Consider the following 55,060-nt stretch of genomic DNA (forward strand, 5'->3'; position numbering starts at 1 on the left):
TCTCCCCTGCCCTTCGGCCGCGGCGAATTCGCCGCCTGGCCGAAGACCAGCACAGGATCATGTCAGAGCCGGCTAGGCCGGCGGCGTCATCACAATCTCGATCTGAATGCCAGTGTGGGATTCAGGCCATCAATCTACGCAACAGAGCTTAGGGCTCTGCCCATCGGCGCGCTCCAAGCACCTTCCGCCCAGCTTCGGTCGCTGCGCTCCCTGCAGCCGGTTCCCCGCGAAGGCGCTTTCCGCTTGCACACCCGCTGTTCCGCACGAGCTCGGGAAGCAGGCGGGGCCTGCTTCCTCGGCCAATGGAGACCGGAATGACGATTTTCAGTGTGCAAGAACTTGCGAATGTGTGTGTCGCTGCCGTCGAGCTGTTGCCGACATCGGCGTTGATGGCCGGCTTGGCGGAGCGCGATCGGCACCCAGATCGCATGAAATCCCAGGTCGCGGATCTGCTCGAAGCGTTGAACGATCTGCAGGGCGACAGCCCCCTCCCCTGCCCGGCCGCGGCGATCGTCGCGGCAATGAGCCGAACCGCCGACCTGCAGGCGGCGCAAACGACAGTCGCGGCGCTCATGGAGGCGGCCGTGGCTGGCATAGGGAGGCAGGGCCGGTTCGATCGGCGTCTCTATGCTCTTGCCGCCTTGGGCGGCGTGCTCGAGGCCGCGAACAGCATCGCGAGATGCTGAGAGCGAGGCCGCCCCGAAGGGCGGCCTGGCCGTTAGGCCGAACGGCGTCGCCGGATCTTCCGGCGATTGTCGTTGATCGCCTTCGGCACCTCGGTGCCGATCTCCAGCTTGACGAACGGCGGGAGGCTGAGCGTCAGCTTGATGCTGCAGGTGCTGCGGCGTGCCAGCCGGGCCAGTCGGGTGCGCAAGCTTGCGAGCATACGGGTGATTACCTTGAAGATCGTCATATCTACTCTCCTGAAGTGGATTGCGGAAACCGCGCGGGCGTTGAACGCCGGCCAGGACAGGCTTGCATCCGGAGGAGCGCAACGAAGTGGAGCACCCTGCTAGCAGGGTTGCAGGCGTGGAATGGACGGCGTAGCCCTCGCAAAATAGGTTTGCGCGGTCCAGTTCGGCGATATGACGATCTTCAAGGTGTCGAAAAGGCGGATGTTCTTGTGTTCCCGACTGGCCCGGCTGGCAGGTTTGCCCTCTGACCGGCCGGCATGACGCTACGTCAAAAGTGCCGTATACCGCACTCTGTAGAGGCGTGAGACGGTTGGCGAGCAACAGAGGAGACTCGTGATGGCTCTATTTACAGCGCTTTATGGCCTGCTGGTGGTCGTGATGATCCCGGTCCTGCATCGTTGGTCGCTGAAGCGGCCTGGCGAGGCCTGAGGCGGCAGGATCAAAATTGTAGCCTCCAGCCGGAACGCACTTCCGAGCGCCGCCGCATTGGCACAACGGGCATTTTGCTCTATATTCTCCAGGTGGAGGCCGGGCCGAAGCCCGACCCCCGATATCGTCAGATGATGAATTGGACCCGGATCGAGATCTGCCAGGATCTCCGGGTCCTTTTCATTTCAAACGAGATGCTTAGCGGCATAAGCCACATCGTCATCTTCCCTGATTGAGCGGCAAGGCTGATGCCTCAGCCATGGAAGCCTATCCTCCATGGTGAGCCGCTGGCTCGGCCCGGCTGCTTCTGCCGCTCAATCCCGCGACACTAGCGCTGATTCCTACGAAATTGGTAACGGCCGGTCGAGATTTCGCCCGATGCGATCGTAACCCGCATGGGCGGAGACCTTAGGCTCCGTTCGCGCAGCGAATAGAGCGCGGTCGGCGTAGCCGACGGGCCCAGCACCTTCATATCTGACCGGAATTGACACGGACCCAATCCGACCATATCGAACCCGCCAATGTAGACATTAGCAGAACTTTGCAGTGCAAGGTATTGAAAGAGTTCACAAACACCACAAAGCTCAGGCACTATCATTAATGCATGGAACCTATAAGCAACGCACAGGATGACATTTTCAAACCCCGCCCAGATAAGGCGGAGGCAGGCTGACAAACATCCACATTTGCCAACATTATATGTGCAAACATTTGCCAACATGAGCCAGCACTGACGGGTCATGTACTGCAGGATCCCGACGGGACCAACAAAGATCCGATCGGTCCACTCCCAGCAAGTCCGGATCAGGCCCAGCTGACACCTTCCCGACAATAACCAGATGTTAAAGGTCTCTCGGGCACTATCGGCGTAAGGCTGATCCCAGCAAGCTTTGAACCTCACGGACGGGACTGATTCATGCCCACGATCACAACTGCGAATGTGAAGGGCGGTAGCGGAAAATCGACCACCACCCTCGTTCTGGCGATGACCCTACTGGCGGAAGGCGCTTCTGTGCGCATCATCGACGCGGATCCTCGCGGCACCGTCTCAAAATGGGGAGCTGCCAAAAAAAGCAAGCACGCCGACATAGTCGTGACGCCGCCGCCTGGCAGCGATCTAACCGAAATCATCGACGACCTGGCCGAAAAGGTGCAGTTCGTGTTCGTTGACGTGCAAGGCTCAGCCAACAAAGAGATTTCCGAGGCAATGAGCCGGGCTGATTTCGTCCTGATCCCGTTGCAGCCCAAAGAGGCCGATGCCGAGCAGGCCGCCGACGTCTTCACGCTGCTGCGCAGCCAAGAGAAACTGTTTCGGCGGCAGATTCGACACGCCTTGGCGTATGTGCGGACAAGCCCCGCGATCATCACGCTCGAGGAAAAGCAGGTGCGTGAAAGCGCCAAACGGGCAGGGCTTCCGTGCCTCGAGGCGACCTTGGTTGAACGAGCGGCTTTTTCGAGGATCCACGCCGACAAGCTGACACTCGAAGAGATGGATCCGAGCATACTGTCGGGCCTCGAGGCAGCGAAGAAGAACGCGAAGGCGTTCGCAAGAGAATTTCTGACCTGGCTTATGGAAGAAAGAGCTGCAGCATGACCGACCCCTTCGGCAAACTTTCCGAGATCCCGACGAAGACGGCGCGGCCGTCGAAGGACATGGACGTGCTCGCGCAGCGAGCCGCCCTGGAACAGGGTTTCCATGTCCAAAGCTCTGCGCCGGTGCCCGTGCGCACCTTTCGGCCGGCTTCCCGCGGACCGATGACCAACAAGACAATCCGGATGACGATCGCCGACTGGAACGCGTTCCAGGAATATTGCGAGCGCAATCGCCTAAAAGCCGGCGAGGGCTTCGGTGAACTCGTGCGCCATGTCGTTCGCGACGGTGGTGATGACTGAGCGAGAGGGCAGGGAGCCTCGACAGCACGATTGTTTGCCGCCGTTAGGCTCCGTGTCGATCGGGGCCGAGCTCGTCTGAAAAAACCGCCGGCGGAGGAGACGTCCAGACCTTTGCCGCCCTTGTGGCGGTTGGTCTGGCGAGCTGCGCAGCCGGCTTTGCGTCGGAGCTGCGCCGGCAGGCGCGCTGAATCAGAAGGGGAGGGGGCGGAAGACCGCCCCCGGCCGTTCTAGAAGGGGATGTTATCCCCTTCCGGCTGAGCCGCCTTGCGGCCCTTTCCAGCCGCCTTCTTGGCCGGTTCCTCTTTCTTGGCCGGGGCGCCGGAGAGGAGCTCGAAGGTGTTTGTGAGGCGATCGGTGGTATACACCGTCTCGCCGTCCTTCTCGTACTTCCTGTCCTCGAGGTTGCCTTCGACCAAGACGAAATCGCCGACCTGGCGTTTCGTTTCGACCCACTCGGCCTGGCGGCCGAAGACCGTCACTGTGTTGAAGCGCACCCGATCGTCGTAATCGCCGTTGTCGAGTTTCACCGAGTAGTTGGAGGCGACCGTCACCCGCAGGGTCTTGCCGGCGCGGTTGATCTTGGCGATGCGGCCGATAAGGCGGAACGTAGCTTCGTTGTACATGGTGGTCTCTCCTGGTGTGGGGCGCCGCCCCGTTGCGATGAAACCCTTCGCCGGCCGCCACTAGAGCCGGGTGGAGCGGGCCATTGGCCCGTCAAGCGCAGCGCCGATCCTGTCGGCCGGCGCAATTTTGCCTCGCGAGGAATGACCCGGAGGGCAGGGGAAAATTGTGTCCGGGCAAGGACGAAACCCGGGTCGGCGGCCATAGAGGAAGTTTCGTAGATAGCAACGGGGCGGCGCCCCACACCGGGCCAAGACCAGCACGGCATTATCAACGAGGATCCTTGCCGATCATTTGGCCATTTCGCTAGGCGCGACGCATAGGTAGGGCCCTGCGGGTGACGGTCACCGATCTGGCTCGAGCTGGAACGGCCTAGCGGGATTTCCCACGGGCTGAGCTGAGAATGCTTGAAATAGAGGGCGCCAGGCCACGAGCGCGAAACGAACCAAGGGCAGGGCAAGTCAAACAAGCGAAGGTCGAAGGCGACCTCGAGGACAGGCGGCGAGGGGATTGGCAAAGGGCGGTTTTTCCAACCTCGCCATGGGACGCGGATTGTCGCTAAGCGAAGGGGCTGCCGGCTAGGAACCAGGGGTCGGCAATCCGGGCAATGGCAAGACGCTAGGAGTTCGGCACAGGTGGCGCGCAACAAGCCCGGAATGGCGGGGGAACGGTTGTTCGTCCCCATCTATTCCGCTTCGACGTCCTTTGCCGCCATAAGCACAAAAATGCTGGCGACGAAGTCGGTGCCGTAACGGGTCTCACCGTTCTGTTGAAAGGTGGTGGACTGGATCCGACCCTCGGCATAAACCCGAGCGCCGCGGCCGACATGATCAGCTGCCCATAGGCGCTGTTTCTCCGACAATAATGTGACTTGGATGAAATCCGTTGCTTTACCCTGCCGGCCCTCTGCGGGAGCCCGTTCAGTCGCTATCGTGATTTTCACGGCATTATCATAGACGTGCTTGGAAGCAACGTTGCCCATAAGTTGGAATCGATTGAGGTATGCCATCGGCGCCCTGCCACACTATGCCCTACAGATAGTTTCTATTACACACATATCTCTCGCGACAGCGAGAGTTCGAGTCAGATCTAGGCCGCGTCATTTGTCGTGGACAATATGGCCGCCCCAAGAAAGTAAAAGCAGATCGCGACCAATGCGAGAACAGCGCCCCCCAGAGGCCCCAAACCGGAAATGGCAACGAGCAACGCAGCGGCAAACATGCCAATGATTGCAACCACTTGAAAGAATTTCCCAACCAGCACGCGTGATCGACTCATCTGTGTCACTCTGGGCCCGGTGTTGCTGTTGCGATGCAGAGCAAAATAACTTTCACGCGGCGCACCAGCGCGGCGCAGAGCGACATTGGCAATCCACTTGCTCAACCGAACGATAAGCGATATTATTTAAGTGCGCAAGATATCACTTACCGGATCGAAATGCTCGAGCTGAAAGAATCCGGAACTCGCCACTACCCTAGGAGAGGCCACTTTGGGCTGTTGTCATCGGGAAGAACCGTGCAACAGCCCTCCTTATTTGGCCAGCACCGCCACCTCTAGGTGTAGCGAATGACATCGACCCGCCTCGTCAGCATTCAAGCCTTGTCGGACGGGGAGGGGATCGACAGCGGAGAGACCCGGACAAACCCGCCCGACGTGTTCTAAGCCTCCTACAGCCGTTGCACCCGCCCCGAACGTATGTGCCGGTCAACGAGATCTCGTTCTGCCGGGAAAGGGTGCCACTGCCAACCAGTATGGGAAAAGCCTGCTAGGACTAGCGGAGCGTCGCGAAAGCGTTTCAACGCGTAGTACAGTGCTAAAATCCCGCTGCTAGGCGCGACGTATTCAGTTAGGGTGAGCTGCCGAAGCGACAGGTCAACCTCGTCGTAGACCTGACGGTCCAAAACAACCGTCTTCTTTCCTTGGTCGGCCGCGAACTGTGTGAATGCGGGCGTGTAGTCATCACAAAAGTCGGATAGCTCAGGCCGCAGTCTCACTAGACCATCCCGAATTTCGCGAAACTTCCCGGGCTCTCGCACACACCAAATCTCCCCAGCGTCGGTCGTAGCCTGATGAGTCCTCCATGCTAAGGATTCCGACATGACACGACCAGGTCGCCCCGTGTTGCAGACCGCGAGGGCGTGCGTCGTGCCCGGCAGAAGCTCGAAGGTTCGGCATTCATTGAAACGGACGACGAAGGTGGCGTCAGCCATCGTCTCCGCTGCGCGCTCTGAAATCGGTCCATTGCCTATGAGAAGGATCATCAGTTCAACCTAGAACGGCACCGGCGCCTGTCGATCGACAGATTGCAGCTGGGAGGAGACTGCCTCGTTAATCCTTGCTGCAAGCAACCCGAGGCCCTTTGCGTAGAGGCGCTCGTCAGGAAAGGTCGATAACCAGTCGGCATGATCCATCAACATCGGTGCGAGGGAAGATAGAGCGGAGTGACGCACCAAAACGCGAGTGCTGCGGTCAGTTGAGGCGGCAGCCGACGACAAGCCACGCTTATTGAGGGCATTCTCGATCGTGAACCTAAGGCTGAGAAGAGTGCTTTGCGCCAAGGTAATGGCGTGTCGCAGCGCCGCGCAGGTAGTCGGAGAGGTGAGATCAAGGGCGGAGATGTCGGCCGCGGCCTGCTGTTGCCAGGCGGCGAGGTCACGAAGTGCGAGGCACACTGCAATCCAGTCTGGATGATTGAGCCGCAACTCCAGGGCAGCTGACCTTTGTGTCGCCAGATGGGGGAGGGCATGCTCGATCATTATTTCTCGCTTTCGAGGACGGCAAGAGCCACGGGGCGGTAGCTGCCATCCGGGCCCAAGTAGCGATACAGCGTGGCTTTCGATACGCCGAATTGTGAGCAGATGTCCTGAATCTTGGTCTGCGGATTGCTCAGTGCCGCGGCCGCCATTCTAAGCTTTGCCGCCGTCATGCCTTTGGGGCGGCCGCCCAGGCGACCACGAGCCCGGGCAGCCTCGAGCCCCGCGAGCGTGCGCTCCCGGATCAGCGATCGTTCATACTCGGCGATGGCGGCCACAATGGCGAAAACAAACCGCCCAGTCGGCGCGGTTGTATCCATTGCGGTTCCGAGCCCGGAGAGCACATGCAGTCCAATGGACCGGTTTCCGAGATCCTCCATCAAAGACATGAGACTTTTGACGTCACGGCCCAGGCGGTCTATTTTCCAAACCACAAGGGTGTCTTCACCTGGCCGCAAGGCCTTTAAGCAGGCGGCAAATTCTTTGCGTTCCCGAACGCCGGACGCGTGATCGATATAGATGCGATCGCGCGCGACGCCGGCGGCGGTCAGAGCATCGATCTGAAGGTCAACCGACTGCGACCCGTCAGCCTTTGATACGCGCGCATATCCCAAGAGCATTTTTTTGAAAACGCCTTTCTTAAAAACGGCCGTTTTTAAGACCGCGGCCATTTCTCCAGAGCGACGGGTATATCTACCCCATCAAATGTATCAAAAGTGGTCTCAAAATCTACGCCTCTTTTTGGGTTCGGCTCCTTTCTTTTGAGACACCCATGCCGGGAAGGGCGCGAGGGTTCGGCTTGGCTTCATTGGAAGCCAATTGGAAACTCAGGTGGTGCTGTGTTGGGCAGAATGTTCAGCCGTGAAGCCGCGTTGGTCGCCGTTAGGCGACGACCGTAGGTCGCCCGGAGGGCCTTTGCGGCTTCATGTTACGGCTGTCCGCTTATCTTCTCGCTCTTAGATATAGAAATAGGTGGGGATTCAGTCTGCTTAATAGACTCACGTTTACGGCCAATGAGCGCTCCGAGGGCGGCAAGTGATTTCGAAAGCGCCGTGTCTCCGTGAAGGAACGCGGGCAGCTCCTCTAGGCTCAATTGAGCCTCGTGACTGGCGAGCATGCTTTCGCGCTGCTTTATGGCATCCTCAACATCAATGGGAAGGGGAACTGCCTTGGCAAATCGGCCCAGCAGGGCGCGGGCACGCTCAGGAAGGGAAAGCCTGTAGGCATTGCTCGTTTGCTGGACTTGCGGTCCACGTCCTTCATTGCCGGTAGGAATATACCGGCGCATCCAATCGAGGAACCCGTGGTCGCGCAGCGCCTTAAGGGCTGAGACAACAGCACCGCGCGATCGGCGTAGCATCCTCATAATTGTGTCGATGGACGGATCGAGGCGTCCAGACCGGAAATCGACCAAATTCGCGAGCAACTCGATAAGCTCAATTGCTATCCCCCCGAGCGGGCCGGACCGCGTGCCTGGCTGACGCCCCTCGCGATCATATCGCTTCGCGGCTCGAACAATCTGCTGCGTCTCCTGGCGGGTCGTCCGGCGCCAAATACCCGCTTCGCAATGATGCGCCCGGTAGGAATGTCTCCGAACGGGGGTGCGCGGTACAGCCGTTCCCTCGCGCGTGTGCGCGTGCACGCGCGCGAGGCCAATGCCTGCTGCAGAAGCTGCTGATTGAAGACCATCAAAAAGAGTGGCAGGGTAGGTGCTATTCAAAGTTTGGGGGACGTGTTTATCCGTCCCGCGCCTGAAGCCAGGTCGCAAGCTATCGTTCCGCTCCATGAAGGCGGTTCCTTTCGGGCAAAGCTCCGCCGTCGAGAGAATCGCAACTGTCTTGACGCTGACATGGAGATTCGATAGCTTCACAACTGGCTAGGTTGCTAGCTATCTCCATGGACGGCGCCACCCGGCAGTGGCAATTTCCTGGCTGAGCTAGTTTTCTAAACAAAGGCCTCAGAGTTGGCGCTCTGGGGCCTTTCTATTTGGGCCGTCAGCGATGGCGTTCCGTCAGCACCTCCGTGTTCGGATTGGCGAGATACGCCGACAAGATCCGTGTAACTGCTTCCTGTCGGGTAAGATCGTACCGTTGCGCTAAGGAAGCCAAGGCCTCCTCAAGATCGAGGGGCGCTATTAGCTCAATGCGCTTGAAGCCCCGTTGCAGCTTGCTGGCACGGTTCTGCATCACGCTCCGGCTCTTCGCAGTAGGGATGTGTCGCATAGGCACCTCGATGTTGGCCGAAAGGGTAACCGGTTTCCACTGAGTCGCAAAAACCCAAAATTCCGGCCCCCGATCCGACTATCATGAAGACTGCGTCTGAATTCGCGATTCGGCTACTGGGCACAATATGCCCATCCCCACTACGCGCTACAACATAAATGTAAGGGGAGGTCGCTTTCCGAAAGGTGAACGCCGGATTTGGCCGCAACGCCGCGCGGTATTTGTCAGGTCGATGGGATCCCGCTTTGAGGCGCTTCCGCCATCACCCGGATGTCCACCAAGGGATGATAGATATATTTTCTGCCACCACCGTGCGATGTCTGAACCTGGGTGCGTCCGATGATTTTGGCATCGTAGAGCGACTTCAGCATCTTATTGACGGTCATGTAGTGAAGCCGCGTACGCTCAGTCAGGGTGCCGGCGTTCACCTCCTCGCCGTGCTCCGTCATCACAATGATCGTCGTATAGAGCCCGAGCTGCTGCATCAATTGAGCGCCGGAATACTTCATATTGCCCTCGGCGAAAATCCGGTCGGCAGCTGCCACCAGGACAGCGACCAGGCCGGCTCTCACCAAGGCATATTCCGTTTGCATAGTTTTTACAACGCCGTATGACTTAAATGGAAACTGCGTTTCGGCCATGGGCCAACGCGATCTTGGTCACTGTACGTATTTTCGGTATGAAAGCTACATGAGCCGGCGAGGGGCCCGTGAGGATCACCGCGCTGGTTCACGCGGCTGGAGGACCGCTTAGAGGATCGGTTTCCCGGTGGGACTTTTGTCCCGCCGCTCCAGCGCGTGAGATTGCCAGTTGACTACGAAATTTTGGTTGGAGAGCTTGTGGGACACAGAGGGCCGAAAAGGCGGCGCCGTCTCCTACAGACTGATCAATCTTGGCGAGGCCAATCTCGCCAACTTCACGCTGTCGATCACGACTGTCACTCGGCCCGCGCATAAGCTCGCTTGCGTGAATGCCGAGCTTATCGGGCTGTCGGGCAGCGATCAGGAATTCAGGCCTCCGGCCGGATCGAATTTCTGCCCCGGCGAGGCGTGGAGCTTCGTCGTTGATGAAGTTTGCTTCCCGGCCAGGCGCCGGAATGATGGTCCGAGATCTGCATATATCAATCTGCCGGATGGAACGCGCCACCCGGTCGAGGTTGGGGACCTGCATTTGTCGCCACTCGGTCAGGCCTCGCCGCGAGGGAGATCGAATGGCGAAGCGGAAAATTTGAGGCTGGCACTTGTGCCATGGCCGGCAGAGGTTGCGGTTACCCAAGCTGATGGCAACCACATTGTACTGGTGGTCAATGGCAATGAAACCCTCGTCGAACGGCAAGCGGTTGCGGAGATCAATTCACTCCACAAACGGCTGTTTCCGGTCGAACGACTTCCGTTCGCCTTGGCAGATGTACCAGGGGGAAGGGCTCTGCGCCTGCAGCCCGAGGCCGACAAATATCCCGAGAGTTACAGGCTGGAATTCTCCTCGAGCGCGATCAACCTGGTCTACGGTGACGTTCCTGGTCTCCGATACGGCTTGATCTCGCTCGCACAGCTCTTGCGCGGATCCAGAAGAGATCCGCGGACCTTCGGATTTCCTGACACGGGGCGGATCATCGATGGCCCCAGGTTTGGATGGCGGGGCTTGATGCTCGATACCGCGCGACATTTCTTTGGCCCGCACGATGTCATGCGAGCGATCGATGTCGCGGCCTGGTTCAAGCTCAACATTTTCCATTGGCACCTTACCGACGACGAGGCTTGGCGGATCGAAATCAAATCGCTTCCTGCCTTGACAGGGCAGGGCTCGTCGGAAGCCGTGGCTGGACCTAGTCGCACTCGGCCGTCGGAGGGCTTTGGCCCCAGCGCAGGTTATTACCGCCAGGATGAAGTACGCGATATCGTAGCCCACGCCAGCGACCTGGGATTGACCGTTGTGCCCGAGATTGACGTACCCGGGCACAGCAAAGCGGCTGTCGCCGCACTTTCGGAGTTGACTGACCCACGCGAGCCGCCTGAGAGCTATCGCTCGGTGCACGGTTACGCGAACAACTGCCTGAATCCGGGACTGGCATCGACATACCGCTTCCTGGCAACGGTACTGGACGAGATCCTCCCGCTTTTCCCCGGGCCCTACATCCATGTTGGCGGCGACGAAGTTCCTGCAGGCGCCTGGCTCGAGTCGCCCGCCGCCAAGTCCTTCGCGAACCAGGAAAGCTGCCCCTTCGAAACGACGGCAATGCAAACCCGCTTTATGCGGAAGGTAGAAGAGCTGGTGTCGATCCGCGGTCGGCAGATGTGCGCCTGGGATGAGGTCGGAAGTGAGCCCCAAGTTCAAGGGTCTCCCCCTGTTCTCATGGCATGGAGGTCATTCGATAACGGCGCCAAGCTGGCAAATGCCGGTTACAGGGTAGTCGTAACCCCAGGTCAGGCCTATTACCTCGATATGGCTCAAGGACAGGATTGGCATGATTTAGGTGCCACCTGGGCAGGAGTAGCGACGCTTCGCCAAACCTATGCCTACGAGCCCGGAAGCGGATTCGGCGACGAAACAATAGCGCGTCTCTTGGGCGTGCAAGCGTGCATCTGGACCGAGCACATCGACGGCCGAGATCTTCTGAACCTGCTCGCGTTTCCACGCCTTGCCGCGATCGCGGAATCGGCATGGACGCCGCCGAGTTCAAAGGCATGGGACCGGTTCCAAGCAAACGCGGGCCTCTGCCCGCAATTTTAGTAGCGCCGATGGGGCTGGCGCAGTCGAATGGGAAGGAAAAGATGGGAATGCTACGATCAAGTGTGTTTTTCGGCCCCGCTATGGTCGCTGCCCTGCTCCTCCAAATGGCGCCGGCTTCCGCCGACGGCGCTTGCCAGCCGGGCGTTTTTCTTACGATTGGCGGAAACGTCAGCAAGCCCAACAATGCGAAGACGAAGACCTATGACTTTACCGAGGATGAATTCCTGAAGCTGGGCTCGCGAGAAATCACGACCGCAACACCCTGGACAAGGACCTCAACTTTCAAAGGACCCCTTTTGACGGACATCATCAGCCAGGCTGGAGCAAGCGGGAAGGTGATGCATCTCCGGGCACTCAACGACTTCACCGCGGATCTTGATATCGAGGAAGCCAAGAAGTACGGAGCGATCGGCGCCTACAGCATGAATGGGGAAAGGTTGCAGGTGAAGGATTTCGGGCCAGTATGGGCCATGTTCCCGCGCGACGCCTACCCAGATGAGTTGAACACCCCGTCGGCCATTTCGAAATATGTCTGGCAGATATGCAGAATCGACGTCGACTAAAACGGGCAGCAAAGTGGGGAGCAGGTATCCTCATTGTGGGCGCAGCGTTCGGCTCTCTCACATATATAGGTCGAGACGCTTTTGGTTTTCACAGCTTCTGGGCCAGTAGGCCGGAGGCCGGTCCCTTCTATTGGCCGGGTGCGCAAGCCAACGTCGCCTTTCAAAATGTTCGGACGGATCTTCTCCTGGTCGCTGCCGGCGCGAGCGTTCCTCCACATAAGCTCCGGACTGAAGTGGATGTCCTTATTTCGCGTATAAATCTGATCACCCGGCCGTCGGAACTGAATGACACATACAGAAAAATCCCCGGATATGCTGCGGTAGAACCGACTCTGATAGAGTTCGCCACGAGAATACTCCCAAGCATCGAAAGCAATGTTTCCCCCAATGCCGCTAGCGAACTTCTGCCCCAGTTCGATGAACTGAATACAAAGTTATTGAGATTGAGCAATGAAGGCTGGATAAAGGACGGAGATCAACAAGAAGCCACGCTTCGTGAAATTGAACGCGACAAAAAGATCCTGCTTTGGGCGAGCGCTGTGTTGTTCCTGCTTCTGCTTGGGGTCTGGTTTCTCTACGTTCGCCTACGCCGAGCAACAGCCGGTCAACGTGAGGCACTGGAAGCGGAGAAAGCAGCCGTCGATGCCAAGGGGCGCTTTTTAGGCATGGTGAGCCACGAGCTCCGCTCGCCGTTGCAAAGCATCGTCTCGGCCCTCGACATGATCGAGCGGGCGCCTGGCCTGGCCGGGCAGGTGGAATGGACAGACAGAATTCGGCGTTCAGCCAATAGCTTGACCGTGCAGCTTAGGGACATGCTAACGCTCGCACGGGCCGACAGCGGATGGATCGAATTGCGCCCTGACGTATTTGACGCCAGCGAACTGGTGCACGCCGTGATCGAGCCATTGCGTCTCCAGGCTGCGGAAAAAGGGTTAGCGGTCAATGTTGATGTGCCGGATGGCCTTTTCGTCGTCGCCGATGGCGCGCGGATCGAACAGATCCTCCAGAACTTGATTGGCAATGCCATCAAATATACCGAAAGCGGCAGCGTATCGGTCCAAGCGGAGCTAAGGGGAGACCGCGAAACGCGGGTTCTGTTCAAGATTAGTGACACGGGACCCGGGCTTCACCCGCCTTTGCTGGATGCGCTCAACAAAGGGGCAGATGTTGCCTCCTCTCGCCAGCCATCACGACGCGGGATAGGCTTAGCGGTCGTTCAGACCCTTGTGCGGCAAATGGGTGCTACCCTGCACGCCGAACGAGGGGAAGGAGCTGGGGTCGTCGTTTCGGTAAGTGTTCCGGTGGTTGTCGCCGGCGACAAACCGCCCCGGCTTAACGCCGTCGAGGGGAGGGTTCTGATCGTTGACGACAGACCCGATCTCCTGGAGGGTTTAGCCAGCGTCTGCCGCAGTCTGGGCCACACCTGCGATACGGCGAGCTCAGCCGCGGCTGCTCTGAACCATGTGGCTGCCCACATTTATGGAACGATCATCATCGATCTTGAAATGCCGGGAATGTCTGGCCTTGAGCTGGCAACGCAGATCCGCAACCAGGCCCTTAACGGAAAGGCGAAACTGGTTGCCCTGTCCGCATCTGCGAACCTGCTCGATGCCGATATCAAGTTGTTCGACCAGGTTCTTGATAAGCCAGTGCCACGAGATCGGCTGACTGATATACTCAGGTTCTAAAGGCCGATGCCAATGCAGCAGCGATTATCGGCATGCTAGCGGGTTTCTCGAAAAATTTGAGATTGTAGCGTGCCAGCGCACTGGCGATATCCTGCTCGTCGGCGCCACCGCCGCGCATTTGTCCTGTCAAGACGATGATTGGGCAGGAAGGATCGCGCGCGCGAATTGACCTGATCAGTTCGTGAACGGTTTCGCGGCGGTTGGATTTCTCAATTACCCAATCGAGCACATACCCGTCAAACTCACCCGCCTCGGCGATCCCCTCGAGGGACTCGAATCCTTCGACGTCCATCCCTATTGAACGCAGATAGTCGAGAATGGTCGCCGTCGTATCTGCGTGGTCATCCAGGATCGCCACTCGTGGGGCATTCTTTGTCGACCGGTACATGAGGCGAGCGACATCAAAGGCCGGGAGCGACAAGTCCGGAGTCGAAACCACGACCTGCCACGCGGAATCCACCTGCACCGCAACCAGCTGCCCAGGGCGCGCCGGCAGTAAATTCCTACCTTTCACAATTCGGCAAGGAAACGACTGAGAGTCGACAATCATCGTCGCCGAAATTGCATTATCTTCCCCCAAGGTGACGAGATCCGACAGGGACTCGCCGAAGTGCTCGGCAAGCGTCCTCAACTCCTCCAAGGACCATGGGGCGTTCGTCGTGAGGCGGCGCTTGCCGGCCGAATAGGACAGTCCCAGAAGTTCGGTTACGACGGCTGAGTGCTTATGTTTGGGGATCGCGTGCCGTTCCAACAGGGCACGAATGCACTGCGCTGCTAGAGACGGTTCGTGGCCGATCGGCGGCGCTGGCTGGTCAACCATGTTGGCCTATTCATAGAGACGGGAAGAATCAAATGGCGGCGACGTCACCTCGTTCATAATTCATGATTGAAGAGGTGGAAACCGGTTACCGCGGACCCTTTCGGACAGCGGTATCATAGTAGAATCGCCGTGTCGCGCTGGGACCAACTAAGTAGTTATACAGACGGTAAAGCAATGCCGTAACGATAGACGCCGAGTGCGGCAAACTCCAAAGAAAATGCTTGCTTTAAGCAGCACAGCCGATAAAACGATCGTTACGCGCCCCGTTTAGCCAAAAAGCGCGCGCGTGACGCTCACATTTGCCGGACGATCTCAGATTGCAATTTCGGGATCACACCGGCGGAGGCTACAGGTTTCATGGGCTTGCACGAGACGAAGCTGCAAATCAACGGAAACGTTCCGTCGGTGACCTCGGCAGAAGGGTGGAGCTCGATTGCCAACTTCTCGCACCATGATCCTGATCTATTGCAGGCTTACGCCAAAATACTTCTAGAGCTCGGACGGGGCTCATCGAACAAGGATGCCTTGGAGAAGGCCGTCGATGCATGGTCGGAACTTGCCGCGCATCGACTCAATTTCTTGGACGGATTGATCCGGGACCTTTCGCGCGTCAGGGCTCCTCGCCGGAACTAGCATCTTTCTTTGAGCGTGATCTCTTTTTGACGGGTGTCGGCGGCTGCGCTCCCGGATTGATTGGCTCTCCGGTCGCTATCATATGAGCTTCATTGAAGGCCTGCGCGGCGTCCTCTCGGATCCGCAGCGTCAATGAACGCTTCCCGCCAACGCCAGAGTTCGTCGAGGTCCGTTCGATAAGGCCGCGCTGCTCAAGAACCCGGGTCGTCAGATTCATATGAGTGGTCGACGTCTCCGCCAGCCGGGCCAATTGATTGCCCGTCGGAGCACTCCCTTTCAGCGACTCCATATATATGAGATTGAGCGTGCCTAGCATCCGATACCTTGTGGCCTCGGAATCCTTCGGGAAACGCGAGGCCAGGACAAGGGGTGTCAGCGCTGTCATATCCACCCTGGACGGCGGCGCAGGCGGAGCGAGCGCGGCCGGCGGCTCCATCATCTCCAACACTTCCAGGCCAATAAGAACCAGGCTGCCGATAACCTGCGGGATGCGCTTCTGTTGCCGCTCGGCAAGTTTCTGCACTCGAGCATGAACGGCCGGGTCGATATGAGCATAAGTCTGGACTTTGTCGCCCAGCACCTGCTTGACCCACTGACGATGGTACTTGTTCGTTTTGGCGCGATCTGTCGCGTTATCCTCAGACATACTCATGTCATTTACCCGAGCGCATTGCCTGGAACAAGATCGCGTTCGGATGCGTGAAATCTGAAAATGCCCACAAACCCGTCTTCTGCCGCTGGGCCACCTGCTCGGCCACCTGATAGGGTTTGTACACTGGCTGCCCCTGATTTGTGAACGCTGCAAAGCCAAAACCTTGCGCGATCAACACCGACCCAAGATCTAGGGTGTTGGTACCTATATGGGCCGAGCAAATTACCAGCGTGACAGCTGGCCCGCTCGCCGATGCCTGGATCTGAGCGACAGCGCTGCATGTCGGCCTAGTATCTCTAACGAGCGCCGCAAGAACTGCCAGGGAAGCCTCCCCGCAATCCTGCCGCACGCCTGCGGCGTTGGTAAAAAAGGTGCCACGAATACAGGACTGAACGCCATAGAGCCGCAACCGTTGCCCTTGCTGCTCCCAGCTATCGCCGGTGAGGAAATTCACACCCGTTTGCGGAATTGGAAAAACGTTGCTCGGCCGCGGCGGCGGAGCGCTACCTTGTGCCAGCACCGGGGCTGAGAGAGCGACCACCAGCATGGCTGCCAGCGATGAACGGAACAATCGCATCATGTCGGCATATACCCACAAAAAAAGGGGGGCGGCACTGGGCCGCCCAAGGAGAGAGAGCCGGGGAGTGGGCTCAGCCGATCGGTCCATTCACGACGATGTCGCCGGCACCCGGAACGGGCGTGTTCGAGGCGACCTGTGTCGTCGTGTTGGTTGGCAGGTCGCCTGGGCCGACCATGCAGCTTCCACCGCTTTTGCAGGTCGCAGCGGCCTGGTTGATTTTGCCCTGGATCGCGCCGCCCCATGAGCAAATGCTCTGATTATTGCCGTCGAGATTCGCCGTGCCATTGCGCAACGTCGCACCCGTGGCCCGCACGCCACCATTGCCGGCACTCGGACATTGCCCATTGTTCGCCTGCATGAACTCGATATCTTTCTTGCAGATCAAGGGGCCGAACTGGAAACAGGCCGCTTTCATGCCGGCGGTTACCGGCGTCCCTCCGATCGATGCGTTGTTCACGAGCGACCCGTAACCGCCTGACGTGTTGGAGTTGCCGACCTGCTGAGCCCAAATGTCGACCTGTTGCTGCAGCGGGAGGTTCAAATACTGCTGGGGCGTCATCCCGGCGGGAAGGTTGCTGCGGGTCAACTGCAGAACGCCAAAGTTGTTGCCGTTGGACGCACAGGTATTGCCTCCGGACTCAGCCATGGCGGCGCCACCGAAATCACATGACGCGTTCTGGAGCGTGCCGTTCGCTGTGGAGGAATTGCGAATGGCATTGGAAACGTCAGACGCCGACACGACCTGGCAGGCGGCAAAGGCGATCGTGGGTTGGACGAACAAGGCGATGGCGGCGCTCGCCGCAAGAACGGATCGAAGCATGCGTAGTGCCTCCTAGTTCAAGGAATAATTGACAGCGTCGGCCTCGGCCCGACCGTCCGCGAAGGTGCGAACCTTCATCTGCATAGAAGCGGGATCGAACGAGACGAGTGTGGCGTCCGTCTTGCTGTTGTTCGACGATGTGTCATAGCCCTGTTCGCCGCGCACCATATGGACGTCGAAGTCGTCGACTTGCTTCAGCAGCTGGAGCTTGCCGCCCTTGTCGAGGACGATACGGGCCGGGCAGTAGAGATCGTTTTGGGTAGCCGACGATGTCGAGCACTGGTCATTGACGACGCTGACGATAATCCGTCCCTTCGGGCTCTCGAAGGCCGTCGAAAAGAACTCCGCCACAAAACCTGCAGATGGCTGCGCACTCAGAACGACTTCGCGCGCCTTCTTCAATTGAGGCAGGCGGTCGGCCCAAATCTGCAGCTGAACGTTCTTGGGATCCTTGCCGGAAATATCGACGGTATGAGCCAAAAGCCGCTGTTCCTTGGCAGGCGCAGCTATCGCAGTGGCCACGAAGGCGGATGCTACCGAAACTCCGATCAGCAAACACAACTTGCGCATTATCGGTCTTCCTTCTCAATGGTCTCGGCGAAGCAGGCTCCGTCCTGATTTCCGAGCACGTGCGGAACGCGGGTGTACAAAGGGTCAAGCGGCAGCGCGGGGAACCGGCTGCAGGCGGTCATGAAACCGCCGAAGCTGGGCGGCCGCCGCTTGACCCTGCGTTGAGGGCAGGCCCTAAGCAATAAAGCCGTCATGGCAAAAGCTTCTCCTGCAGGGGAATATTGGCAGAGCAACCAGGCACAGCCTCGTGATTGATAAGCGTCCCAAGCCGGAACGAGCGTCCCTTGGGATCGTATGCGACGAAAGTGCCGCCCGCTTGTAGGTTTTTTGTCGGGTCAACTGTCTCCAGAATGCAGCCCTTGCGACCGCTGGTGACGGTAACCTGGTTGCCGGCGTAGATCGCGATCTTGAGCGGGCAAAGTTTTACAGAGACATTCGCGCTGGCATCGTAATGTTTGGACGTGCAGCCGGTCGCCGTATTGAGAATGCTCACAACGGCGACCTTGTCGGTTCCTCGCACCACCATGTGAGATTCCGTCGCTGGAGCGTGGCCTCCAGGTTGAGAAGCCGACGGGCCGTAAGACTTGTCGTTGGCCGCGAGATCTTGCGCCCACAACTCGGCGTAGGCAGCGTTGTCAGGGGTGACCGTGGACAGGTCCGCATAAATGATCGGTCGCCAGGCTTGCGGATCATCAAGTGGGGAGGGTTCATTGTCCTGAGCCTTCGCGGTCGACGCGAACGAGACAAAGCTCGCGGCAAGGAGCGGCGCCGCGATGATCATCCAAGTCCGAACTTTAGCCACGAAACACCGTCACGACGCGGGTGAAGATCCGTGCGACCCAGGCTACGATTGAAATGGCGATGCCGGCAGTCAGGAGAGCGGCAATCGCGATCAGGGCAAGGGCTCCAAGGAAGTGCAGCCAAGATGCGTCGGCGTGGAAGCCGGCAGAGATCCAGACTAGCCCGAAAACCAGGCCGAGGGCAGCGAGAACCGGCAAGGCAGCAAGCCATGTGAAACCCGCCCCCGCCTCGTAGCAGTCTCGGTAGCCGAAGCGTCCGTCTATTAAGCGCATGGTATCTCCTGATGGTGGCACAGCGGCTATAGCGAGAACCACAAGGTGGTGGGCTGGCCGCCTTTGGGCGTGATGACAATGGAGTAAGGATCAGGTCGTCTCGGCCGGGGGCTGGTTACATATTGGGTAGACGCGCCGCCATCCTTCACTGATCCGGGAACTCGGACCTGCTTTCCGCACAGTTCGCCCTGGCCGCTGGCAGTGAACCCGCCACCCCCGCCATCCTTGCCTCCGAAGCTCGCCATAGTTCCTGGGGTCGTGCCCGACGGGCAGGGGAGATACGGCTCGTAGCGAATGGGTCCTTGCGTCCCCCCTTCCGGGCAACTCGGCCACGGCCGGCCCTTTGCCAGATCGTGAAAGAGTTTCTGCATCACTGGGACGCAGTAGGGAATTCCCGACCAGCTCGGGCTGGTGGCGGCGGAACACAGCAGCACCTTGCACCCAAAGGAGGCGTCTTGCGCGCGGGCGTTATCCACACTGTGAATAAGCGCCACAGCTGCAATGACCCCGCCTGTTAGCAAGCTCCTATTATTCATATTCATCCTATTTTCTCCAAACACTCAGTTTAAGCGAGAGAAGCGACGATCGCGTCCAAAACGATCAAAAAAGTTCAGATACGGCGCCAATATCGGACATTCATAGCCGCTTAATCATGCCATCGGCTACAGCTAGCGGATTTCAGCGCCCTGTGAAACGTCCCTCATTAACCCTGCGACAAATAAGCCACACATGAATAATATGCATTTTTTCAAACTTGTTCAAATCAATAATGGAGTGTAATGATGGTGTTCGACGCATGGCGCGGGGTCGTGACCTAGCTGCCAGTCGAGGTGCCCAAAGCAATCGGAGAATTCCGCCCATGAGGCGAAAGCAATTCGCTGTACTTGTCCCAATATTCGTAAGCACTTCAACGATGGTGTTAGCGAACGCTTGGGCACGAGATGCGTCATTCGAGAGTGTGAGGCTGCCAGCCGTCAAAGTTACCGCCTCAGAGCCGGTCAATGATGCTGGAACAAAACCAAATCAGCCCATGAACAATTCTGTTACGAGTTCCGAACCGACTGGCGGTTCCTCAGGTGAGGCGCCGAGATGCCCAAATGGCGTGCTTCCGGTGGAAAAGGTTCAAGCCATGATCCGCGAGGAAGCCGCGCGGCAGGGCGCGGACGCCAAGCTTGCCCTGGCCATCGCCGGCCGAGAGTCCGGATTTGGGCAAAACAATAATTCGGCGAAAGAAGCCCGCGGGATCATGCAGCTGATCCCGAGCACAGCTGCTCTTTATAATGTGACCGACGCCTGCGATGCCGCCCAGAACATTCGCGGCGGCATCGCCTTTATGAAAGACCTGCACGCGGAGTTCGGCGGCAACGTCATGCTGATGCTCGCCGCCTACAATGCAGGGCAGAGGAGCGTCTATAACGCTAAGGGCATACCGGACTTCCGCGAGACCGTGAAGTACGTCGCGGCGGTATCGAACGCCTATTACGACTTTCCGAACGCGTTGCAACGCGGACGGAAGAATACGGCTGCAAAAGCCTCGCAAGGCCAGCAGACCGGCACAGCCTCGGCTCAAGAGATCAAGCCGATTAACGACCCCAACCTCGCAAACCCCAGCAAAACGGCCGCCAACCAATGGATTGGCGGCCAGGTTCTATACGTCGGAGATTCAAATCCATGACCAAACTGTTCGGCACCCGAGCGGTGCACTTTGGCATGCTGGCACTGCTTGTTGTGCTGGCTGTCGGGAAGATTGACCCCGCCCTTGCGCAGACATCGCAAGCGTTCCAGCCATTGAACACAATGGCAAGCGACGTGCTGAGCTTCATGACCGGATCGTTCGCCGTAACTTGCGCAACGATTGCAATCGCCGTCCTCGGGTTCATCGCGTTTCGCGGCATCATCCCCTGGGCCGGGGCGATCTCTGTGATCGTCGGCATCGTGTTCATTTTCGGCGGCGCTCAAATCGTCCAGGGCATGAGCGGCGGCCTGGGTGGCGGCTGAGGAGCGCGTCGATGGCTTACCAGCCGGACAGGCCCGTTGAAGTCGCCCCCCTGATCCTGCCGCTGACACGCCCCACACTCGTGTGGGGCGTGCCACGCGGCGCGTTCATTTTCGAGGCGATGATCGTTTCGATGATCTTCCTGCAGAGCCGCAACATATTTGCGCTGCTCCTGTTCCTACCGATCCACGCCATTCTCTACATCCTCACCATCCGCGATCCGAGGTTCATCGACATCATCTCGGTGTGGCTGAAGAAATGCCTTCCCGTCCCGAACCGTTCGTTCTGGGGCGGAAACTCCTACATCCCTTGATCGGATTGAAGCCGTGAGCCTAGCGCGCCCCGTACGAACCTCCCTGCAATATGGCCGCGAAATCGGACGCGAAAAGAGCGTCTCCGAGAAGGTCCCTTACGCCCGTCACATCAACAACGAGACCATCCGGACCAAGGATGGCCTCTTCATGCAATTCATTAAGGTCGAGGGTTTCTGCCACGATACGGCGGATCAATCGACAATCGACCAGAAAGCCGCGATCCGGAACATCTTCGTTCGGAGCCTGGGCGACAGCCGTTTTGCTCTTTATTCGCATATCGTGCGGCGTGTCGTCGAACCAGTTGCACTTGGCTCTTTTGAAAATGCGTTCGCCCGCCAGCTCAACGATCGCTATATGGACGGCCTTCGCACAAAGCGCCTCTACGTCAACGATCTCTATCTAACGCTGATCCGTAAGGGTTTTGCCGGAAAGGTTGGCGCGGCCGACAAGATCATGCGGCTTTTCCGCAAGGGCGCCGGCGTGTCGCAGGACCTCCTGGAGAGGGAGGCCGTCGCCGAGCTGACACAGAACACGGCGAACTTTGCCCGCGACATGGCCTCCATCGGCGCTCGGGTGCTGACTGTCATCAAGGACGAGCGAGGAAGGGTTCGCTCTGAGCCGGTGGAATTTCTAGCTCAATTTTTGAATGGCGGCGTACCGCAGGAGATGCTCCTGCCGCGCATGCCGCTCGATGAGTACTTGCCGACGCGGCGGATCTCGTTCGGCAAGCGGCAGTTGGAGTTGCGCGGCCCCGTAGACAAGCAAACGCGGTTCGGCGCCATGCTGGGGATCCGGGAATTCACCGACCGAACCTTTTCAGGCGTGTTCGACGAGCTCCTGAAAATTGACGGTGAGTTCATTGCCACGCAGTCGTTCGCACTGGCCGATCGAGCCGAGTCCATCCAGCACATAAACCTCGTCGAACGGCAGCTGCAGTCGTCAGACGAACGCGGCACCGAGCTCATGCAGCAGGTTGCACAAGCCCGGGACGAGATCGTGACCGGCCGTGCCGTCAACGGGAAATATCATTTTACGCTGATGGCTCTCGGCAACTCCGTTCGAGCCATGGAGGCTTGCGTCACCGACCTAATCAAGGTGGTGCAGAACCAGGGCATCGTCTCCGTCCGCGAAGACATGAATATGGAAGCGGCATTTTGGGCACAGATGCCCGGCAACTTCGAGTTCATTGCCCGGAATCCCGTGATTTCTTCGGCCAACTATGTTGGCTTCGCCTCGTTCCATAATTACGCCGTTGGCAAATCGACAGGAAACCATTGGGGACCAGCAATCTCCTTGCTCCTTAGTAAGAGCAAGACGCCTTATTATTTCAATTTCCACGTTGGGCAGGTCGGAAACTTTACAGTTGTCGGCCCCACGGGTTCGGGCAAAACAGTCGCTCTTTCATTCCTGATGTCGCAGGCTCTTCGCGTGCGGCCAGAACCGGCCTGCGCCTTCTTCGACAAGGATCGTGGCGGCGAAGTTTTCATCCGTGCGCTTGGCGGGCAATATGAAGTCCTGGAACCAGGCGTCGCGACGGGCTTCAACCCTCTGCAGGTCGACGACACGCCGGCTGATCGTGATTTCGTGCTCCAGCTGCTGCGCCTACTGGTGCGGCCACGCGGCAGCGCGGAGCTCACGGTCGAACAAGAAAAGATCATTGAGCAGGCCGTCGAGCAGATTTTCCAGGTGCCCAAGGAAAAGCGCCGGTTCCACGAGGTCCGCCAGCTGCTGACCGGCAGCGAGCGGCAAGGACATGACGACCTGCGCTCTCGTTTCGATATCTGGCTCAATCAGCGCGGTTGGCTATTCAACAATGAAACTGACCGCTTCGACGCGAAAAAGGCAATCATCGGCTTCGACCTGACCAAGGTCCTGGATGATGACGACATTCGCTCAGCGGCGCTCGGCTACATTTTCCACCGCATCGAGGGCATGCTCGACGGCGTCAGGCCTTTCATGATGTTCATCGACGAGGGTTGGAAGATCCTCAATGACGAGCGGTTCTCCTGGTTCCTCAACGACAAGCTCAAGACCATTCGTAAGCTGAAGGGGCTGGTCGGATTCGGCACCCAGTCGGCTGCCGATATCGTGCGCTCGAAGATGGCGCGCACGATCATCGAACAGTCCGTCACCAACATGTTTTTCCCAAATCCCAAGGCGGACGAGGAATCCTATCAGAAGGAAGGCTTTGGTCTGACTGACGCCGAGATGGAGTTCGTCCGCACCACGCCGCCGGAAATGAGGCAGTTCCTTATCCGGCACAACAATGACTCTGTCATTGCCACCCTGGACCTCTCCCACATGCTCGACTTCGTCAAGGTGCTGTCCGGAACCCCGGAGCGCGTTGCCGAATGCGCGGAGCTGCGGGCCCGCTACGGCGACGATCCGGAGGAATGGCTTCCCTACTTTTGCGGTTGGAAGAAGGAGCACTAGCACGATGCAGATGAAATCTCTGTTCCTCGCGGCAGCGCTGATGCTGGGCTTCCTTTGCCCGGCTTTAGCGCAAGTGCCGGTGAGCGACGCAAAGCGGCTTAGCGATGAGACCGGCATCGCAAACTGCATGGCGAAGGCCAGGGCCGCGACGGATTCAACCGTACAGCCCGAACAGCAGATCCACGGCTCGGTATCCACGCCCGGAAACGCCGGTCAATCCGGGCAAGTCGGGTCGGCCAATGTTACCGGTTCGGCTGGCGGCAGCTACACCATCCCGGCGGTCGGAAATATCGGCAACAACGGCGTCGTCAACGGCATCGACTTCGGTTCGGTGCTGCAGGTTGCTGGATCGATCGAGTCTTTAAAGGGCAGGAATGTCGTCCAGGCCGTGGCCGCAGCCGCAGCCATTGCTTCTGCCCTGCAACAGAACAATTCCAACTGGCAGGCCTCCAGCTCGGCGATCGGAAGTGCCAACGGGATCCAGGCGGCATTCGATCAAAACAGCGGAACTCGGGTTGGCACTGGTGCGGCCTGGAACCAGGCAGTGCAAACCGGGAATGGCTGGCTGGCGCTGCAGAACCAACGTCTGATGGATCAAACGGCAGCTTCGGCGGCCCAGGCTCAGGTCATGACCTATGACCAGGCCAAGGCTGGGTTCGTCGCGCCCAAATCTTCCGCACCCGACAATCAGCAGACCGTCGACAAAGGCCAGACCACCTACGGCAATGTCGCCGGAAATCTCAACACCATCCAGTCGGCGGCTCAGGCCGGCGACGTCGATACCGGCTCGATCGCCGGACAGTAAGGAGAGCACATCATGAAGTTTCTTCGATCTATTCTCGTGGCTGCCGGACTGATCTGCACCGCTGCAACAGCGCATGCGCAGGTTCCGGTTACCGATGCGGCGGTGTTGTCGCAGACCCAGCAGACGGCAAGCAACACGAATTCGATCATGAATTCGAGCCAGCAGATCCTGCAGACCGTCAACAAGACATTGGCGGCGGTAACCGGAAATCGACAGACGGGTAACCTGGCCCAGGCCGCACTTGGCAACGGCTTCTCGATGGGCGGCGCGCCGGACATGAGCTCGCTGTTGTCGAGCGGGCAGATGAGCTGGGGAAATCTGGGTTCTCTGGCGAACGTCGCCACTCAAGTGCTCAACGGCCTGAAGCTGGTGAAGACCATTTCGGGCAATACCAACATGGCCAACCTGAGCGGTCCCGATCGGGCCTATCAGGGCGCGGTGAATACGGCAGCGGCCCTGACCGGAATGGTGCAGGGCACTCAGCAAAGCGCGATGTCGCGCACCCAAGCTTTCACCGCAGCGTCGGCTCAGATCGGCACGGCTCAGGATATTAAGGGGTCGATCGATCAAAACAGTCAGCTGCAAATCCAGAACGGACAAACCGTCAACGAGCTGATCGGCGTGATGAATGCCAACAATGCTGCGCTGAATGCCCAGCAGCAGGTCGAGCTCGCGGCTCAGGCGAAGGCAGCATCGGTCATGTCCTACGACCCGAGCAAGGCAACCTTCCTGGGGGAGGGCCAGTAATGGGCCGGCAAGCCAATCGATCCAAGGGCATGGCGAGGAAACTCGCCCTGTCCGTTCTGCTTGCCGGTGCAGGCCTCCTGCTGGTGGCCTGTGCCGGACACAAGGACTTGATGGCGCCGTGCTCGGCGGCCGCCGACTGGTGGTCGAGCACCGCCTATGCCGCGACCAAATGCGGCCCGATGCGATCGGTCAACTGACGCCCCGCATTGCGGTTGGAGACTTCGAATGAACGCAGCTGATATCTTCGGGGCGCTGTTTGGCCGGATCGACTCGTTGGGCAATTCCATGGTCCAGCAGCTCTATCAGGCGCTCACGCAATCTCTCGCCCCAATCTTTTGGGCCTTTGCCGCCATCGCCGTCGTGTGGTGGGGTTATGAAATGATCGCCGGCCGGGTCGGTCTGTCGGGCAGCGTGTTCGCCTGGCGTGTCGGGCGAATTGCGCTGATTTATATGATGGCGTTCTCCTGGACCAACTTCTCGCCGCTCGTTGCAGACGTGATGATCCAGACGCCGAACGGCGTTGCCGCAACCGTTTGCAGCGCGGTGCAGGCTACCGGCTGCGATCAAAGCTCGAGTTCGATGTCTCAGGCGCTGAGCAATATCTGGGCTACCGCGCAGCAAGCGTCCAGGAACATCACTGCCGCCGGCGGATGGACGGGCGTCGGGCTGATGATCCTTGGCATCGTCATCCTGGTGATTGTTGGCCTATTGCTCGCGATCGCCGCCGCACTTTTGATCCTGGGCAAGATGGCGCTGTTCTTGATGCTGGCAACGGCTCCAATTTTCATCGCCATGGCACTGTTTCAGTTCACATCAGGCATGTTCACCGGCTGGATGACCACGATGTTCCAGTACGGCCTGGTCCTTCCGGTCGTCGTCTACGGAATTCTCGGCATTATGCTGGTGACGCTCAATGCGACCATGAATCAGCTCGCTGCACAAATCAGTGATGGCAGCGCGACCGTCGACATGACGCTTGTCGCCCCGTTCGTGCTGATGTGCGGTGTCAGCTCCTATCTGTTGCTGCAAGCGCCCAATATCGCCGCTGGCATTGTCGGTGGCGCACGGCTTGAGGCCGGCCGGCTCGTTTCGCCGATGCTGCGAGCAGCCGCCCTGGCTCGCAACGCCACCGGATACGGGATTGCTGCCGGCGCCCTGCAGGGTGCGCGAGGCGTCGGTTATGGCGTCAATGCAGCGCGCAACGCTTGGACTGGGCGCAACGCCGCCCTGGAAGCAGCCGTGAAGTCGGCTCGCTCGTGATGGCTTGAGCCCGCCGGCTTGGGGAAGCCAGCGGGCTCAAAGCACGAGGTCGCGGCCGCGGGGGCTGCGGCTGATTGATCAAAGTCAAAGTTTTAGGGGCACCAATGTCCGATACCAACTCGCCGTCGCAGGCGGATTACACTCCGGATTCGCGGTACTACACAGAGGGCGCATCCTGGGAAAAGTCGACGCACCGTTTCGTTCAGGCAAGGGCCGCTCTCTGGCGAATGGCCGCGTTCTTCCTGGGGCTTTGTCTGCTCGTGGCGCTGGGCGCAATTGCGCTGATGATACCGCTGCAGCGCACGGAAACTGTCGTGCTCGAGGTCGACAAACAGACCGGCTATCTGCAGGTGATGCAGCCACTTTCCGATGCTGGAAAGAAGCTCACCCAGAACGAGGCCGTCACAACCTCAAACATCGTCCAGTATATCCGGGCTCGCGAAACCTACGATCCGAAGGGCTTGAGGGACAATTTCGACAAGGCTTCGCTGTTTTCCACGGGTGAAGCGGCCAAGGACCTGATCGCCTACTATGCGAGTGGCAATCCTCAAAATCCGATCAAGGTCTATGGCGCCAATACAACCATCAGCGTGCAGATCAAGAGCATCAGTTTCCTAAACGAACGCACGGCCTCGGTTCGTTTCTCGACAACAACGGAAGCGCCTACGGGGACCGTAATCAACAATTGGGTGGCGAATGTGCGCTGGCGCTACACGTCGTCGCCCATTCGGATGGACTGGCGGTTCGACAACCCTCTCGGCTTTCAGGTCTTCGAATATCGCAAGGACCAGGAAACCGTGACGCCGACGAAGGGGGATGCATCGTGAAGCTTGCCCCTGCACTTATCAGCTTGGGATTGTTCGCGAGTGCTTGCTCCCCGGCCCTGGCCGAGAGCAATCCCAGGAGCGTGTCCGCGGATCCGCGCATCCGGACAGTCATCTATCAAAAGGACCAGGTCGTTTCGCTTCTAGCGATGATGGGCGTTTCGACCATGGTCGTTTTCCGGGATGACGAGCAAATCGCGACCGTCACGATGGGCGATACAGTCGCCTGGCAGGCGGTACCCGACCAGTCTCGACATTTCCTGTTCGTGAAGCCCGTCGAACCAAATGCCGTCACCAACATGAACGTGGTGACCAATTCGGGATCGGGACAGCGGGTCTATAACTTCATCCTCCACGGCGCCGCGCCGGGCGACACGCGCCGGGCGGTGATCAAGTTGCGTTTCAGCTATCCCGACGACGATGCCGGTGCCCGCCTCACGGCAAAGGCGAAGGAAATGGCCGCCAACCCCAATATGAAGGCGGCGCTCGCCGATCCGTCCAAGCTGAACTACGCCTACGGCTACAAGGGGGATCCTCAGAACAAGCCGATCGAAGCCTTTGACGATGGCACCAAGACTTTCTTCAAATTCGCGGCCAGCTCGGAAGTGCCCGGCATCTTCGCCGTCAAGTCGGATCGAAGCGAAACCCTGATCAATTACCGCAGAGAGGGCGATTACATCGTCGTCGACAAAGTCAATCCGCAATGGACGCTGCGCAACGGCAAAGTGTCGACCTGCGTGTTCAACCAGAGGGGCGCAACGCCCTGACCGGGCGGCGTGAGTGACAAAAATGTCGAACCAGGATTTCGAGCGCGAAGCCGGCATGCCGATGCAGGAATCGGTGATCCGGGCGCGCAACAACCGGCCAAGTCGAACGCAGGCCGTTCTTTTGATCGGCTGCGCTGCGATCGCGCTGGGCGGGGCTTATTATTACACCTATATCCGCCAGCCCACGCCGAAGCAGCAGGCTGAGGAGACCTTCAACACAGCACGCCAAGCGCCAGGACTTGTTTTCGACGTACCGTCTCAGAAATCAGACAACCGTTTAGTGCTGCAACCGCCGCCGCCGCCGCCGCCGCCGCCGGCAGTCGTTGAACCGGCGGTCGTGGCTCCGCCTCCGCCGATAGAAGCGGTGCCCGCGCCGGCGCCGGTCGATGAGGATGCATTGCGCCGGCAGAAAGAGGAGCAAGAGGCGCGACTGAAACGGCTCAACTCCGAACAAATTATCGTGTCGGGAGGGAACGGTGTCGGCGCCGCCAGCGTGGGTCCGTCGTCTGGCGTTAACGGCAATACCATTCCCAATGGCGGCGGGGGCTCGGACAACCAATATCAAGAGACCGATTCAAACCGGCGTTTCGCGGCAGCTGCCGGCTCGCAGAGCGTGCAGATGGTCCAGGCTGTCCAGAACAAGCGGACGGATGCGCTCATCCCTGCCGGCATGTTCATTCATGGCGTCCTAGAAACGGCGATCCAATCGGACCTGCCAGGTATGGTCCGCGCCATCACGTCGGAGGATGTGTGGTCGTTCGACGGACGCCGGGTCCTGATGCCCAAGGGCAGCATCCTGATCGGGACCTATCGCTCAGGCCTGCAGCGTGGTCAAACCCGGGTGCTGGTGATCTGGACCCGCGCGATGCGCTCGGACGGCACCTCAGTTGATCTGGGATCCTATGGCACTGACGATCTCGGCCGCTCGGGTCTGACTGGCGAGGTCGACAATCATTACCTGCAGCGGTTTGGCTCGGCGGCCGTGTTGTCGCTGGTGGGCGGGGTGAGCTCCTTCATCGCCGGTCTGAACATTCACGGGCAGTCGCAATCCAGCAGCGGCAACAACAATAACAACAACAACTACTCTCAGCAGGGCGCATCGCAGGCCCAGCAGACCATCAGCCAGACCATGTCGGACATGGCGAACACCGCGCTGAAGGACGAGATCAACATCCCTCCCACCCTGCATGTCGATCAGGGCACCCGGATCGTCATCTTCGTGCAGCGCGATCTCGATTTCAGCGCGCTCTATCCGGACCCGGTCAAGGAGGCCTTGTATGAATTACGTCACCCCAAAGCGCGAACCGGATCGTCAGGCAATGTGGGAGGGGTTGGGTACGTTCCTCCAGCTCGCTGCTGCTCCAATCAAGGAATGGTTACAAAACCCTGACGTGATTGAAATCTCCTGCAACGGCCCAGGCGGTGTCTGGGTCGAGGCAGTGGGTCGGCCGCATATGGAATACCATCCGGTCGCCGCGTTGACGCAGGTCGTGATCGAGCGCCTGGCGGTGCAAATCGCCGGGCAGAGCAACCAGAACGTCAACTCGGAAACGCCGTTGTTGTCGGCCGCCATGCCCCATGGCGAACGCTTTCAGGCGGTGCTCTCACCGACAGCGCCAAATGGCGGTGCCTTTTCCATTCGAAAGCAGGTCATCAATGACATGACGCTGGATGATTACCGCCTCATGGGTGGTTTCGACGGCGTCAAGGTCTCGGGCCCGCGCGAGGTCGATGAGGACCTTGTGTCCGATGTCGATCGCGAGCTCGCCGACCTGCTGGAGGTGCGGACCGCCGAGGGAGTGCAGGCAGCGCTTCGATTTGCGGTTCAGAACCGCATCACGATGCTGATTAGCGGCGGGACGTCGACGGGCAAAACAACATTCTTCAACGCATTGCTCAAAGAAGTTCCCGGTCACGAGCGTCTCTTCACCATTGAGGACACGCGGGAGCTCAAACCCCATCAGCCCAATTGGGTGCCGGTCGTGGCATCCAAGGGCGGGCAGGGCATGGCTCGCGTCACTATCCAAGACTGCCTTGAGGTCGCCCTTCGCATGCGGCCCGATCGCATCTTTATGGGGGAGATCCGTGGCTCTGAGGCCTTCTCTTTCCTGCAGGCCATCAACACTGGTCATCCCGGTTCGATGTCGACACTGCACGCTGACCATCCGCGCGGTGCTTTCGAGCGCCTCGCTATGGCGACGTTGCAGGCCGGCCTCGGCCTGACCAAGGCCGAAATCCTCGACTTCGTGCGCCTGGTCGTTCCGGTCATCGTGCAGATCTCGCGCGATCCCAAGACGGGGCGGCGAGGGGTATCCGAGGTCTATTTCAGCAAGTGGAGGCGTCGCGGATGAAGGCCTTCAAATTTATCCTCGCCCTGACGGGCGCGATTATCGCCATCGCCGGCGTCTTCGTGCTCTGGTCCTTCAATTACGGACTGGCCTATCGGTTCGTCGTCAAATCGTGGACGATGATGCAGTCGGTTCGAAGCGGCCAGCTGATGCTCCCATATCATCAGGCCTGGGCGTATTGGGACAATGCCAACGTCTCCAGGATCGTCCGGATCGGCTCGACAATGACGGCGGTCGAAGCCTTCTTGCTGGGGATCTTGGCATTCCTAGTTATCGCCCGGCCGTGGCAGGTGAAGCCACCTGCTGACGGTTCCCGCCTGGCGACCGCGGCCGATTTGCGGGCCGCCGACCTTCTTAAGGGTAGTCCGGGCAAAAGCGTCCTTCTTGGAACGTACAACGGCAAGCAGGTCCGCTATTCCGGCGACAGCCATTTCTTTGTCAATGGGCCGAGCCGCTCCGGCAAAGGGCGCGGGTTTGTCATGACCAATCTGTTGGAATGGTCCGGCAGCGCGATCGTCCTGGACGTCAAGAAAGAAAACTTCAATCTGACAGGGGCCGCCCGCCTCGCCATGGGCCAGGAAGTATTCCTCTTTGCGCCCGGATCGGAAGAAAGCCACCGCTGGAATCCGCTCGATTTCGTCAGGCCTTGGCCAGCACGGGCAACGGATCTGAGTAATCTGGCGGCCAGCCTGATCACTATCCCTGAAAAGGGGGAGGCCCATTGGGCCGAAACCGCTCGAGCCCTGTTCGCCGGACTGATGGGCTACGTGCTGGAGAGCAAGACCATGGAAGGGCGCCGGCACCTGCGCTCGGTGCTGCGCCTCTTCCTGACGGGACAGGATTTCTCGAGCGTGTTGCGGCGTATCGTCCAGGATGAGCCTGAGCTGAACGCTTTCATCATCAACGCGATGAACGGCCATCTTGGCTACGATGAGGACCAGCGGCCGAGCTTCGAGGGGCATATTAAGACCGCTCTGAAGGCCTGGAATAATCTGTTGATGGCTTCGGCGACCATGGCCTCCGATTTCGACATTCGTACCCTGCGCAGTAAGCCGTTCTCATTGTTCATCGCGGCTCCGGTGTCGGATTTCGGGACGGTCGAACCGATCATCAGGCTTTTGATTCAGCAGATCCACGACATCATGTTGCGCGAGCTGCCTGACAAGGCCAAGGAGCCCCATAAGTGCCTGCTTATGCTCGATGAGTTCTACCAGTTCGAGCGATTGCCTGAAATCATCAAGCGGGCACCGCTCGTGGCGGGCTACGGCCTGACAATTGCCCTCGTGGCACAGAACATTCCTCAGATTGACGAACGCTATACCGTGAAGACGCGCGACGCGCTGCTCGGCAACATGGACATCCAGCTCTACATCGGCGTCGGCGATGAGACGACGGCGCGCCTTGTCTCAGAGAACATGGGCAAGCACTATGTCGAGCGAGAGGGCTGGAAAGCGGGCAGGGGACTGTCTGCGTCCCGATCCTCATCTGGCGGCCGCTACGAGGCCGTGCCGCTGATGACCTCGGACGCCGTTCGGCGGCTGGATCAGGATCATACCATCCTACAGATCCGCGGCTCCTATGCAGCCGTATTGAACAAGCTGAATTTCTACACGGACGCCGAGTTTCTGAAGCGTCGCCGCGAGGTGGCCTCCTTGAACCTGAAACTGCCAGCGCCAGAGCTGAAGGAAGCCCTCGAGTGGCCTCTATTCGAGCAAAATCCGGCCCGTGCGGCGGTCGAACCGCCGGCGGTCAGTGAAGCAGGCAATGAAGGGGCCACGTCTCGCCCGGCCACGAAACTTGACAGTACACCAACACGAGTTTCGACAGCGATAATCGCGCGGGCTCAAGCGGTATTCGTCTCTCCAGACGCGTTCCTGGGAAAGGTGGCGCTTGCCCTGGCCGCTAGCGACAACAGCCCCTGCACCGAACTGCTGCGCAGTCTGCGGGAGCGGCCGGCAATCTTTGGGGCCTTGCGCGAGACTGCCTCGGGCTCTGCGGGATTGTTGCGCCGGCCCGTCGGTGCATCGGGGCAGCTTGAGGCCATTGCAGCCCTTCGGGACGTAATCGTTGCTGAGCGCCGAGCCAAGATCGCCGAGCGGGCCGAACAAGCGGAACTGAACGCAGCCGAGCTCGCGGTCCTTCGGGCGGCAAACACCGGGTCAGCGACCGCAACCGCTTCGGCTGCTGCCGTCGCTGCACCAGGCACCGTAGCGCAAGCCGAAGAGACGGAGCCGGCCTCGTTCTCGGGTGCTGTTGAGGAGCCGGATTCCGAGCCCGAACTGGAGTTCGACATCGCATCGGTCGCGGCCAGCGCCGACGAGGTAACGACACTCGACGCGATTGCCGACGAAGCCTCGGCTCGTCCCGAAGACAGCGACCAGGTCCAGCGCTTCAAGCAAGCGCTGGAACGCATTCGAGGTGTCATCGCTGAGGGCACCGCGGACACGATCTATTTTACGGGCATTGCCGCCTAGTGCGGGACAGTTGGGGTGGAAACCAATGATATTCGATCGTTCGGCAGGAGAGTTCTGGCGTAAAATAGTGCCAGCGATGCTGATAGGACTTGCAGCTGCGGGGTGCAGTTCGTCGCGCCAGACGACGTATTCGGGGCCAATGGTCCCGATCGTGACGCAGCCGCTGACGGCCCGGACGCCCGTCCAGGTGCTCCCGGCAAATAATTGCCAGCCCGGTTGCCCCTGCATACGACCGCGCTATCGCGGTCGACGCATCGCACATCCCGTGCGTCGCTATCGCGGCGCCGCTCCGCAATATTTCTCATACCCACACGTCATCGACGATCCGTCGAAGCCTGGCTACCAGCCAAACTCGAAATGGGACATTGGTCGTAAGCCCCCAGAGCCTGAAAAGCTGGCTCCACAAGCCGGCAAGAACGCGGATTCCAGCGTGGGCAAATGGCGAGTTGTGGGCGCGCCGGCTGGGTGTTCTGTCCGGCTTTCCAGCCAGGGCCTTTTGGACCTGAAGCGGGCGACGGCCAGTGGATGCGGCGACGCGCCGATCGCCAAGGTGACCGGCTGGAAGCAACGGGGCAGGGGAGTCGACCTCTACATGGCAGGACAGGGCTCGCCAACCGCGCTCGAGCCATCCGACAGTGGGGCCTTAAAGGGCGGAAACATTGAGCTATCGCGCGGACTAGCGAGGCCCGGATGGTGAGACCCCGCTTTCTTTTGCCGACGCTGACCATAATGGTCATTTTGGGGCTTGCGCCTGCCCATGCGCAACAGGCGATGCCGGCGCAGGTCTATAGCTACTATGCGCCGGAACAGGATCTTCAAGCCGTCGACACGGGGCTAATCGCTCACGTCGGCGCCGGCGACGTCATCAATTTGGCGGGCTATGTTTTGAGCGATCATGGCGTGATCAATGCCTTCATCGCAGCGGCTGCGCGAGGGGCATGGATCCGTGTGTATCTCGATCCGGGGGAGCTGAAGCGCCTCAGCCTCGGCCCCGATCATCCGATCTGGCAACTGGCCGCGAGTGCCAATGTCGAGGTCCGGGTGAAACGATCGGGATCCGGCCTGATGCACCTCAAAGGCTATTCCATAAGCGGTAGCGTGCTGAGAACTGGATCCGCGAACCTCTCCATGTCCGGGCTAAGACGGCAGGACAATGACCTGGTGCTGATCTACTCGCCGGCGGCAGCTCGCCGCTTCGATGATCATTTCGAACAGATGTGGGATCGCAGCGACAATACCCGTTTTAGCGAATTCCAGGCCGCCAATTGAATGAGCGGCAAATAGGAACCATGCCGGATATGGAGTCGACGACCACCATCGGAGAACGCCTTGCCATCGTTAGAAAACGGCACCGGCTCGCAATGGGCGCAATTGCTTCCATCCTTGGATTGCCGCGCGGCGCCTATGCTCGAATCGAAGATGGGCGACAGGAATTGACCGCGCCGGCGATGACCCGCCTGGTCGAGCATCTCGGCGTGGATCCTCTGTGGCTGCTGACCGGGCAAGGCGACCCAGAGTGCGATCCAGAGTTTATGCACACCAGAACTGTCGACCGGGTTGTCGGCCTTGAAGGGCGGGTTAGCGCGCTCGAGGCCCTTGGCGCGAAGGTATCCCAGGCGCTCGAGCAGCTGAGGTCCATGCGGGTGGATCCTGCGGCCTCAAAAGGACCAAGGCCGACGCTGAACAAGACCGGGCTGGTAGATCTTACAGGCCACCAACGCCGGCGGATAAAGCAAGCTCATGAGCGGGGCGCAACCGTCGGTCAGATTGCCCTGCAGTACCAAGTAAGTCGAGCGACCGTGCTTATGGTTCTCGACAAACCGCTCCATCGCGCCAAGAGCGCCGCGGAGTAGACGCCACCTCCCGAATATATAGGTGAGACGATATGTCGACCTCGATCGTCATCTGCGAAAAGCCATCCCAAGCTGCCAACATCAAGGCGGCCGTCGGTGCCCGATATGGCGTTGTGTTGCCGGCACAAGGCCACCTATTGAGGCTCGAGGAACCCGGAGAGGTCAACCCTGCATGGGTAAAATGGACCAACGACGTGTTGGCGCCGCCGAATGGGCTGTACGGCTATCGGCCTGATGGCGGGGATGGCAAAGCTTCTCGCCTTGCCGAGATCCGCAGAGCCATGCAGGGAGCGACACGCGTCATCATCGCAACGGACTGCGACCGAGAAGGTCAGGCGATCGGCGAGGAGTTGGTCCGCTTCCTGGGCTTCCGGGGCGAGGTGCTGAGGGCGATGTTCACGGCCGAGGATGAGAAGACGCTGCAAACGTCATTTGCTAGGCTCGAGCCGAACGCGAAATATCGCGCCCTCTACGATTCCGCAGTGGCGCGACAGCAGGCCGATCAGATTTTCAATCTGACAATGACCCGGGTCGCGAGCAATTCGCTTAAGCCCGAAGGCTGGCGATCGGCGATCGGCATCGGCCGGGTGAAGACACCGACGCTCGGCATCGTTTGCTCCAGAGAACTCGAGATCCGAAACTTCAAGCCACGCGACTATTTCGAGATCGCCGTGAAGGTCGCGGACGATCGGAACATGGCTACCTTATGGCATCGGCCGCGAGGTGAAACACGGATATTCGACCGCGGTCGCGCCGATGCATTGGCAGCGGCCGCCGAACAGTATCGTGGGCCGATCCAAGTCACAAAAGAGCATAAGCGGGCTTCGCCACCCAAGCCCTATGATCTGCCGTCGCTTCAGAAACGAGCAGGTAAATGGGGATGGTCGGCCAAAAAGGTCCTTGAGATCGCCCAGGCACTCTATGAGAAGTATAAGCTGACCACCTATCCGCGAGCTGAAACACGGTATTTGCCCGAGAACCTTGCTCCGCAGGCGCCAACATTGCTCGACGCACTCAGAGCGCTAGATGAATATGCAGGGCTGGCCCCAACCGGCGTCACAATTCGCACCGGCAAGGCCGGCGTATACTCAGACAAGGGCATAGCCGGCGCCTCGCATCATGCCATCATCCCCAATGTGAATCTTGCCGAGCGGTTTGCCGAGACCGTTCCTCAGCTCGCCCCCGACGAAAAGCGGCTGTTCGATCTCATCGCTCGAGGCTGGCTCGCAGCGATTTCGCCAGACAACGAGTATGACGAAACCACCCTGCAGATTGCCGTGGTGGTCGAAGGTGAGCGCGTGCCGTTTGGCGTTCGTGGCAGGGTTGAGACAGCGGCCGGTTGGCAGACTGTCCTGCGCGGCGAATCCGACGACGAAGATAGCCGGGAACAGGAAGGAGGCGACCAGTTGCCCCCATTCAAAGACGGCGACCTGGTCGAGGGAAGGGAGGCTCGCGTCGACGCGAAGAAGACGGAGGCGCCGCAGCGCTATACGGAGGGCGACCTCATCGACGCCATGAAGAATGCCTGGAAGTTCCTGGAAGACCCAGCCGAGCGCGATCGCCTCAAGGAGGCCAAGGGGATCGGAACCGCTTCCACCCGCGATACCGTCATCGATGGTCTGAAGAGGCAGGCCTTCCTGGAGCTGGACAAGGGTAAGCTCAAACCTTCGCAAATCGGCATGTGGCTGTACCAGATTGTCACACAAGGCGCGCCGGAGTTGACCGATCCTGGGGCGACTGCTCGCCTCGAGACCCGCCTTGATGATGTCGTCACAGGCACCGCGAGTGTTGGCCAGGTTCTGCAGGAATTCATCAATCACACTGATCGGCTGGCAACGGCGATCATATCGTCATCATCTGCCGCGAGCAAAATTGCCGTTCAACGAGCGCCCACACCAAAGATGCTGGAAGCGGCCAGGGCGAAGGCCAAGCGAGAGGGGAAACGGCTGCCGGGCGAGGTGATCCGTCACTATGACGCCTGCAGGGAGTTTCTAGGGCCTCTTCCGGATAGGCCGAAAGACGGAGCGAATGAGGGGGCGCCGGCGCCGAGCGAAGCGCAGCTGAACTTCGCCCGCTCAATTGCGTCGAGGGCAGGGCTGGAAATACCCGAAGATGCAACGCGTAGTGGAAAGGCCTTGTCCCAATGGATCGACAAAGCCAAGGCCGGTGTTTCGCCGTCGCTGGCCAGCCAGAAGCAACTCGAATGGATAAAAAAGCTGGTTGGTGACGGCGCCAAAGCACCTAAGGGGTTTCCCGAGGCAGTGACGGCCGGGGATGCAAAGGCCTTCTTGGACCAGCATTTTCAGAAACGCCCAGCCAAGGCAGGGGGTCGATAAATCGGAACCGGCTCGCGCCAAACGCAGCTATCACAGCGCGGTCACGGTAAATCCCAGAACTTCGACGTTAGATCCTGAAAGCGATCACTCGATTCCTGCAAGATCGAGAGGGGGTGGCCCGGTCGGTGTAGGTGAATGGCCTACCGACCGGGCCGTTGTGGGCGGCCGTGGTGAATTGGCCCGCCAACGGAATAATCCACATTGAAGAGCTAGTTTCGCCTGAAGAAAACCAAGCTCCTGCCTCTCTCCTACGTATAGCATTTTTCGCGAAGAATTCTAAGAACGATTATATTGCGAGAGAATATATTCGCAAATGTATTTACTGCGCTCTCTGGACAACATTTAGCATTGGATCAATGCTTGGTCAGCTCTACAGGGAGAGGCACATGGGCCATGACCAAGCAATACGAGGACCGAACCGGCGCGGTGCGCTCTGTGCGTTATTGGCCGGCGCCGGTGCAACAGCACTTAATCTAGACGCTGGCGCATCGCAGGTGCAGTTGACGGATCCTGCGATCGCAGCTTGGAATCGCTGGTTCACGGCTCACCGTCATGCGGTCGCCATGTGCCGAAGGCAGCAGCGGCTCGAAGCAATTTTGGTGGAGACGATAGGCTTCCCCGTTGCGCCCGACCTGGCGGCGCACCAGGCCAGATGGGATCAGGCCGACCGACAGCTCGGATACTCGGCCGCACTGACGGCCGAGGAGATAGCTTTCCAAGTAGAGGAGCGGCTCGGTGACGATCTTTTCGCGACTCCAGCCCGGTCGCTCATCGGCGCCATCGCTAAGCTTCATTCGGTGATCACCATGGAGGAACCAAGCCCCACCGACGATCAATCTCCGTGGCCGCAGTTACGCAGCATTCGCGCAGACCTCGAACGGATAGCTGCGATGGTAAAGGGAGGAAATTGACCCCGATCGTGGGATGACCCGCAACGTCGAGCACACAGCGATGCACCCGTAAGTCAGGTTAGAGATGGTCCGCGGCCGATAAAGGCCTTGAAAGCTAGCAGAGCAGCTTCGGCAGCGGCATCATCTTCGGCCTCCGGGATTCCGGGGACCAATAGGGTTCGATTGTCGTATGAAAGACGGGCGCGGGCTGAAACCCTTTCACGCACAAGTCGAGCTTTTCCTGTCACAAGCAAAATTGCGCCCGACGGGACCTTTTGACCGAAAGCGATTTCACCACTGCGGTAGCAATATGCGTGCATAAACGGCGTCCTTCTCAATGCTAGGCGGAAATCAGATAGGCTGGCGGAGGGCTGCCATAGCCCTGCGTTGCCATCTGCCGGGCGAAGCGAGCCGGCCAAGCCCGATGCCGCGCGAGCCGACGCGATAGCCTTTCGGCCCGAATTTCGGCCCTGGTGGCGCATGCGATCAGCGCTGGCTCTATCTGGTTCGCCCGTCGCTCCAGCAGGTCGGAGATCACTCTCCTGGCGGTGCGAGCATCTTCATGTGCTAGCGAGGCGATCTCTGCGAGCCGTGCGTCCGATAGCTCAATCGGCGGAAAGCCTATGCCTTCGCAGCGCTCGCCTTTGGCGTGATGGTGGCCGATCAGCCCCTTCCTTCTGAGAGAAATAGTCCGTCCGCAAATCTGGCAATGGGCCATTTTCGGAATCCAAAGGGCTGTCATGAGCGGGAGGGCGAAGAGGCTGTGAAATGCGCGAGCGCCAATGCTTCGGCGGCTTCGCGGTCGAGGCGGGTCGCGATCGGCCTCACCTGGTCTTCGTCCTCGAGGTCATAGACGGAGAAAGCACCGTCTATATCGACCTCGACGACATAGGGCGCCTCCACGCCGTTGTGTTCCATGCACCATTCCCGGTTGCGACGTTGGCAGATTTTCATGGTGCTACTCCCTCAACGGCGCGATGACGCAAGCCACCAGCGTTTTATCGAGCCCGCCAAAGACTTGACCGGACCATACTGCTTCACAACGGTGATCTGTTTGACCTGGCCGTTACGGTAGGCCCTTAGGAGCTTCGCGTAATTTTTCACAGATAGGCAGCCATGTGAATCGCCGCCGGGGCCGGCGAGATAGCTATGGGCGAGAAAGCCGTCGCGGCCGAACGTGTAGCTCGCCCGGGTTGGGGTCATCCGCAGTGCGTTGACGCCATAGAAAGGCTTCTCACGCATGGACAATATGTATTCACCGGGCGGGGTTGGTCCCTCATTGCGCAAATGGACGGCCTTTGCATTGTCGCGGTTTTGCTTGCGGCCCGAATGAGCCTCAAGCCGATCGCCGTTCGGCAAATACAATGTGGCCGAACTGATGTCATAGACCGCTGTCGGCCCTTGGCTGACCGGCATGACAGCCGGCGACGAGGTGGGTGCCTCTCGCTTCGCCGGCGCGACGGGGGCCGTCACGGCGATCTTGTTGCCGCCGGGCAGGAGCTGCGCAGGATAATTCCTGGGGTTGAGATAGCGCGAGGACACGGCGACCGGTTCGCCATAGCTGAGCCGGGCCTCTAGCGGCCGGCCCGGCTCTCGTCTGGCGACCCGAATGGCTCGCTGCGCCTTTGCGCCAAGGGCTCGAACGGTCGCCCGAATGCTTGGACGTGGCGGGGGTAGGGGAGCGATGAAGTCGCTCGCCGTCATCTGCGGAAGTTCCAGATCGGGCAAGCGATCGACAGTGACAGGCACCACCTCGAGCTTTGCGACGGCATATTCCTCGTCGTCTGCGGGCTCCGGCGTCGGCGCTGTCGTCGCCACTTTCGTGGGCAGAGGATCCTTGACCTGGCCGGCTGCGTATTCCGGCCTGAGAAGGAATGGATTCAGCGAAGTTGTGGAAGCCACGACGGTTTTGACCGGCAGCTGCTTAATCTCGGCGTCGCTCGCCGCGTGCGGCCGGGGAGCGAGAAAATACACGATCGGTACAGCCGTGGCCGCACTCGTAAAGGCGCTAATTCCTGCCAACGCGACTATCGAGGCAGGCGGCTTAAGGCTCGGCATGGGCGGTTCTCCGTCAACTGGGCACAAGAGTTCCCGTGCCCTGCGCTGGCCGCGCAGGGGTCTTGCGAGTGCCGGGATTTTGGCAACGCCAGGGGAAAAGCTAACTCAATCTCATATGAGATTGAGCCTATATCTCATATGTGTTACGTGTCAATAACTCATATGAGAAATGGGTGCGCTTTGACTTTGAACCTCGTATCAGATACGCCCAGTGCCATGGGTCGAAAGAAGCAATGGGCCGAAGATATGCAGGCGCGATTCCCTCAGGGAACCTTTGCCAGAATTTCGGCCGTGCTTGATGATGGTGAGGACCGTACAGATTTCGTTCGGGAATCCGTCGAACGTGAACTCAAACGCCGCGAGCGCTCGACCAAAAGTGGCCAGCCCGGCAAGTTGAAGGACGCTTCTGAGGAGCGCGATTGAAATCGGAGAGGATGCGTTAGCACTCCGTTCCGAAAGCCGCCCGGGATGTGTGCAACGCGCGGCCAGGCCCCGCCTATGCTAGGATCCCACGATCACCGACGAGGACTGTTTTTGTAAAAGCAGACCTGGGCTAGGAAAAGATCTTAGTAGAGGAGCACAATTTGAGCGTCCAAAAATACCGCGAAGTTCGATATTTCGAAGTATTGTTTTGGTACCGATACGTGGTCCTTGCTGCAATGGCAGTCGCAACGATTCTACTGGGCGGGTTTATCATCCTCGGATACCGGAATGAAACGACAGTATCCGCAATCATGCTCGCGATCGCAATTTGCGGAAGAATACTCCCGGTAGAAATATTTCTGCGCCCGCTTTCGGACGAGACGCTCATGCAAATGGACAGCGCATTGACGCATGCAAGTCCGGCTCACCAAGAGACAGCGCGGGATAGCTTTGCCGAGGAACTGAGCGGAATAATCAAGCGCATCCTTCGAGTGCGCCACCGCCGCGTTCGGGATGACCACCGGTAATGTCATTTCTCGAAATAAATGCGACCCGATCGAAATAGCTGCGACTCAGCGGGCGAGGGGCATCCGTGGCTCGCTCGGCGGTGACAACGAAAAATTAAGATAGCTCTTGCATCTTTGTGCAAGGACGTGGTGCCCGGTGGAATGCCGATCTATCTCCGTAGAACAAACTGGAATGACGCCGCGCACCGCGTCCGAACGCTTATCCGGTGGTATACTTGGCGAAAGCTGCGGCGCGGCGCGCCTTAGTCTCCTGCCACTGCCGCTCAGCATCGGCCGGTGTCAGATCTCGATGCAGGATGACGATGCGCAACATTCCAAGTTTGAAGTCGACCTCGTGGAGCAGTTCGAGCTCGTCGGCCGGAAGATGGTAAGCGCCAGCATCAAAGATGTCATTTCTCGAAATAGATGCGACTCGATCGAATTAATTGCGACCGGCGAATCGAAATAGCTGCGACTGGATTGGGAAGGTCGCATTCGCATTTTCCGGCGTGCAGCATGCGGAGAATTCGCATTTATCGGTGTTTTTTCGTGCTACCGCACATCGTTTAGTGCAAATTTATAGCGATCGATGCGAAACTCTCGCTGACGAGCCAGCTCAGAAATTCTCGAAATAGCTGCGACTGGCTTCAAAACCGAACGAATTATCTGCGGCTCAACGTGAGGACTCGTTCACAATGATCGCGGATTGCCATCTTTCATTTACGGTTTGCCTTCTCGTGATTGGCCCACATGCGATTAATGTCCCTCTGACTGGCGATCGCGACCCGCGAGGGCGCCGGCTTGCCCTTCCTCGCGGGCTTGGGCTCCTCGGGCATTACCGCCTTGGTAATCCGCACCAGGTAGGCACTCTGCTGCAGGGGAGGGACATCGTGCCCCTCAAAAAAGGCCTGGATCAGCTTCTCAAGCGATTTGAAGATGCGATCCTCGTCGGCGGCGGGCATCATACGGGCCTTTCTATTGGCACTAACCGGTATTGTCATTTGCCGAATTCACTGCGACTGGCGGTTCGGAATAGATCGACGGGCCTGTAGCGGCACTGGTTTCGATGGACTGCGTGATCAATGGTGTACATCGTCGAAAGCCTGCTTGGCGAGCTTTGGCCACCACTCGACCTTCAGCGGATGGCCTTCCAAGATGAAGAGGGGGCCATGAACTATCTTAGAGGTTTAGGTGCCTTGCTCGACAGCGGCGGGCAGAACATTTGGATGCGCGAAGAGATCGGTTTTCGGTTAATTCAACCAGACCGCAATATAGTCGAATTTACCGTAATCTCGGTCTGGTTTCTATATATCAGCAGTAGAACCGCCCTCGATGAAGATGTAAAACCTGATAGTCCTTACGGGTGACGCAAGTCCACTGTTCGAAGATCAATTTGTAATCTCAATGTAATGTCAAAGGATTGAAATCCGGCAGGCGTCACATACAACGTCCGCGTCGTAACGTCGGTCTCCCTTCACAAAAGGAGCGGCCTGACCTACAATTGAAAACCCCGGAGATACCCCGCCGATATCTGTTTGGTGGATGTCGCCTTCGCTCATGAAGCTATACCCGTCCAGCTGAGTGAATTCGATTTTCGCTTCGGCCCGGCATCGGGGGCACGAAAGCTTTTCCGTAAATCTATCTCGCGCGGACATGTAAGTTCTCCTGTGCTTCATCATAGAAGGCGGACGCTGGCCTTTCCCCCGTCTCATAGCTTAACTAGTTTTGGCGGCTCTGCCATAGTGCCACTCTATGCAAAAACGATCGACGCGAAACTGCGCCGGTCAATTCGGAGTTGCTACAAATGCGCGTTCTAAGTGTTTCAGAAACACTCCACGGCGGCCCGATGGTAGAGGTGGATGAAATTCCGTGTGATACGAGCGGGGCCCTGCACGTAAGTGACGATCTCGTTTCACTTCTTAAGCCCTATATGAATGGTCGCGACAATGTCGCGGTTAGGTTTACATCTGACGGGCTTCCGACAACCGCGACTGTAGTTATCTCGGAATCATTTACAAAGAACTCGCCAGATACCGTCCGTTGGTATGCCATTTTAGCAATTTTGTTTCAAACAAAAACGCTGAAGACTGGGCTCAATTTGCGAGTCCAACCAATCCGCTCAGAACTGTTTAAGCTTGGCGTTCAACAAATAATCGAAGATGGACCGTGGTACAATTTCCAAGAGGTCTACAACAATATGGAGCATAGTTCCTCGGATCTCGATCGATTGTTGAAAATCGCAGAAGATCATTATTCGAGATCGCTTCAACAAAGGTCGCCAGATTAGCTCACACCTGGGTAATTGGCATGGTTCTGCGTCTACTGGATCCACCAGAGTGGATTGATGGTGGTGGCTTCCTCGGTGAGGGATATTCGTCGAGCGTTCCACCAGGCCACGGCGGTCCGTGCGCCGTGGGGTACACCGATAAAAGTGGGCAACATTGGGTCGTCTTCCCAAGTTACGAGCAAGCCTGCACCGCGGCGGCCGGGGCTTGTCGTTGGGACGTCGGCGGCTATACCGCCGTGAACGTCCAGCCGCTATCTGCGGCCCCGGTAGAAGCACCGCGGTTTGAGACCGTGCTCCACTGGCTATTCGAAGACCTATACCCACCCGAGGAAGATGATCAGCTTCCCGGGGTCGCCTACATTATGCGGGATGCGATGAGGAGACTTATTCGCAGAATCGCAGAAGATCCAGATGAGTTGCTGGATATGGAGTGGCGGGATCTAGAACGGACGCTGTACGAGGCTCTGTTCGGCTTGGGCTATTCAGTCCGACTGACACCGTCGTCCAAAGACGGCGGCTACGATCTAGAGGTAGAAATCGAAGGCAAACGATATCTCGTCGAAGTAAAGCACTGGAGTGCCCCCAGCCGTGTAGGAGAAGGAACTATACAGAGATTTGCGGAAGTAGTCCTTGCCGAACGGGCCGCGGGCGGGCTCTTCCTTTCCACTTCAGGTTACACGAAGGCTGCGGCAGCGGTAGGACGCTGCTATGTCACCAGCATGCCAATTATACTCGCCGGCAGGCAGAAAATTATGTCCTTCTGCCGGAACTTTCTCTTAAGTGAACGCGGCATCTGGGAACGAGATCGCAGTTTGACTGAGGTATTTTTCGAAGATTCGTGCCATTGCTTGAAATAGATGCGACTCGATCGAATTAATTGCGACCGAATCTGCGATATACCTGCCTCTCACTTTCTGTCGCTACTTAGAGGTAGCGTCACCCTTCATAACATCCGCCCTATCGACGTTGCCGCCGAGAAAATTCAAATTTGGCATACTGATAATCCCAATCCAATATGCCAAAGTTACCTGGACCTTGTGCAAGGAGCTCTGCTAGGTCGCTGTTGGGTAATGATCTAACGTTCAAGGCATCACCGACTAATATAAGCACAAGCGACAACCATGCCATTGTATACGATACCATTTGATCTGCAAATGAATCGGATTTTAAAACGTATATATTGGTAACAAAGAAGATTGCGCCGCAAACCAATATTGCTACACCGAGATGCCGGACACGAACACCTGTTCGGTATCCATTTTGCAATGCGCGGTTCATTGCTGATATCCACTCCATCGAGCTCGCCTTATGTAAAATTCACCTCGCACTCACCGGCTTTTGGCCTGCGATGCCTATTTCGATACATGGTGTTTCATCTTAATCCGAATACCGTATCACATCTCCTAAGAATGACCCTCCAATTGGCGATCGTTACCCGCGAAGGCGCGGGCTTGCCGTTCATTTTTAAGCTCCGCGACGTTATCCGGGCCCGGACGTGCCGGGACTGCGCTGACCGGCTATTTCGGCCAGCTGTTGAATAAGGGCCTGGCCCTGCGCGCTATCCTTCAGGGCGGTCCAGTGCCGCCCAGGAACCTCGCCTGTCATCAACTTCAGCACGGCACCTTTGAGTGCATGCGATGCCGCAATGTCGTCCAGGAGCGCCGACAAGCTGGAGGAGGTCTTGGGGTTGTTGACCTCCTTATGAAGCCTCCACGCCAAATCGCGGATTTCGACAATATCAAGCTCGGGATCTGTGACGGGCATGGTTTCCTCAGATGGGCGTCATCTGGACAAGGCACGCGCTCGACGCGCCTTGTCCTCTTGCCAATGTTTCTCGGCTTCGGCCGGCGATATGTCACGGTGAAGCACCACGCTCCGAAGTATCCCTAACTTGAAGGAAACCTCGTGGAGCAATTCGAGCTCGTCAGCCGGAAGATGGTAAGCACCAGCATCAAAAACTGGCTTGAGTGCCGCTTCGCACTCGGTGAGTGCCTTTTCAAGCGCCGCATGGAGGCGATCACGACGGTCCTCGGTCATAGGCATGAAGTTGCCCCTTTAATTCTAACCAATTGATAACAAAAGAGAATTTCGCAGAACATTCGTTATGGAACATTCATAGACAGTCAGTTCGGATCGACCGGATTGGGGTATCCACGCATGTAGTCCGTTCCTTCACTGACAACCTTTCTCCCGCCCGGGAGAGCGTCGCCCTCCCGAAGGGCGTCTAGGACATAAAACACTGTCTTCCTGTGCTGATGCCAACGAGGCAGACCATCCGTCAGTTGGTCCGGATCCTCGTGCCTCTCTCTGCAAAGCACCCGGCAAACTCTTTCAGTCATGTCCATTTTTCGCTCCTAAGTCGACACTAGGTCGGCCGCTCGCTCGCGGCCCGCCTCTGTCAGGAAAGCCTCTCCGCCATCTCCGACGACGATCCACCCACGAATGCGCAAAGCGCGTTCCGTCTGCCCCGCTGCGCCGTACATCGACCGCCCTCGCAAATGCTCCCAAGCGAACCGGCCTCGGTAGAGGTTGACCAGCACCCGCGCCATGGCGGGCGAGCAGGCCACGGGCTTGGGAGGGTGATTAGAGGCCATCTGCGTCTCCCGATCTGGAAGCTTCCTGAAACTCGGTCGGCACCGGCAGGGCCCGGCCTCCATATGCTACGCCGCCCTCCCACGCGCCCGAAACGAACTCGGCCCTACAGGCATTGTAGTCCAGCTTTGAACTGTCCCAGTTGTCATCATCCAGCGCGACGCGCATGGCTTCCTCGGCACTGGTAGCCTCGACAACAACGTGTTGAAAAACTGGGACTAGATACGTCCTCTCGACGGTAAAGGTGGCCATTATCGCGATCCTTCCGAACGATTGAACCCACTTATAACAAGGCCGCCGCGCTCACCGACCGATTTGGACGTTTCCAGTCCGGACTCTGCCATCATCTCGACGATCGCACTCGCAGCGAGCCCTTCAACGACATACCCGCGCGCACGAGCCGTTTCGACCAGGGCCTCAAGAGTTGGAAACTCGTCCAGCGTAATGCCGAGCCAGATTTCGAAATCCTCGCAATCATCTGACTCGTACAGGAAACCCTGAAGGAAGAATGTTCGAAGGGGAGGATCAAAACCAAGGACAGCGTCGAAATCCAGCCGCTCACCATGCCTCAGCGTCACATTATACCGGCTCATGATTTTCCCCTTTGTTTTCGGATAGCGAAGCAGGCCCCGCCTGCTTCCCGAGCTCGTGCGGAACAGCGGGTGTGCAAGCGGAAAGCGCCTTCGCGGGGAACCGGCTGCAGGGAGCGCAGCGACCGAAGCTGGGCGGAAGGTGCTTGGAGCGCGCCGATGGGCAGAGCCCTAAGTTTCCTGGCTAGTTTGGTCAGCGATCACCGACGCCGCAGACATTTGCGCATGTACCTATCACCAGGTCGAAACCTCCCATTGGTCGTTGACGCGAGCAAAGCCTATCGGTCGATTCATTGGCTTTGCATTGGACGCCGTCACGTCCTTCGTGAAGGAGGTCATGCACATTGTTCCAGGGCCCATATTGTTAGGACCGCAATCCCCGAGCTTGACGCCGGCATTCGGAAAGCTGCCGAAAAAATCCTTGTGGCGTCGCACCGCGGCAGTCGCTTGCTCGTCGGTCGGCAACGTCGGTTTGATGATGGCCAAAGCGGGCGTTTCGCCGTCTACGAGCGGACGGGCGATATAGCCGCCGACGAAGCCGACGGCGAGAAACACGACACAAGCTGCTCCTGCTGAACCGATATTCATAGTGAGAAACTCCAAAGGCACGACGGCCGACTGTGCCGCGATCATGAATGGGCGTCTGGGCCAGTCGCGGTCACGCGGCTCCAGGTAAGGCGAGGGACCGCATCGAGATCGAGATGCGCCGGCGAGTTGCGCCGAATGCCGGCGCCGGCAAGGCGCTGTAGCGCCAGGATCTCGGCGCAAGCCAATTCCAAGGCGCGCTGCAGATCGTGATCGGAGGCATCGAGCAGACGTGTCACCTTCGATGCCAATTGCTGCGTATCGATCATGGTTCGAGCCTCCCGGCGCGGGCCGACGTTTACGGTCGCTGGCCGCGTGGCCGATGCTTCGGCAGCTGGGGCTGCTCCTTGTTTCTGTCCGCCTGAATCGCCTCCGCTTTCACTGCCTGCTGCTGATCGGCAAGCTTGTGAATTTCAGGCGAGGTTTCGAGCGTAACCGGAATATTCGCCTTCCTGTTGACCTCGACAGTCTTGTCTGCCGCCCTGGCGGCAGCAGCCTCGCCTTGGGAACGATAGCCCGGATCGCCGGGCTTTTCATGCAGCGCGCTCGTCTCGTTGGCCTGGCGCGTTTCCTTGTGCGCCTCGGTGTCGACGCGGCGCTGGATCCGCTCGAGCTCATAATTGCGCTCAGCATCGGTTCGGACAGGCTTTGCCAGCGGGCTGTCAGATTGGAGCTCCCTCTGCGTGGGCGCGCTCTCCTTGATGGTAGCGGACCACTTGTTGCGCCAGACCAGCTGAGACTCGATACGTGTCTCCTTGGTCTCCGGATCTTGGACGCGGATATCTTTGGTCACGCGCTCGCGGCCGACGACGGCCAAGTCGATGGTATCGCCTTTTTGAACGCCCGCCTCGCTCATAGCATCGGGCAGGCCGACGCCCCAAACGCGCACCGTTCCCTTGGCAGTCTGGACATCCACGTGCGGCGTCGGCTCGGCATTCTTCTCATTGGCATAGGGAGACTGGCCACGGCCGAGGAAGACGCCGGCGACATGACTGGGCTGTTTCGAATGTTGTCGCGCCGGCTCGTTGCCTTCGGCGGCCGTCTCGGATGCCGACTGCTTGAGTTTGTCCCAAAGCTGTCCCTCGGCGACAACCAGGCTTTGCGCGTTGCGGCGCCCGGAATCGTGGCTGTCGGAACGCTGATCTTCGACGACCTGGGCGCGCAGCGCGGCGACTTGGTCGTAAAGCTTCTTCGTATCGCCCCCTGCCCGCTCGGCGGCTTGCTGCTCGCCGCGCCGTAGGCCTTCGTGCAATTCACGGCCGTCGACCCCGTTGTTGGTTTCGATGAATGCAGATGATGCCTGTCGAAAGCGAGCCTGGTCCTCCGCAGGAAGCGACCGGGCTGCATGCTCGTTTGCCATGGCGATGGCGATGACCGCAGCCTCGCGCTTCTCGTAGGCGTGACCTTCCTCCCCCTCGCGGTAGCGAGTTTCCCGCAACACGTCGACGAGGCGATCGACGTCGGCCGACTTGAAAGCGGTCATTGCCCGATAGGCGTTGGAATAGGTTTCATCGTCTGGCTTGACCGTGGAGGCCTCGTCGCGTTGCTTGCCGGCAGGCATGGCGGGAGAGGTTTCCCCGATGCCCTCGCGTGGCCTTCCGGCCGGCATGCCTGGATAGGTTTCAAATAGCTTGGTCGTCTCGCCCTTGCCGGCATCGCCCTCGGTCTGTTTGGGCACAGCAGGCCCTTCGAATCCCGGTCGATTGGCACGCTCGGCCTCGACCCGGGCTTGCTCAGCTTTAAGCCGATCCTGCAGCTCGGGATTTGCGATCTTGAAACCGTGCTCCGCGGCAAGCTCGATCACCATATTCTTGTAGCGCTCAGGTCCCTTGACCGTCAGCTCACCCCACTTTTCCGATGCGAGCTGCATTGCGGCGAGCGTGGCTTCCCGGTCCTTCCAATCGTTGACCTCGACGCGTTTGCCGGTATCGGTAAAGGCAACTTTGCCGGCGCTGCCGTCATCATATTTGTGAGCGTAGCGGATAGCCTCCCCACGCTGCTCCTGGACATAGGCAGAGAAGTTGTCGAACTGGCGCGGTTGCGGTTGGACATATTTATCGCCCTCGATCCGCACGCTGCCTTCGACCTTGGTCTGGAGTTCAATGCCCCGATCCCAATTGTCGATCATGGTTTGACGATGACGTTTCACTTCGTCGACACGATCCGTCGGCGCATTGTCGACCAGGTCGTTGAGATTTCGGATCAGGTCCGGACGGACCCGCTGCATGGTTTCGAGATCGGGCATTGCAGACTGTTCCCTGTTCTGTTCCTCCGGCCCTGTCGATGCGGCACCGGGCTCTTGCGACAGTTTGCTTGAATTTGAATAATTCGGCAACCTTGTAGGATCCTGGCCCATTCCTTCTCGCGCGATCGCGCGGTCGGCGGCAAGTCGCGTCCGCTGGCGTAATTCAATGATGCGGGATCCTTCCGGGGAAGCTGCCAACGTTTCGCCGCCGCCGGCGACGATCGGCTTGCGCTCCTGGGCCAAGGCGATGGGGACCACAACGAGGCTGTCTGGCGAGGTCCTGGAGGCCTTCAACGCCCCTGCCCTATCCTTCGGTAGGTCGACGTAGGAGACAACACTACCGGGCGCGGCCGCCATCGCCTCGGCTACTGACCGATCTCGGGCGAACAACGGCGCACTCGTCAACGCCGCGCCGGGACGATCGGCGCGGTATAGTCGCATCATGCCTTCGGCGACAGGCGGCTCTGCCGGCGCGAACCGCTGCCATTGACCGGCAACGGCCTTGGCGCGCTCCCGCCCCTCGGGCCTTGTGGGAACATGGATCGCTCTTGTTCGGACGGCTTCGACACGGCGGCGAACACCTTCGCTGGCCTGGCCGCGCTCGACGCGGCGAATGTCCTTGAGCTTGTATCCGGGCGGATTGGCCTGCTCGAAGCGGCTGGCCGCTTCCATTGGGACATTGCGTTGCCGGGCCTCTTCCGCAAGTGTCGCCCGCCAACGTTTGAAGTCCTGTATCCTCGGATGCATGCGCGTGCCGTCTTCGCGCTGCATTTTCACGACGGCATGGACATGCAAATGCGCCCGGTTTTCATGCAGGGCAAACACAAATTCATGTCCTGAAAATTCCCGCTCGAGGGTCGCCCGCGCGGCCGCGACGAAAGCCTCCTTATCGGTCCCCGGCTTGGCGCTGAGGATGATATGGGCTACGTCGCGCTGCTCGCGCGACCGCATCTCGCGCTTCCAGCTCTTTGCGACGGACAGGTTGGCCTCGTGTCCGGAAAGGCGCCGACCGTTCCCGAGCTCGGCGGAGATCTGTCCCCCCCGGGTCAGCCGCGACAGGTAGCGCGCCGCACCATCTACGCCGTGGGTGAAGCCACGATCATCGAACGAAGCCCCCTCCCCGAAAGCCGTCGAGATTCGACCGCCAAAAGCGGAAATGGATTTTTCGTTGTCATATACCCGGACGGCCTTTCCTTTTTCGTCCCGAGCCCGACTCGCTGCCGTCATCACCACTTCAATGTGGACGCCAGCACCATCACGCTCAGCGCGCCAGGCATACTGATGCCCCGCCAAATTCGCTGACAGAATGTTGCGAATTGCCTCGTCCCCACGATCGCCGGCGACGTCCACCGTGAACATCAAAATGTCTTTGCTGACCTCCCGGGCCGGGGCATCGGAGGCCCAGGCGTCGGCCAGGCCCCGAATATCGGATACGCCCGAAACCTTAGAGCCATCGGACGCCTCGAGCGCTATCTCGCCCTCGTGGCTCTGATAGTTCATCAGCGCACCGACACGCGAGCCGCCGCTTGCAAACGAGGCTAGCTTCACGACGGCTGCCTGGGATCCCCCGGCTATGCCCGCTTTGACCGCGGCGTTGGCCCGGGCCCCGACCGGGGAATTTGCGGCTCCTTCTTTCAGGGCCGACGGCGCGGGCGAACCCACCGGCCTCGGTGAGGCCTTCTTGGCGCGCGATCCGGGCAGTACGCCGGCATCGGCGCCGGCGACAGTGCGCCCTGGCTTACGACGTCGCCATTCGTCCTCGACTGCAATGTCGCCACCTTGCCGGTTTTTCTTGCGGTGTCTGGGCTTGCCTGTCTTCGGCGCAAGCAAGGGCAATGGCTTCGGTTTGCGCCTTCCCCTGCCCTTCGCCAGCTGATTGATCTCCTGATCCTGCAGGATCAGATTTAGCTTGGCAGAACGTTTGCGGACAGCGTTGTAAGAGTCGCTGGTGAGCGCCGAAAGGCCCGGAAAGAGATCATCTATCCCTGCCATGCTCGCCCTCATCAGCAGTGCTTATCACCTGCGCTTGAGCCTTGGCGCATAACGAGAGATAGGCGTCCTGGCACTCGGCCAGTAGCGTAGTGAGCATCCCAAACCCCTCAGACAGTTGAGCATTGGGCGGAACCCTGCCGCTGTTCATCGCCTTGGTCATCTGGTTGATATTGGTCGAAACGCCCCTCACCTGGCGGACCAGGTCGACAATTTGGCCACGAAATTCGCCGTCAAAGGCTGGCCCAAAACCGGCCGCGAGCCTGGCTCCCCGGCGAAGGAGCTCGCTCATCGATAGTCCGCGCTCCTCGGCAAAGGCAGCCAGTTCCGCGTGCTCTTGCTCGCTGATACGGAGCCGAACGACCTGCGATTTTCGAGAGGCGACCGCCACAACGTTCAACTCAACTCTTCGATTTCGTGGCGCCGGGACCGCCCCTGCGGGACTGCCGGCGCCACCATAAACCCCGCCCGGGTAGGGCACTCGCATCGGCTAGCCGATGCGACCCGCAAATCATGTACCACATTATTTGCTATCCTGCCATTCATACTCTATAAAAAACCCTACAACGCTGCAAGACCCTCCCCACGGATCTGCCGCGCTTTCCTTTAGAGTGCCACTACAGCCGGCGCAGCCAGCTAAGCCACAACCGCCGCAATAGCCAGCGATGGAGGGAGCGGCTGTGGTGGCGGATCAGCCAGAAAAGCCGCTGGCGGCTGCACTGGCTGCAATGCGCAGAGAGACACAGCAGCCAACACCGGCTGTAGTGTCAGTAGAGCCACTCCGGCGGTAACCGCCGCGACTGGCTGAACCGCCATAGAAGGATGAAGGGCCGGTACAGCCGCTGTAGCCCGTATAGCCAGTGGCGACGGTACCGACAGCACTGCCGGCACATCCAGTAAGCCGGGTTGTGCCTGTCAGGCAGTTGCGCACAAGGGCAGTTGCGCATTGACCATTTGAATAATTGCACCTATCCATAGGTGAATAATTCCAATGGAGCTTGCATCGCCAGTGACGGTCACTGTTTCCCTCGCCGCCTCCAAAGGAGGGTCGGGCAAATCAACATTGTGCATTTTGATCGGGTCGGAGCTGGCCCAGATGGGCCTGAAGACGCGGATCTTGTGCGCCGATCCTCAGCACTCGTCGTGGAAGTGGGCAGAGCGATGTGCCGCTGTCGGCCGACTTCCGGACAATCTTACGGTGGAAAGGGTAGACGACGAGAATGAGCTTGAGCAGCAGCTCAAGGGATCGGATGACCACGACATCATACTAATCGATCCCCAGGGAGCGCTAAATGCCGTCCTGGCGGTGGCGATCATGGCCGCCGACTTGGCGGTGGCACCGTGCAAGGCGTCGTACATGGACGCAGTGGAAGCCAAGCGCGTCTTTGATTTCGGGGCCAAATTGAAGAACGCCAACATGCGGTTGGTTCTGAACGACGTGAAGGGCATCGATCAAAAGACAGGCGCCTTCAAGGAGGCGGTCGGGCATCTTGTGCGAAACAAGATCCCCTACTTCGATACGGTCATTCAGAATCGCGCCGTTTACGCCCAGTTCTCGAACGATGCCGGCACGCTGGACCAACTCAATACCGGTCCAGGAAAAGGCGATCAGATCCAACGGGCTAAGGCAAACATCGCGCGCCTGATCGAAGAAATTTTCGCGCACACTGGAATCCGGCAATGAGCGATCGGGAAGATGGTGCAACCAACAAGACGTTCAAAATTCCAAAGAACCGGCCAGGTATTGGAAACCTCAGCGAGATGCTGGCGTCAGCGAAAATAGCTGGCCAGGAGATGGGCGTCGATGTGCCCACGATCGTCAGTGGAACCGACGTGGCAGCAGAACCACGGTCCGCGGAGGTAACTCCTCGCCGTCAGGCCACGCAAAAACGTGAGGCGGCCCCTAAGAAAAAACGGACAGACCGGCGCGAGATGCGTTTGCGCCTAAGCATCGATCTGATTGCTCGAGCGCGTCACCGCTGCGTGGACGAGTCGGCGCACTTCAGCGACCTGGTCGAACGCGCGCTCGAGCAATACCTCAAACGCGCTATCTGAATTTGGGCCTCGCGCGCGTGCACGCGCACGCACGCGAGGGAGCTCCATACAGGCTGGTTAAATGGCAAAGCTAAGCAGGACAGACGGAGAGATCGTCCCCGCTGCCGAAAAGGGGAGAAAGCTGCTTCGATTGCAGGTCGATGCGCCGCTACTTCGGCGAATGCAGCATCATTGTATCGATAGGGATCTGCGCATTGGAGAAGTCGTAGCAGCTGCCATCGAGGCGTATCTCGGCCGAGCGGAGCAGGAGCCGAGCAAAACAAAGACCCGTCCAGATAACATTAGATAGGCACTCGAATGAGCACGAACAGAAAACTGAAAGCGTACATAGAAAGGCTTCAAAACAAGGAAGCGGAGATCAAAGAACTAAACGACGAAAAGGCAGAGATATTTAAAGAGATCAAGGGTGATGGGTTCGACGTTAAGGCTGTTCGACAGGTACTGGCAATCTTGCGTAATGGCGAAGATAAGTATCGAGAGCGAGAGGCGTTGGTCGACACCTACCTTTCTGATATACGCTGATCGTGGCTGGATCGACCGCTACCTGCATAAACCTGGCTGAGGGATGGCTAAGCCAAAGATTACCAGACCGTCAGTATTCATTCGTGTCGCGGGTGATTACATTGTGGGGCTGCGGCCGGGTTGGTTGGCCATAGGGCGTGCCGTGCAATGATGCAGTAAACCAACTAGGAAGGGCGGATGATGGAGTGGCGAGCCCGCATCCAGTCTGAGGCGAGATTTGTGCGCAAGCTCATTGCGAGCCCGGCCTTCTGGATCGGGGGGGTGGCCCTTCTAGGGTTGGGCATAACCGCCATCCATTGGAATTCGGCCCTGAGCGATGCAGCTGGGACTACCGTTCACCTGAACCACCCTGATGCACAGATATGCCTTCAGACCCTAGATGGGAAAGTGGTCGATGCCTCAAAATGCGCCGACACTCAACGGTTTAAGTAGCCGTCCCTTTGGCGAATAAGGGCAATTTCTTGCGCTCGTCAGCGCATGCGGTGACGAGGTTTTGGCTTGTCGTCGTCGGATTCTGAAGGCGACCGCCTCTCACTTTTGGCTGGACCTTGCGCCGCTTCAGGTGCCGCCTGCACCGGAGCTTTATCACCCCTGCCCTGTGTGGGTGAAATGGTTGGTTGCACTGGCTGAAACGTTGGGCCCAGCCCTGGCAAGTTCCGCAAGGTGTCGCCGGCGTTGTGCTGCTCCTGCAGCTTGCTGACGAAAGGCTTGAGATAGCCGTCGAGGTGGCCCTTTCCGGGCTGGTCGAGTTCGCGGGTCAAGGCATCGAGATAGGCAGTTTTGTCGGTGCGCTGCCAGTCCACCTGGATGCCGGCACGTCGGGCCATCTCGGTATGCACAACCATGATCGTGCGTCCGTTTCCGTCAAGAAACGGGTGCGCATAGGCCAGCGAACCCATCACCTCGCCTGGCTTGTTCGCCATGAACGCCTTGTCATTGCCCTGTCGAAGGGCATAGCCGACGGAGACTGGGATTTCGTGAGGATCCGCAAAAAAGTGCTTCCCGCCCTTAGTGACTGCGCGATCGGGCAGGTTCTTGGTGCGGTCCTCACCAGCCCATGGATAGACTGGCGAGAACAACGTCTTGTGTGTTTGCAGGATGTGATCGTAGGTGATCACTTTGGCTTTGGCTAGATCGCCCAAGGCTTTGTCGACATTGGCCCTGAAAGACTCGTGCTCGAGGATCTTGACGAGCTGCATA

60 protein-coding genes (1 of these 60 cut by a window edge) are annotated in these 55,060 nt (G+C 58.9%); 32 read left to right on the plus strand and 28 right to left on the minus strand.

Annotated elements, in window-relative coordinates; genetic code table 11:
• Positions 1-314: 314 nt before the first annotated feature.
• On the plus strand, positions 315-686 hold the full coding sequence (locus ACTJKX_RS32670; protein ID WP_440727805.1) for a hypothetical protein: 372 nt from the start codon (positions 315-317) through the stop codon (positions 684-686).
• A gap of 32 nt (positions 687-718) precedes the next feature.
• Here the strand turns inward: ACTJKX_RS32670 and ACTJKX_RS32675 are convergent, their stop codons facing one another.
• Positions 719-913 (minus strand): hypothetical protein, encoded by a 195-nt coding sequence (locus tag ACTJKX_RS32675; RefSeq protein ID WP_440727806.1) that lies wholly within the window; start codon positions 911-913, stop codon positions 719-721.
• 1,346 nt (positions 914-2,259) lie between these two features.
• Between ACTJKX_RS32675 and ACTJKX_RS32680 the strand changes: the two genes are divergently transcribed.
• Entirely contained in the window at positions 2,260-2,937 is a 678-nt protein-coding gene (locus tag ACTJKX_RS32680; RefSeq protein WP_440727807.1) for an AAA family ATPase, read from the plus strand.
• On the plus strand, positions 2,934-3,236 hold the full coding sequence (locus ACTJKX_RS32685; RefSeq protein WP_440727808.1) for a hypothetical protein: 303 nt from the start codon (positions 2,934-2,936) through the stop codon (positions 3,234-3,236). Before ACTJKX_RS32680 ends, ACTJKX_RS32685 begins: the two co-directional genes overlap by 4 nt.
• 227 nt (positions 3,237-3,463) lie before the next feature.
• On the opposite strand, the gene ACTJKX_RS32690 is transcribed toward ACTJKX_RS32685, so the two are convergent.
• From ACTJKX_RS32690 to ACTJKX_RS32715, 6 genes are all read right to left on the minus strand, one after another.
• Complete coding sequence (locus tag ACTJKX_RS32690; RefSeq protein WP_440727809.1) at positions 3,464-3,859, minus strand: single-stranded DNA-binding protein; 396 nt, start codon at positions 3,857-3,859, stop codon at positions 3,464-3,466.
• 683 nt (positions 3,860-4,542) lie between these two features.
• The gene (locus ACTJKX_RS32695) at positions 4,543-4,866 is read right to left on the minus strand and encodes a single-stranded DNA-binding protein (RefSeq protein ID WP_440727810.1); all 324 of its coding nucleotides are present in this window, start codon (positions 4,864-4,866) and stop codon (positions 4,543-4,545) included.
• Positions 4,867-6,127: 1,261 nt separating this feature from the next.
• On the minus strand, positions 6,128-6,613 hold the full coding sequence (locus ACTJKX_RS32700) for a hypothetical protein (protein WP_440727811.1): 486 nt from the start codon (positions 6,611-6,613) through the stop codon (positions 6,128-6,130).
• Complete coding sequence (locus ACTJKX_RS32705) at positions 6,613-7,230, minus strand: recombinase family protein (RefSeq protein ID WP_440727866.1); 618 nt, start codon at positions 7,228-7,230, stop codon at positions 6,613-6,615. The genes ACTJKX_RS32700 and ACTJKX_RS32705 overlap by 1 nt, the downstream gene beginning before the upstream one ends.
• A gap of 308 nt (positions 7,231-7,538) precedes the next feature.
• Positions 7,539-8,396, minus strand: coding sequence for a helix-turn-helix domain-containing protein (locus tag ACTJKX_RS32710; protein ID WP_440727812.1), 858 nt, complete (start codon positions 8,394-8,396; stop codon positions 7,539-7,541).
• A 660-nt stretch (positions 8,397-9,056) separates the two neighbouring features.
• Positions 9,057-9,473 carry a hypothetical protein gene (locus tag ACTJKX_RS32715; protein ID WP_440727813.1) on the minus strand — a complete coding sequence of 139 codons (417 nt, stop codon included), beginning with the start codon at positions 9,471-9,473 and terminating at the stop codon, positions 9,057-9,059.
• 196 nt (positions 9,474-9,669) lie between these two features.
• On the opposite strand from ACTJKX_RS32715, the gene ACTJKX_RS32720 reads away from it, so the two are divergent.
• The 3 genes from ACTJKX_RS32720 to ACTJKX_RS32730 are packed head-to-tail and all read left to right on the plus strand — an operon-like array spanning position 9,670 to position 13,813.
• Positions 9,670-11,562, plus strand: coding sequence for a beta-N-acetylhexosaminidase (locus ACTJKX_RS32720; protein WP_440727814.1), 1,893 nt, complete (start codon positions 9,670-9,672; stop codon positions 11,560-11,562).
• Positions 11,493-12,125 carry a molybdopterin-dependent oxidoreductase gene (locus ACTJKX_RS32725; RefSeq protein ID WP_440727815.1) on the plus strand — a complete coding sequence of 211 codons (633 nt, stop codon included), beginning with the start codon at positions 11,493-11,495 and terminating at the stop codon, positions 12,123-12,125. Before ACTJKX_RS32720 ends, ACTJKX_RS32725 begins: the two co-directional genes overlap by 70 nt.
• Positions 12,126-12,160: 35 nt before the next feature.
• Positions 12,161-13,813: a hybrid sensor histidine kinase/response regulator gene (locus ACTJKX_RS32730; protein ID WP_440727816.1), complete on the plus strand. Its 1,653-nt coding sequence runs from the start codon at positions 12,161-12,163 to the stop codon at positions 13,811-13,813.
• On the opposite strand, the gene ACTJKX_RS32735 is transcribed toward ACTJKX_RS32730, so the two are convergent.
• The 7 genes from ACTJKX_RS32735 to ACTJKX_RS32765 form a co-directional block, all read right to left on the minus strand.
• On the minus strand, positions 13,803-14,633 hold the full coding sequence (locus tag ACTJKX_RS32735) for a helix-turn-helix domain-containing protein (protein ID WP_440727817.1): 831 nt from the start codon (positions 14,631-14,633) through the stop codon (positions 13,803-13,805). The genes ACTJKX_RS32730 and ACTJKX_RS32735 overlap by 11 nt on opposite strands.
• A gap of 610 nt (positions 14,634-15,243) precedes the next feature.
• Positions 15,244-15,918: a hypothetical protein gene (locus tag ACTJKX_RS32740; RefSeq protein WP_440727818.1), complete on the minus strand. Its 675-nt coding sequence runs from the start codon at positions 15,916-15,918 to the stop codon at positions 15,244-15,246.
• 1 nt (position 15,919) lies between these two features.
• A complete protein-coding gene (locus ACTJKX_RS32745; RefSeq protein ID WP_440727819.1) occupies positions 15,920-16,498 on the minus strand; it encodes a thermonuclease family protein in 579 nt (192 codons plus the stop codon).
• A gap of 70 nt (positions 16,499-16,568) precedes the next feature.
• Positions 16,569-17,318 carry a hypothetical protein gene (locus ACTJKX_RS32750; protein WP_440727820.1) on the minus strand — a complete coding sequence of 250 codons (750 nt, stop codon included), beginning with the start codon at positions 17,316-17,318 and terminating at the stop codon, positions 16,569-16,571.
• Between the two features lie 12 nt (positions 17,319-17,330).
• Positions 17,331-17,888: a hypothetical protein gene (locus ACTJKX_RS32755; RefSeq protein ID WP_440727821.1), complete on the minus strand. Its 558-nt coding sequence runs from the start codon at positions 17,886-17,888 to the stop codon at positions 17,331-17,333.
• Positions 17,889-18,078: 190 nt separating this feature from the next.
• Entirely contained in the window at positions 18,079-18,669 is a 591-nt protein-coding gene (locus tag ACTJKX_RS32760) for a hypothetical protein (protein ID WP_440727822.1), read from the minus strand.
• Positions 18,670-18,682: 13 nt separating this feature from the next.
• On the minus strand, positions 18,683-18,961 hold the full coding sequence (locus tag ACTJKX_RS32765) for a hypothetical protein (RefSeq protein ID WP_440727823.1): 279 nt from the start codon (positions 18,959-18,961) through the stop codon (positions 18,683-18,685).
• 1,129 nt (positions 18,962-20,090) lie between these two features.
• On the opposite strand from ACTJKX_RS32765, the gene ACTJKX_RS32770 reads away from it, so the two are divergent.
• From ACTJKX_RS32770 to ACTJKX_RS32850, 17 genes are all read left to right on the plus strand, one after another.
• On the plus strand, positions 20,091-20,636 hold the full coding sequence (locus ACTJKX_RS32770) for a lytic transglycosylase domain-containing protein (RefSeq protein WP_440727824.1): 546 nt from the start codon (positions 20,091-20,093) through the stop codon (positions 20,634-20,636).
• On the plus strand, positions 20,633-20,959 hold the full coding sequence (locus ACTJKX_RS32775) for a TrbC/VirB2 family protein (protein WP_440727825.1): 327 nt from the start codon (positions 20,633-20,635) through the stop codon (positions 20,957-20,959). Before ACTJKX_RS32770 ends, ACTJKX_RS32775 begins: the two co-directional genes overlap by 4 nt.
• An 11-nt stretch (positions 20,960-20,970) precedes the next feature.
• The gene (locus ACTJKX_RS32780; RefSeq protein ID WP_440727826.1) at positions 20,971-21,270 is read left to right on the plus strand and encodes a type IV secretion system protein VirB3; all 300 of its coding nucleotides are present in this window, start codon (positions 20,971-20,973) and stop codon (positions 21,268-21,270) included.
• Positions 21,271-21,283: 13 nt separating this feature from the next.
• Positions 21,284-23,704 carry a VirB4 family type IV secretion/conjugal transfer ATPase gene (locus ACTJKX_RS32785; protein WP_440727827.1) on the plus strand — a complete coding sequence of 807 codons (2,421 nt, stop codon included), beginning with the start codon at positions 21,284-21,286 and terminating at the stop codon, positions 23,702-23,704.
• A 4-nt stretch (positions 23,705-23,708) separates the two neighbouring features.
• Complete coding sequence (locus ACTJKX_RS32790) at positions 23,709-24,509, plus strand: hypothetical protein (protein ID WP_440727828.1); 801 nt, start codon at positions 23,709-23,711, stop codon at positions 24,507-24,509.
• A gap of 12 nt (positions 24,510-24,521) precedes the next feature.
• Positions 24,522-25,256 carry a type IV secretion system protein gene (locus tag ACTJKX_RS32795; protein WP_440727829.1) on the plus strand — a complete coding sequence of 245 codons (735 nt, stop codon included), beginning with the start codon at positions 24,522-24,524 and terminating at the stop codon, positions 25,254-25,256.
• A 29-nt stretch (positions 25,257-25,285) separates the two neighbouring features.
• Complete coding sequence (locus ACTJKX_RS32800; protein WP_440727830.1) at positions 25,286-25,453, plus strand: hypothetical protein; 168 nt, start codon at positions 25,286-25,288, stop codon at positions 25,451-25,453.
• 28 nt (positions 25,454-25,481) lie between these two features.
• Positions 25,482-26,516 carry a type IV secretion system protein gene (locus tag ACTJKX_RS32805; protein WP_440727831.1) on the plus strand — a complete coding sequence of 345 codons (1,035 nt, stop codon included), beginning with the start codon at positions 25,482-25,484 and terminating at the stop codon, positions 26,514-26,516.
• A gap of 104 nt (positions 26,517-26,620) precedes the next feature.
• Positions 26,621-27,343 (plus strand): virB8 family protein, encoded by a 723-nt coding sequence (locus ACTJKX_RS32810; RefSeq protein WP_440727832.1) that lies wholly within the window; start codon positions 26,621-26,623, stop codon positions 27,341-27,343.
• Positions 27,340-28,107 (plus strand): P-type conjugative transfer protein VirB9, encoded by a 768-nt coding sequence (virB9, locus tag ACTJKX_RS32815; protein ID WP_440727833.1) that lies wholly within the window; start codon positions 27,340-27,342, stop codon positions 28,105-28,107. Before ACTJKX_RS32810 ends, virB9 begins: the two co-directional genes overlap by 4 nt.
• Before the next feature lie 22 nt (positions 28,108-28,129).
• Positions 28,130-29,497: a type IV secretion system protein VirB10 gene (gene virB10 / locus ACTJKX_RS32820; RefSeq protein WP_440727834.1), complete on the plus strand. Its 1,368-nt coding sequence runs from the start codon at positions 28,130-28,132 to the stop codon at positions 29,495-29,497.
• On the plus strand, positions 29,385-30,458 hold the full coding sequence (gene virB11, locus ACTJKX_RS32825) for a P-type DNA transfer ATPase VirB11 (protein ID WP_440727835.1): 1,074 nt from the start codon (positions 29,385-29,387) through the stop codon (positions 30,456-30,458). Before virB10 ends, virB11 begins: the two co-directional genes overlap by 113 nt.
• On the plus strand, positions 30,455-32,929 hold the full coding sequence (locus tag ACTJKX_RS32830; protein ID WP_440727836.1) for a type IV secretory system conjugative DNA transfer family protein: 2,475 nt from the start codon (positions 30,455-30,457) through the stop codon (positions 32,927-32,929). The genes virB11 and ACTJKX_RS32830 overlap by 4 nt, the downstream gene beginning before the upstream one ends.
• Positions 32,930-33,619: 690 nt before the next feature.
• Complete coding sequence (locus tag ACTJKX_RS32835) at positions 33,620-34,198, plus strand: phospholipase D-like domain-containing protein (protein ID WP_440727837.1); 579 nt, start codon at positions 33,620-33,622, stop codon at positions 34,196-34,198.
• Positions 34,199-34,227: 29 nt separating this feature from the next.
• Positions 34,228-34,782 carry a helix-turn-helix domain-containing protein gene (locus ACTJKX_RS32840; protein WP_440727838.1) on the plus strand — a complete coding sequence of 185 codons (555 nt, stop codon included), beginning with the start codon at positions 34,228-34,230 and terminating at the stop codon, positions 34,780-34,782.
• 32 nt (positions 34,783-34,814) lie between these two features.
• Complete coding sequence (locus ACTJKX_RS32845; RefSeq protein ID WP_440727839.1) at positions 34,815-37,118, plus strand: DNA topoisomerase; 2,304 nt, start codon at positions 34,815-34,817, stop codon at positions 37,116-37,118.
• 386 nt (positions 37,119-37,504) lie between these two features.
• Complete coding sequence (locus tag ACTJKX_RS32850) at positions 37,505-38,029, plus strand: hypothetical protein (protein WP_440727840.1); 525 nt, start codon at positions 37,505-37,507, stop codon at positions 38,027-38,029.
• A 717-nt stretch (positions 38,030-38,746) separates the two neighbouring features.
• On the opposite strand, the gene ACTJKX_RS32855 is transcribed toward ACTJKX_RS32850, so the two are convergent.
• Both ACTJKX_RS32855 and ACTJKX_RS32860 read right to left on the minus strand, forming a co-directional pair.
• Complete coding sequence (locus tag ACTJKX_RS32855; protein ID WP_440727841.1) at positions 38,747-38,926, minus strand: hypothetical protein; 180 nt, start codon at positions 38,924-38,926, stop codon at positions 38,747-38,749.
• A gap of 48 nt (positions 38,927-38,974) precedes the next feature.
• Positions 38,975-40,066 carry a DUF2778 domain-containing protein gene (locus tag ACTJKX_RS32860; RefSeq protein WP_440727842.1) on the minus strand — a complete coding sequence of 364 codons (1,092 nt, stop codon included), beginning with the start codon at positions 40,064-40,066 and terminating at the stop codon, positions 38,975-38,977.
• 180 nt (positions 40,067-40,246) lie between these two features.
• Here ACTJKX_RS32860 and ACTJKX_RS32865 point away from each other — a divergent pair, with 180 nt between their 5' ends.
• The 3 genes from ACTJKX_RS32865 (at position 40,247) to ACTJKX_RS32875 (ending at position 41,464) form a co-directional block, all read left to right on the plus strand.
• Positions 40,247-40,489: a hypothetical protein gene (locus tag ACTJKX_RS32865; protein WP_440727843.1), complete on the plus strand. Its 243-nt coding sequence runs from the start codon at positions 40,247-40,249 to the stop codon at positions 40,487-40,489.
• A gap of 161 nt (positions 40,490-40,650) precedes the next feature.
• Positions 40,651-41,016, plus strand: coding sequence for a hypothetical protein (locus tag ACTJKX_RS32870; RefSeq protein WP_440727844.1), 366 nt, complete (start codon positions 40,651-40,653; stop codon positions 41,014-41,016).
• Positions 41,017-41,188: 172 nt separating this feature from the next.
• Positions 41,189-41,464: a hypothetical protein gene (locus ACTJKX_RS32875; protein WP_440727845.1), complete on the plus strand. Its 276-nt coding sequence runs from the start codon at positions 41,189-41,191 to the stop codon at positions 41,462-41,464.
• Positions 41,465-41,711: 247 nt separating this feature from the next.
• Here ACTJKX_RS32875 and ACTJKX_RS32880 read toward each other — a convergent pair whose 3' ends face one another.
• A complete protein-coding gene (locus ACTJKX_RS32880) occupies positions 41,712-41,960 on the minus strand; it encodes a hypothetical protein (RefSeq protein WP_440727846.1) in 249 nt (82 codons plus the stop codon).
• A 117-nt stretch (positions 41,961-42,077) separates the two neighbouring features.
• On the opposite strand from ACTJKX_RS32880, the gene ACTJKX_RS32885 reads away from it, so the two are divergent.
• The 3 genes from ACTJKX_RS32885 to ACTJKX_RS32895 all read left to right on the plus strand — a co-directional run bounded on the left by ACTJKX_RS32885 (position 42,078) and on the right by ACTJKX_RS32895 (position 44,139).
• The gene (locus ACTJKX_RS32885) at positions 42,078-42,362 is read left to right on the plus strand and encodes a hypothetical protein (RefSeq protein WP_440727847.1); all 285 of its coding nucleotides are present in this window, start codon (positions 42,078-42,080) and stop codon (positions 42,360-42,362) included.
• Positions 42,363-42,799: 437 nt separating this feature from the next.
• Complete coding sequence (locus ACTJKX_RS32890) at positions 42,800-43,282, plus strand: hypothetical protein (protein ID WP_440727848.1); 483 nt, start codon at positions 42,800-42,802, stop codon at positions 43,280-43,282.
• A gap of 20 nt (positions 43,283-43,302) precedes the next feature.
• Positions 43,303-44,139 carry a restriction endonuclease gene (locus tag ACTJKX_RS32895; protein WP_440727849.1) on the plus strand — a complete coding sequence of 279 codons (837 nt, stop codon included), beginning with the start codon at positions 43,303-43,305 and terminating at the stop codon, positions 44,137-44,139.
• 100 nt (positions 44,140-44,239) lie between these two features.
• Here ACTJKX_RS32895 and ACTJKX_RS32900 read toward each other — a convergent pair whose 3' ends face one another.
• The 10 genes from ACTJKX_RS32900 to ACTJKX_RS32945 form a co-directional block, all read right to left on the minus strand.
• Positions 44,240-44,560, minus strand: a complete 321-nt coding sequence (locus tag ACTJKX_RS32900; protein WP_440727850.1) for a hypothetical protein — start codon at positions 44,558-44,560, stop codon at positions 44,240-44,242.
• Positions 44,561-44,761: 201 nt separating this feature from the next.
• Positions 44,762-45,046 carry a hypothetical protein gene (locus ACTJKX_RS32905; protein ID WP_440727851.1) on the minus strand — a complete coding sequence of 95 codons (285 nt, stop codon included), beginning with the start codon at positions 45,044-45,046 and terminating at the stop codon, positions 44,762-44,764.
• An 18-nt stretch (positions 45,047-45,064) separates the two neighbouring features.
• Entirely contained in the window at positions 45,065-45,325 is a 261-nt protein-coding gene (locus ACTJKX_RS32910) for a hypothetical protein (RefSeq protein WP_440727852.1), read from the minus strand.
• 311 nt (positions 45,326-45,636) lie between these two features.
• Positions 45,637-45,876, minus strand: coding sequence for a hypothetical protein (locus ACTJKX_RS32915; RefSeq protein ID WP_440727853.1), 240 nt, complete (start codon positions 45,874-45,876; stop codon positions 45,637-45,639).
• Entirely contained in the window at positions 45,866-46,126 is a 261-nt protein-coding gene (locus ACTJKX_RS32920; RefSeq protein ID WP_440727854.1) for a hypothetical protein, read from the minus strand. Before ACTJKX_RS32920 ends, ACTJKX_RS32915 begins: the two co-directional genes overlap by 11 nt.
• The gene (locus ACTJKX_RS32925) at positions 46,126-46,467 is read right to left on the minus strand and encodes a hypothetical protein (RefSeq protein WP_440727855.1); all 342 of its coding nucleotides are present in this window, start codon (positions 46,465-46,467) and stop codon (positions 46,126-46,128) included. Before ACTJKX_RS32925 ends, ACTJKX_RS32920 begins: the two co-directional genes overlap by 1 nt.
• 231 nt (positions 46,468-46,698) lie before the next feature.
• A complete protein-coding gene (locus ACTJKX_RS32930) occupies positions 46,699-47,097 on the minus strand; it encodes a hypothetical protein (protein ID WP_440727856.1) in 399 nt (132 codons plus the stop codon).
• Entirely contained in the window at positions 47,094-47,318 is a 225-nt protein-coding gene (locus ACTJKX_RS32935; RefSeq protein WP_440727857.1) for a hypothetical protein, read from the minus strand. Before ACTJKX_RS32935 ends, ACTJKX_RS32930 begins: the two co-directional genes overlap by 4 nt.
• A gap of 29 nt (positions 47,319-47,347) precedes the next feature.
• The gene (locus ACTJKX_RS32940) at positions 47,348-51,286 is read right to left on the minus strand and encodes an LPD7 domain-containing protein (protein WP_440727858.1); all 3,939 of its coding nucleotides are present in this window, start codon (positions 51,284-51,286) and stop codon (positions 47,348-47,350) included.
• The gene (locus ACTJKX_RS32945) at positions 51,270-51,674 is read right to left on the minus strand and encodes a plasmid mobilization protein (protein WP_440727867.1); all 405 of its coding nucleotides are present in this window, start codon (positions 51,672-51,674) and stop codon (positions 51,270-51,272) included. Before ACTJKX_RS32945 ends, ACTJKX_RS32940 begins: the two co-directional genes overlap by 17 nt.
• Before the next feature lie 600 nt (positions 51,675-52,274).
• On the opposite strand from ACTJKX_RS32945, the gene ACTJKX_RS32950 reads away from it, so the two are divergent.
• From ACTJKX_RS32950 to ACTJKX_RS32960, 3 genes are all read left to right on the plus strand, one after another.
• Complete coding sequence (locus tag ACTJKX_RS32950; RefSeq protein ID WP_440727859.1) at positions 52,275-52,967, plus strand: nucleotide-binding protein; 693 nt, start codon at positions 52,275-52,277, stop codon at positions 52,965-52,967.
• Entirely contained in the window at positions 52,964-53,338 is a 375-nt protein-coding gene (locus tag ACTJKX_RS32955) for a hypothetical protein (protein WP_440727860.1), read from the plus strand. Before ACTJKX_RS32950 ends, ACTJKX_RS32955 begins: the two co-directional genes overlap by 4 nt.
• A gap of 297 nt (positions 53,339-53,635) precedes the next feature.
• On the plus strand, positions 53,636-53,860 hold the full coding sequence (locus tag ACTJKX_RS32960) for a DUF2312 domain-containing protein (RefSeq protein ID WP_440727861.1): 225 nt from the start codon (positions 53,636-53,638) through the stop codon (positions 53,858-53,860).
• A 470-nt stretch (positions 53,861-54,330) separates the two neighbouring features.
• Here the strand turns inward: ACTJKX_RS32960 and ACTJKX_RS32965 are convergent, their stop codons facing one another.
• Positions 54,331-55,060, minus strand: partial view of a Fic/DOC family protein gene (locus tag ACTJKX_RS32965; RefSeq protein WP_440727862.1) — the 3' portion only. Its footprint extends 68 nt past the window's final position; only the last 730 of its 798 coding nucleotides appear in the window; its start codon lies beyond the right edge, outside the window; its stop codon occupies positions 54,331-54,333.

Source organism: Labrys sp. 22185, from assembly GCF_052045555.1.
In the GTDB taxonomy this organism is placed as follows: Bacteria; Pseudomonadota; Alphaproteobacteria; order Rhizobiales; family Labraceae; genus Labrys; species Labrys neptuniae.

Excerpts from the sequence above, each read along its gene's own strand:
- ACTJKX_RS32670 (WP_440727805.1), top strand. The coding sequence starts at position 315 with ATGACGATTTTCAGTGTGCAAGAACTTGCGAATGTGTGTGTCGCTGCC.
- ACTJKX_RS32675 (WP_440727806.1), bottom strand. The coding sequence starts at position 913 with ATGACGATCTTCAAGGTAATCACCCGTATGCTCGCAAGCTTGCGCACC.
- ACTJKX_RS32680 (WP_440727807.1), top strand. The coding sequence starts at position 2,260 with ATGCCCACGATCACAACTGCGAATGTGAAGGGCGGTAGCGGAAAATCG.
- ACTJKX_RS32685 (WP_440727808.1), top strand. The coding sequence starts at position 2,934 with ATGACCGACCCCTTCGGCAAACTTTCCGAGATCCCGACGAAGACGGCG.
- ACTJKX_RS32690 (WP_440727809.1), bottom strand. The coding sequence starts at position 3,859 with ATGTACAACGAAGCTACGTTCCGCCTTATCGGCCGCATCGCCAAGATC.
- ACTJKX_RS32695 (WP_440727810.1), bottom strand. The coding sequence starts at position 4,866 with ATGGCATACCTCAATCGATTCCAACTTATGGGCAACGTTGCTTCCAAG.
- ACTJKX_RS32700 (WP_440727811.1), bottom strand. The coding sequence starts at position 6,613 with ATGATCGAGCATGCCCTCCCCCATCTGGCGACACAAAGGTCAGCTGCC.
- ACTJKX_RS32705 (WP_440727866.1), bottom strand. The coding sequence starts at position 7,230 with ATGCTCTTGGGATATGCGCGCGTATCAAAGGCTGACGGGTCGCAGTCG.
- ACTJKX_RS32710 (WP_440727812.1), bottom strand. The coding sequence starts at position 8,396 with ATGGAGCGGAACGATAGCTTGCGACCTGGCTTCAGGCGCGGGACGGAT.
- ACTJKX_RS32715 (WP_440727813.1), bottom strand. The coding sequence starts at position 9,473 with ATGGCCGAAACGCAGTTTCCATTTAAGTCATACGGCGTTGTAAAAACT.
- ACTJKX_RS32725 (WP_440727815.1), top strand. The coding sequence starts at position 11,493 with ATGGACGCCGCCGAGTTCAAAGGCATGGGACCGGTTCCAAGCAAACGC.
- ACTJKX_RS32735 (WP_440727817.1), bottom strand. The coding sequence starts at position 14,633 with ATGGTTGACCAGCCAGCGCCGCCGATCGGCCACGAACCGTCTCTAGCA.
- ACTJKX_RS32740 (WP_440727818.1), bottom strand. The coding sequence starts at position 15,918 with ATGAGTATGTCTGAGGATAACGCGACAGATCGCGCCAAAACGAACAAG.
- ACTJKX_RS32745 (WP_440727819.1), bottom strand. The coding sequence starts at position 16,498 with ATGATGCGATTGTTCCGTTCATCGCTGGCAGCCATGCTGGTGGTCGCT.
- ACTJKX_RS32750 (WP_440727820.1), bottom strand. The coding sequence starts at position 17,318 with ATGCTTCGATCCGTTCTTGCGGCGAGCGCCGCCATCGCCTTGTTCGTC.
- ACTJKX_RS32755 (WP_440727821.1), bottom strand. The coding sequence starts at position 17,888 with ATGCGCAAGTTGTGTTTGCTGATCGGAGTTTCGGTAGCATCCGCCTTC.
- ACTJKX_RS32760 (WP_440727822.1), bottom strand. The coding sequence starts at position 18,669 with ATGATCATCGCGGCGCCGCTCCTTGCCGCGAGCTTTGTCTCGTTCGCG.
- ACTJKX_RS32765 (WP_440727823.1), bottom strand. The coding sequence starts at position 18,961 with ATGCGCTTAATAGACGGACGCTTCGGCTACCGAGACTGCTACGAGGCG.
- ACTJKX_RS32770 (WP_440727824.1), top strand. The coding sequence starts at position 20,091 with ATGATCCGCGAGGAAGCCGCGCGGCAGGGCGCGGACGCCAAGCTTGCC.
- ACTJKX_RS32775 (WP_440727825.1), top strand. The coding sequence starts at position 20,633 with ATGACCAAACTGTTCGGCACCCGAGCGGTGCACTTTGGCATGCTGGCA.
- ACTJKX_RS32780 (WP_440727826.1), top strand. The coding sequence starts at position 20,971 with ATGGCTTACCAGCCGGACAGGCCCGTTGAAGTCGCCCCCCTGATCCTG.
- ACTJKX_RS32790 (WP_440727828.1), top strand. The coding sequence starts at position 23,709 with ATGCAGATGAAATCTCTGTTCCTCGCGGCAGCGCTGATGCTGGGCTTC.
- ACTJKX_RS32795 (WP_440727829.1), top strand. The coding sequence starts at position 24,522 with ATGAAGTTTCTTCGATCTATTCTCGTGGCTGCCGGACTGATCTGCACC.
- ACTJKX_RS32800 (WP_440727830.1), top strand. The coding sequence starts at position 25,286 with ATGGCGAGGAAACTCGCCCTGTCCGTTCTGCTTGCCGGTGCAGGCCTC.
- ACTJKX_RS32805 (WP_440727831.1), top strand. The coding sequence starts at position 25,482 with ATGAACGCAGCTGATATCTTCGGGGCGCTGTTTGGCCGGATCGACTCG.
- ACTJKX_RS32810 (WP_440727832.1), top strand. The coding sequence starts at position 26,621 with ATGTCCGATACCAACTCGCCGTCGCAGGCGGATTACACTCCGGATTCG.
- virB10 (WP_440727834.1), top strand. The coding sequence starts at position 28,130 with ATGTCGAACCAGGATTTCGAGCGCGAAGCCGGCATGCCGATGCAGGAA.
- virB11 (WP_440727835.1), top strand. The coding sequence starts at position 29,385 with ATGAATTACGTCACCCCAAAGCGCGAACCGGATCGTCAGGCAATGTGG.
- ACTJKX_RS32830 (WP_440727836.1), top strand. The coding sequence starts at position 30,455 with ATGAAGGCCTTCAAATTTATCCTCGCCCTGACGGGCGCGATTATCGCC.
- ACTJKX_RS32835 (WP_440727837.1), top strand. The coding sequence starts at position 33,620 with ATGGTGAGACCCCGCTTTCTTTTGCCGACGCTGACCATAATGGTCATT.
- ACTJKX_RS32840 (WP_440727838.1), top strand. The coding sequence starts at position 34,228 with ATGGAGTCGACGACCACCATCGGAGAACGCCTTGCCATCGTTAGAAAA.
- ACTJKX_RS32845 (WP_440727839.1), top strand. The coding sequence starts at position 34,815 with ATGTCGACCTCGATCGTCATCTGCGAAAAGCCATCCCAAGCTGCCAAC.
- ACTJKX_RS32850 (WP_440727840.1), top strand. The coding sequence starts at position 37,505 with ATGGGCCATGACCAAGCAATACGAGGACCGAACCGGCGCGGTGCGCTC.
- ACTJKX_RS32855 (WP_440727841.1), bottom strand. The coding sequence starts at position 38,926 with ATGGAACACAACGGCGTGGAGGCGCCCTATGTCGTCGAGGTCGATATA.
- ACTJKX_RS32860 (WP_440727842.1), bottom strand. The coding sequence starts at position 40,066 with ATGCCGAGCCTTAAGCCGCCTGCCTCGATAGTCGCGTTGGCAGGAATT.
- ACTJKX_RS32875 (WP_440727845.1), top strand. The coding sequence starts at position 41,189 with ATGACGCCGCGCACCGCGTCCGAACGCTTATCCGGTGGTATACTTGGC.
- ACTJKX_RS32880 (WP_440727846.1), bottom strand. The coding sequence starts at position 41,960 with ATGATGCCCGCCGCCGACGAGGATCGCATCTTCAAATCGCTTGAGAAG.
- ACTJKX_RS32885 (WP_440727847.1), top strand. The coding sequence starts at position 42,078 with ATGGTGTACATCGTCGAAAGCCTGCTTGGCGAGCTTTGGCCACCACTC.
- ACTJKX_RS32890 (WP_440727848.1), top strand. The coding sequence starts at position 42,800 with ATGCGCGTTCTAAGTGTTTCAGAAACACTCCACGGCGGCCCGATGGTA.
- ACTJKX_RS32895 (WP_440727849.1), top strand. The coding sequence starts at position 43,303 with ATGGTTCTGCGTCTACTGGATCCACCAGAGTGGATTGATGGTGGTGGC.
- ACTJKX_RS32900 (WP_440727850.1), bottom strand. The coding sequence starts at position 44,560 with ATGAACCGCGCATTGCAAAATGGATACCGAACAGGTGTTCGTGTCCGG.
- ACTJKX_RS32905 (WP_440727851.1), bottom strand. The coding sequence starts at position 45,046 with ATGCCCGTCACAGATCCCGAGCTTGATATTGTCGAAATCCGCGATTTG.
- ACTJKX_RS32910 (WP_440727852.1), bottom strand. The coding sequence starts at position 45,325 with ATGCCTATGACCGAGGACCGTCGTGATCGCCTCCATGCGGCGCTTGAA.
- ACTJKX_RS32915 (WP_440727853.1), bottom strand. The coding sequence starts at position 45,876 with ATGGCCTCTAATCACCCTCCCAAGCCCGTGGCCTGCTCGCCCGCCATG.
- ACTJKX_RS32920 (WP_440727854.1), bottom strand. The coding sequence starts at position 46,126 with ATGGCCACCTTTACCGTCGAGAGGACGTATCTAGTCCCAGTTTTTCAA.
- ACTJKX_RS32925 (WP_440727855.1), bottom strand. The coding sequence starts at position 46,467 with ATGAGCCGGTATAATGTGACGCTGAGGCATGGTGAGCGGCTGGATTTC.
- ACTJKX_RS32930 (WP_440727856.1), bottom strand. The coding sequence starts at position 47,097 with ATGATCGCGGCACAGTCGGCCGTCGTGCCTTTGGAGTTTCTCACTATG.
- ACTJKX_RS32935 (WP_440727857.1), bottom strand. The coding sequence starts at position 47,318 with ATGATCGATACGCAGCAATTGGCATCGAAGGTGACACGTCTGCTCGAT.
- ACTJKX_RS32940 (WP_440727858.1), bottom strand. The coding sequence starts at position 51,286 with ATGGCAGGGATAGATGATCTCTTTCCGGGCCTTTCGGCGCTCACCAGC.
- ACTJKX_RS32950 (WP_440727859.1), top strand. The coding sequence starts at position 52,275 with ATGGAGCTTGCATCGCCAGTGACGGTCACTGTTTCCCTCGCCGCCTCC.
- ACTJKX_RS32955 (WP_440727860.1), top strand. The coding sequence starts at position 52,964 with ATGAGCGATCGGGAAGATGGTGCAACCAACAAGACGTTCAAAATTCCA.
- ACTJKX_RS32960 (WP_440727861.1), top strand. The coding sequence starts at position 53,636 with ATGAGCACGAACAGAAAACTGAAAGCGTACATAGAAAGGCTTCAAAAC.